The organism is Streptomyces sp. NPDC001852 (genome assembly GCF_042891825.1).
Lineage (GTDB): Bacteria > Actinomycetota > Actinomycetes > Streptomycetales > Streptomycetaceae > Streptomyces.
The window spans coordinates 336,116-393,293 of record NZ_JBIATN010000004.1 but is presented as its reverse complement, the minus strand read 5'-3'; the positions used below and the strand labels follow the sequence as shown (position 1 = coordinate 393,293).

The following is a 57,178-nucleotide window of genomic DNA, read 5'->3' as shown; positions in this document are numbered from 1 at the left end:
CACAGTACGCCCGCTCGTGGTGTCCTGTCTGTAAACGTGGGCGAAACTTTGAGCCCTGGTTGGCTGCACAAACCAGACCGTTACAAATAACGCCGAGGTCTCGATTAGGCTGGTCACGCTGTGCACAGCGACCTGAGCAGAGGGGAAGCATGACGGCGCGACACGAGGAGATCGCCGACGAACTGCGGCGGGCGATCGACCGCGAGGAGTACACGGTCGGCAGCCGGCTGCCCTCGGAGGCGGAACTCGCGACGCACTACGGCGTCTCACGCGGCACGGTCCGCCAGGCCGTCGCGACCCTCACCTCCGAAGGCCTGATCGGCTCCCGTCAGGGCGCCCGGCGCGTCGTACTCGCCAGTCGTCGCAGCCAGAGCTTCGAGGAACTGCGCAGTTTCGCCCAGTGGGCCCGCGCGATGGGCCGCGAGGCGACGGGCCAGGTGGTGTCCCAGGAGTACCGCCCGGCCACGGCCGAGGACGCCGTACGCCTCCAACTGCCTGCCGGAACACAGGTGTTGCACGTACTCCGGGTGCGCGGCCTGGACGGCGAGCCGGTGCTGCTGGAGCGCACCGTGTACGCCGACTGGATCTCCCCCGCGGTCGAGCCGATCGAACCGGACTGTCCCTCGGTCACCCAGCGGCTGTACGACGACACGGGTCTCGTCTTCGCGTACGGCGAGCACGTGATCGACGCCGTCGCGGCGGGCGCGCAGGACGCCGAGTTGCTGGGGGTACGCCGCACGAGTCCGCTGCTGCGGGTCCGGCGGGTGACGACGACGCGTGAAGGCCGCCCGGTGGAGTGGTCGGACGATCGGTACCGGTCGGATGCGGTGAGCTTCAGCGTGCGGAACTCCATCGACAACAACGCGCTGGCGCGCAAGACCGCGGAGTAGAGCTCGGGGCGCCTTCACCTTCGCCGGGTGCGGGTGGCGTGTGGCTGGTCGCGCAGTTCCCCGCGCCCCTTCAGGCATGCTGGACTGCAACTGCCTCAGGGGCGCGGGGAACTGCGCGAGAAACCACGGCGTACCCGCACCCGGCAACGGTGAAGGCGCCCCGAACTGGAAGCCGCCTACCCCGGCGCCCCGGAGGAAAAGCGGCGCAGCAACGGCGACAGCACCAGCACCGACTTGGTCCGCTCCACGAACGGCTCCCCGGCAATGCGCTCCAGCACCCGCTCGAAGTGCCGCATGTCCGACGCGAAGACCTGGGCGATCGCGTCCGCGTCGCCGGTGACGGTCGACGCGGCCACGACCTCCTGATAGCGCTCCAGGCCGCGCTGGATGGTGTCCGGCGAGGTGTTCCGCCGGCAGTAGATCTCGATGTAGCCCTCGGTCTCCCAGCCGAGCGCCGCCGGATCCACCCGCACGGTGAATCCGGTGATCGCTCCGGTGGCGCGCAGCCGGTCCACGCGCCGCTTCACCGCGGGCGCGGACAGGCCGACCATCTGCCCGATGTCCGCATAGGAGCGGCGGGCGTCCTCGGCGAGGGCGTGCACGATACGTTCGTCGAGATCGTTCAGCACAGGGGGTGTTTCACTTCTTCGGTCCGGTCACTTCTCTGCCGTCACCGCGAGGTCGTCACCGGTCGCGAGACGGGAACGGCGATAGCCGTACACGAAGTAGAACACGAGCCCGACGGCCATCCAGACACCGAACACGATCCACGTGACGGCCGACAGGCTGCCCATCATCCACACGCAGAAGGCGAAGCCCAGCGCGGGCAGCACCGGTGACAGCGGCACCCGGAAGGAGCGGTGCATGGCCGGGCGGGTCCGGCGCAGCACCACGACGGCCACGTTGACCAGCGCGAAGGCGAACAGCGTGCCGATGCTGGTGGCGTCCGCGAGCTGGCCCAGCGGGATCGCGGCGGCGAGGACACCGCAGAACACCGAGACGATGACCGTGTTGGCGCGCGGGGCGCCGGTCTTCGGGTGGACCTTGGCGAAGATCTTGGGCACCAGCCCGTCCCGGGACATGGCGAACAGGATGCGGGTCTGGCCGTAGAGCACGGTCAGCACGACGCTCGCGATGGCGATGACGGCGCAGAACGCCAGCAGGGTGCCCCAGAAGCTCTGCCCGGTGACGTCCGTCATGATCTGCGCGAGCGCGGCCTCGGAGTCCTTGAACTTCCGCCACGGCCAGGCACCCACGGCGACGGCGGCGACGAGGACGTACAGCGCGGTCACGATGACCAGGGACAGCATGATCGCGCGCGGCAGGTCGCGCTGGGCGTTCTTGGCCTCCTCACCTGCGGTGGAGGCGGCGTCGAAGCCGATGTAGGAGAAGAACAGCGTGGCGCCGGCCGCGCTGACGCCGGCCATGCCGAGCGGCATGAAGTGGGAGTAGTTGCCGGACTTGAAGCCCATGAAGCCGATGGCGCAGAAGAGGATCAGCGCGGCGATCTTCACGGACACCATGACGGTGTTGGCCCGCGCGGACTCCTTGGCGCCGCCGAGCAGGAACACCATGCCGAGCAGGACGACGATCAGGGCGGGCAGGTTGAAGATGCCGCCCTGGCCGGGCGGGGCCGACAGGACCGTCGGGATGGTCACGCCGATGGTGCCGTCCAGCAGCTCGTTCAGGTACTCGCCCCAGCCGACGGCCACGGCGGCGACGGAGACGCCGTACTCCAGCAGCAGGCACCAGCCGCAGACCCAGGCGATCAGTTCGCCCATCGTTGCGTATGCGTACGAGTACGAGGAGCCGGAGACCGGGATGGTGCCCGCCAGCTCGGCGTAGGACAGGGCGGAGAACAGTGCGGTGAGTCCGGCGATCACGAAGGAGAGGGTGACGGCCGGGCCCGCCTTGGGGACGGCTTCGCCGAGGACGACGAAGATGCCGGTGCCGAGGGTGGCACCGATGCTGATCATGGTCAGCTGCCACAGGCCGAGAGAGCGCCGAAGCGAGCCTCCCTCGCCCTGGCCGCCCTCCGCGACCAGGCGTTCCACGGGCTTGCGCCGCATGAGGCGCGCGGCGACTCCCTGGGCTGCGGGGGCGGTCGCTGTGCGGTCGTGCGGGGGTGCGCCTTGGTCGAGCACGCGCTGGCTCCTTCATCCTGCCGGTCATTGCGTTCGGGGACCGGTGGCGCCCTGCGAGGGCAGGGTCCCACCGAGCGGAGTCCCCGCCACACCACGTACAGACGAGCACCCTATGAGGCAGTCCTTCACGGGCGTAATGCAGCAACCTTGCGCGTCCCCGCATGATCATTGCGTTGATCGGACCGGAATGACAAATCGTTGCACCCGGTCTGCCGACCGTTGCACGGCGAACCTCATATGCACCTTTGCCCCCACAAGTGAGTACCTGGCGTCCGGCCGCCCGGAGCCGAGGCTTCCGGATACGCCGACGGCCCCCGGCCCTCCCTGGCGTGGGAAGGACGGGGGCCGTAGGGAAACGTTCCGCCGATCAGGTCCAGCTGGCGTGCAGCGGCTTGCCCTCGGCGTAGCCGGCCGCGCTCTGGATGCCGACGACGGCCTTCTCGGCGAACTCCTCCAGGGAGCCGGCACCGGCGTAGGTGCAGGAGGAGCGGACGCCCGCGATGATCGAGTCGATCAGGTCCTCGACGCCCGGGCGGGCCGGGTCGAGGAACATGCGGGAGGTGGAGATGCCCTCCTCGAACAGCGCCTTGCGGGCGCGGTCGTACGCCGACTGCTCCGACGTACGGTTGGCCACCGCTCGCGCGGACGCCATGCCGAAGGACTCCTTGTAGGCACGCCCGTTGGCGTCGTGCTGGAGGTCGCCCGGGGACTCGTAGGTGCCCGCGAACCAGGAACCGACCATCACGTTGGACGCGCCGGCCGCGAGGGCCATGGCCACGTCGCGCGGGTGGCGGACACCGCCGTCGGCCCACACGTGCTTGCCGTACTTCCTCGCCTCGGCGGCGCACTCCAGCACCGCGGAGAACTGCGGCCGGCCCACGCCGGTCATCATGCGGGTGGTGCACATGGCGCCGGGGCCCACACCGACCTTGACGATGTCCGCGCCGGCGTCGATCAGGTCCTTCACGCCCTCGGCCGAGACGATGTTGCCCGCGGCGATCGGCACCTGCGGGTCGAGCGCGCGCACCAGCTTGATGGCGCTGATCATCGACTCCTGGTGGCCGTGCGCGGTGTCGATGACGAGCGTGTCCACGCCGGCGTCGAGCAGCTGCTTGGCCTTGCCCGCCACATCGCCGTTGATGCCGACGGCGGCGGCGATCCGCAGCTTGCCGTTCTTGTCCACGGCCGGGGTGTACAGCGTGGCGCGCAGGGCGCCCTTGCGGGTCAGGATGCCGGCCAGCTTGCCGTCCTTGTCGACGGCCGGGGCGTAGCGGCGGTTGTGGTGGTCCAGGGTGTTGAAGGCCTCGCGCGGGTCGATGTCCGCGTCCAGCAGGAGCAGGTCCTTGGACATGACCACTTCGAGCTGGGTGAAGCGGTCGACGCCGGTGAGGTCAGCGTCGGTGACGACGCCGACGGGCCGCTGCTCCTCGTCCACGACCACCCCGGCGTTGTGGGCGCGCTTGGGCAGCAGGGCGAGGGCGTCGGCGACGGTCTGGTGCGGGGCCAGCACGATCGGCGTGTCGAGCACCAGGTGGCGGCTCTTCACCCAGGAGACGACGTCGGTGACGACGTCGATCGGGATGTCCTGCGGGATGACCACCAGACCGCCGCGCCGGGCCACCGTCTCGGCCATGCGGCGGCCGGCGATGGCGGTCATGTTGGCCACGACGAGCGGGATGGTGGTGCCCGTGCCGTCCGGCGAAGCGAGGTCCACGCCCTGACGCGAGCCCACCGCGGAGCGGCTCGGCACCATGAACACGTCGTCGTACGTCAGGTCGTACGCGGGCTGGATGTCATTGAGGAAACGCACGTGCTGCACATCCCAGTCGATCAGAGGTGACCCCCCGACAGGTGTGCCAGGGGAAAAGAGCACGTACTTCATTCTCCCATGCCGGGACCACGGTCATACCCGGGCGGAACCTCCAGGGTCCCCGGGACCCGTTCGGAGGATCCGCCGAATGCCTCACGGGGGCGCCGGCGCGGTCGAACCTGACACCCCCTCAGGCAGCTGAGGTGGTCATTCCAGCGCGAGGGCGACCGTGAGCGGGCCGGTGCGGTCGGCGGCCTCGGTGAGCACCTCCCGCGCCACCCGCCACTCCTCCGGGCGGTCGTCCGCGTACGCCCGCCAGCCGGTGACGACGAGGAGGAGCCCCCGGTTCGCCGCCTCCTCGGGCCAGACGGACGGATCGGAGAGGCTGTCGAGGAGCGCGTCCCAGTTCCGGCCGAACCAGTCGGGCAGGGCCAGCGTCCGCGCCACGGCGTCCATCAGCCCGGCCTTGTCCGTGACGCCGTCGAGGTCCAGCGGGACCGTCAGCCGGCCCGCGAGGTCGTCGCTCATCTCAGCACCGCCCGGAACGATGTGTAGTGATCATCGGTGTAGTAGATCTCCCCGCCCTGACCGGTGACGATGCGCCGGGCCCCGCGATCGCGGGAGCCGGGCGTCCTGACCGTGTACTCGTGGTAGTAGCCGCGCCCGTGCTTCGGCAGCCGGCCTTCGAAGTTCCCGAAGACGACCCCGTCCCTGGCGTACGGGAAGGGGCCGCCCCTGTCGATGAGGGCGAGCGTCCGCCGGGCCTCGGCGGGCAGCTCGGCCGCCCGGACGGTGGCCATGCCGTGGGCCCGGGCGGACGCGGACGCGGCAGACGGGCCCCGACCGGGCCCCTCGCTCGCACGGGTGCCGGACGGACTCGACGAGCACCCCGTCAGCAGGACGGCGAGGACGACGGCCAGCAGCCCCGTGAGCGCACGGGGCACCGACAGGCGAGGACGGTGGGGGACGAACCGCGGCAGCATGCCGATGATGCTGCCACGGCCGTCCCGCAACGAGGACGCCTCGACCCGCGTGGCGCGCCCACGCGCGGGGCGCGTCAGTGCCCGTCGGGGTCCGCGCGGCCGAGCGTCGGCTTCGGCGTCGGCCCGGCCGTCATCAGGTAGTCCGCGGCGGAGGTGTCCGTGACCAGGCTGGTGACCAGCCCGGACCGCAGCACCGCGTCGATCGCGGACGCCTTGCGCTGACCGCCGGCGATCGCCACGACCTCCGGGATACGGCGCAGCTGGTCGGCCTTGACGGTGATGCACCGCTCCCCCAGGTCCCGCCCGATCCGGCGCCCCTCGGCGTCGAAGAGGTGCGCGGCCATCTCGGCGGCGACGCCGAGCGAGGCGTAGTGGGCCCGCTCCTCGTCGCTGAGCATGTCGTGCACCGTCGAGATGCCCGGCTCCCAGGACCCGATGGAGACGCAGGCGACCGTGACCTTGTCGAAGTACTCGTAGGCCCGGGCGATCCCGGTCTGGTTGCGCAGCGCGGCCGCGGTGGCCGCGTCCGGCAGCAGCATCGGCGCGTAGATGGGGTGGGCGTCGCCGCCCGACACCTGTGCGGCGCGGCGCACGGCCTCGACCGAGCCGCGCTCCGAGGTCCCGGCGTCGTACACGCCCGTCAGCTGCACCACCGTGCACGGCGGCAGCCGGTCGAGCGCCGCCGCCATGTGGATCGTGGACCGGCCCCAGGCCAGCCCGAGCACGTCCCCCTCGTTGACGAGCTCGCCGAGCAGGTCGGCGGCCACTTCCCCCAGGTTCTCGGGGTCGGGGGTCTCCTCGGCCTCGGCCGGGGACTCGACCACGACTGCGTGCCGCAGGCCGTAACGGGCGCGGAGCGCGTCGGAGCGCTCGGCGTCCAGCTCGGCCGGGACGCGGATCTCGATGCGCACGAGATCCCGTTCGAGAGCCGTCTCCAGGACCCGGGCCACCTTGAAGCGGCTGACGCCGAACTCCTCCGCGATCTGGATCTTCGACTTGCCCTCGAGGTAGAAGCGGCGGGCCATGGCCGCCGCCTGCACCAGCTCAGCGGGTCCCATCCGCATGGCTGACCGGCCCGCCGACATACCCGACACGGCGATCTCCTCACTGCTGTTCACACTCTGGATTCGCCGTTCATCCTTGCAGATTCGGCGCTACGGATCCGCCCTGATAGGGGCCGTTCACTTAACCGTTCACGTACCTGTGGCTCAGTGGTCGCATGCCCAGGATGCCTTGGCGGTAGCCGTCTCGGCCTGCGCGCGCAGGGCACGGACCGCCTCCGCCGGGTCCTGCGCCCCGTACACGGCCGAGCCGGCCACGAACACGTCCGCTCCCGCGTCCGCGCACCGCTCGATCGTCGAGGCCGAGACGCCGCCGTCCACCTGGAGCCACAGCTGCAGGCCGTGCTTGCTGATCAGCTCACGGGTGCGGCGGATCTTCGGCAGCATGATGTCGAGGAACGCCTGACCCCCGAAGCCGGGCTCGACCGTCATGATCAGCAGCATGTCGAGTTCCGGCAGGAGGTCTTCGAACGGCTCGATCGGCGTCGCCGGTTTGAGCGCCATGGAGGCGCGGGCGCCCTTGGCGCGGATCTCCCGGGCGAGCCGCACGGGTGCGGCGGCCGCCTCCACGTGGAAGGTCACGGAGGAGGCGCCCGCCTCGACGTACTGGGGCGCCCAGCGGTCGGGATCCTCGATCATCAGGTGGCAGTCCAGCGGGGTGTCCGTCGCACGCGCCAGGGACTCCACGACCGGCACGCCGAGCGTGAGGTTCGGGACGAAGTGGTTGTCCATCACATCGACATGGAGCCAGTCGGCGCCTTGGACCGCCTCGGCCTCCTCCGCGAGGCGGGCGAAGTCGGCGGACAGGATGCTGGGGTTGATCTGGGCCATGCCCCAAGCCTGCCATGCCGCTGCGCCGGGCTGTGACGGCGGTCGGTTGCGGTGGTGATTCGGCTGCCGGCCGGTGGGGGGTTTCTCGCGCCCCCGCGGCGGCCGCATATCGACACAGCCCCGCGCCCCTTCCGGGGCGCTGCTCCCGGCGGTTTTTCAGGCGGTTCTGCGGATCAGCGCCAGGTACATCGCGTCCGTGCCGTGCAGGTGGGGCCAGAGCTGGACGTCCGGGCCCTCGCCGAGCGCCGGCACGCCCGGCAGCAGGGGGCGGGCGTCGATCAGCTCCGTCTCCGGGCGCTGCTTGAGCACGTCGGCCACGACGGCGCGGGTCTCCGCCAGGTGCGGGGAGCAGGTGGCATAGCCGACGACCCCGCCGACGCGGACCGAGTCGAGCGCGGTGCGCAGCAGGGCGCGCTGGAGGGGGGCGAAGTTGTCCAGGTCCTCGGGGCGGCGCCGCCAGCGGGCCTCGGGACGGCGGCGCAGGGCGCCGAGGCCGGTGCACGGCACGTCCATGAGCACGCGGTCGAAGGTGCCGGGGCGCCACGGCGGCCGGGTGCCGTCGGCGGCGATCACCTGGTACGGCCCCGGGTTGCCGGCCAGCGCCCTGGCGACGAGCCCCGCCCGGTGCGGCTGCTTCTCGGCGGCGAGCAGCGTGGCCCCGCGCTCGGCGGCGAGGGCGGCCAGCAGGGCGGCCTTCCCGCCGGGCCCGGCACACCCGTCGAGCCACATGCGGTCGGAGCCCTCCAGGGGCGCGCCCGCGAGCGCGAGGGCGACCAGCTGACTGCCCTCGTCCTGCACTCCGGCCCGCCCCTCCCGCACGGCCGGTACGGCGCCCGGTTCACCGCCCTCGGCGAGCCGCACGGCGTACGGCGACCAGCGCCCCGGCACGGCGGCCTCCTCGCGCAGCAGCTCCTCGGCGGTGGCCCGACCCGGCCGCGCGACCAGGGTCACCTCGGGCCGTTCGTTGTCGGCCTCCAGCAGGTCCTCGATACCGGCCCGCCCTCCGCCCAGGGAGTCCCACAGCGCGGAGACGACCCAGCGGGGATGGGAGTGCACGACGGCCAGGTGGTCCTCCGGGTCCTCGTCGTACGGCGGCGCGACCTTCTCCAGCCACCCGTCGAGGTCCTCCTGGGCCACCTTGCGCAGCACGGCGTTGACGAACTTGGCCCGTCCGTCACCGAGCACCACCCGCGCCAGCTCCACGGCGGAGGACACGGCGGCGTGGGTGGGGATCCTGGTCCCGAGCAACTGGTGCGCACCGAGGCTGAGCACGTCGAGCACCGGCGGGTCGACCTCGCCGAGCGGCCGGTCGACACAGGCGGCGATCACCGCGTCGTACGTCCCCTGCCGGCGCAGCGTGCCGTACACCAGCTCGGTGGCGAGGGCGGCGTCCCGCGCGTCGAAGTCGCCCTTCTCGCGGGCCTTGCGCAGCAGCGGAGGCAGCACGAGGTTGGCGTACGCGTCCCGCTCGTCGACCGCGCGCAGCGCCTCGAAGGCCAGGATGCGGACGGGGTCCTTCTGCGGACGGCGGTAGGGCTTGGCGGGCTTGCGCGGCCGCCGGGACTGCTCGCTCACGAAAAAGGTGCTCCGGATGTGAAGAAGGGGTGCGGTCTCCAGCCTACGTCGGCGCAAGGCCGCCCCCGCCGCCCGGGGCCTCAGCCGCCGAGCGTCTCGCTCTCGGCGATGCGCACGCCGCGCGCCCAGTCGGCCGCCCGCATCGGCTTCTTGCCCTGTGCCTGCACCCAGAGCAGCTCGACGGCGTACGAACCGGTGCCCACGTGCACGCTGTTCTTGCCGACGGCCATCCGTCCCGGCGCGAGCTCGGTGCGCTCGGGCACCGGGACGACCTGGATGAGCTTGAGCCGCTCGCCGCGGAAGGTGGTCCAGGCGCCGGGCGCCGGGGTGCAGCCGCGCACGACCCGGTCGACACGAAGGGCGGGCGTCGTCCAGTCGACCTGGGCGTCCTCGACGGTGATCTTCGGCGCGAGGGTGATGCCGTCGGCCGGCTGCGGTACGGCCTTCAGGGTGCCGTCCTCGATGCCGTCCATGGTCGCGGCGAGCAGCCCCGCCCCCGCGAAGGCGAGCCGGGTGAGCAGGTCGCCGCTGGTGTCGGTGGGCCGGATCTGCTCGGTCACGGTGCCGTAGAGCGGCCCGGAGTCGAGCCCCTCCTCGATGAGGAACGTCGACGCCCCGGTGATCTCGTCACCGGCCATGATGGCGTGCTGCACCGGAGCGGCTCCCCGCCAGGCGGGCAGCAGCGAGAAGTGCAGGTTGACCCAGCCGTGGGCGGGGATGTCGAGGGCCACGCGGGGCAGCAGGGCGCCGTAGGCGACGACCGGGCAGCAGTCCGGCGCGATCTCCCTCAGCCGCTCCAGGAACTCCGGCTCCCGCGGCCTGACCGGCTTCAGCACCTCGATCCCGGCCTCCTCCGCCCGCTCGGCCACGGGTGACGCGACCAGCCTGCGCCCACGCCCGGCCGGCGCGTCGGGCCGCGTGACGACGGCGGCCACCTCGTGCCGCCCGGAGGCGATCAGAGCGTCCAGAGCGGGAACGGCGACCTCGGGGGTACCGGCGAAGACGAGCTTCATGGGCGGGATCGGGCCTCTCGGGCGGGGGTCGGACGGGCAGCGCACCAGTCTATGACCAAGCAAGCAGGCACAAGCCATCCCCCACGGACGGACAGCGGACACCCGGGCGGGACCCGGGCGGACGCTGAAACCATCGACAGCGGACGGCGAAGCGGAGGTGCGGACGCCGACGGCGAGCACCCCACAGCTCGTCCAGCCTCTCGGCCGACCGGAAACGGGTGGTGCGCGGGTGGCAGAGCGAACAACCCGAACCACACACGGCGCGCACCCCGACAACCGGCGTACGCATATGCCCGTACGCCCCCAGCCCGTGACCAGCGGAGCGCACACGCGTTGGTCAAGAAAGAGTTGACCACAAAGGGCCGCTTTCGCGGCCCAATTCCTTTCAACGCCGGTTCGAGAGGCTTGTTCATGGCCGACCACGCAACCCACGACGCCCAGGCCCGGGCCAGCCTGCACTTGCTGGTGCGGGACATCGAGCGAGTCCGCCGGCAGGTGGACGCCCTGCGCACGCTCACCGCCCAGCTGGGCAACGTCTACCGCCCGCGCCGCTCCGGCCCGTCCACGGGCTTCGTCGTCTACGGACGCGCCCCCGCCCCGACGGTGCGCCTCGCCCAGGAACTCCGGGACAGTGTCGAAACCCTGGTCACGGCCGCCGTGGACTTCGACCGCTCACTCGGCTTCTCGTGGGACGCGGTGGGCTCGGCGCTCGGGGTCACCAAACAGGCGGTGCACCGCCGTTACGGCGCCCGCCGCGCCGCGGCCCAGGCGGCCGCCGAGGCCGAGCGGACCACGGAGCCGTCCGGCACCCGCACGCTCAATGTGAACACCGGCCTGCCCGCGGTCCCGACGGTCCCCGCGGCCCGCTCGATGCCCACGCAGCCGACCGCGGGCAGCCCGGCCCTGCGCGAGCGCGACGACGCCCGCCCGACGGCCTTCCCCAGCCCCCGCAACGGCTGAACGACGGCCGACACCTCCGCCCTGCCCTCCCGCACACCGGGAGGGCAGACACGCGCCCGGACGGAGAACGGCGCACCGCACGCCCACCGGTCAGCCACCGACGGCGAGCAACCCCGTCACCCGATGTCCGGCGGATCGATCCGCACCCGCACCGCCTCCCCGCTCCCCCGTGCCATCCGAGCGGCCTGGGCCGTCTTCAGCGCGGCAGCCAGCGCGGCCCCGCTGCCCGGCGGCACCCGGACCAGCGCCCGGTCCCAGTGCTCGCCCGGTGGCGGAGCTCCGGGCCTGCGGGGCCGGCCGGGCGACGCCGGCGGCATCGGCACCGGCCCCAGCACTTCCGCGTCCGGCGGCAGTTCGACCGAGGCCAGGAACTCGGCGACGGCCGCGGGCGTCCCGGACACGGCCGCCATCCGCGACACCGGCGGAAAGCCCAGCTCGGCCCGCTCGGCCAGTTCCCGCACCGCGTGCCCGACGGGGTCCCAGCGCACCAGCGCCTGCACCGGCCGCAGGGTCGGCTCGGCCACCACGACCACCGTGCCCCCCTCGCTCTGCGGCCGTACCAGCGCGCCCGCCGCGATCCACCGGCGCAGGGCGTCCTCCCCGGCCCGCAGGTCGGGTCGTACGAGCATGGCCCAGCCGTCCAGCAGGAGGGCCGCCGCGTAACCGCCCTCGGCGACCGGTTCGGCCCCCGGGGTGCTCACGATCAGCGCGGGCGTGCCCGGCACCGTGTCCAGCACGTGTTCCCGGCCCGAGGTGCGCACCGGGACGGCGGGGAAGGCGCGCCCCAGTTCCTCGGCCGTCCGCCGCGCCCCCACGACCTGGGCCCGCAGCCGGAAACCGCCGCACTCCGGGCAGTGCCACGCGCTCTCCTCGCGCCCGCACCAGCCGCACCGCAGCACCGCGGCGTCCTCCCCCTGGAGCGGCCCGGAGCAGTGCCGGCACCGGGCGGGCGCCCGGCAGCGGTCGCAGGCCATGCGGGGTGCGTAGCCGCGCCTCGGCACCTGTACGAGCACCGGTCCGTGCCGCAGCCCGTCGCGGGCCGCCTGCCAGGCGAGGGTCGGCAGCCGGGCGGCGCGGGCGGCCTCGTCGCGCGCGAGGTCGTCGTCCCCGACCGTCCGGACCAAGGGCGCGGCCCGCCGCACCTGCTCCCGCCCGGCGACCAGCGGCCGGGCCCAGCCGCTCTCCACGAGTTGGGCGGCCTCCACGGTGCAGCTCCAACTCCCCAGCAGGAACGCGCACTTGTCCAGTGCGGCCCGCAGCAACAGCACGTCCCGGGCGTGCGGCTGCGGGGCGTGCTGCTCGCTGTGGCTGTCGTCGCCGTCGTCCCAGACGGCCACGAGCCCCAGATCCTGCACGGGCGCGAACATCGCGGCCCGGGTCCCCACCACGGCCCGTACGGACCCTCGGCGCACCGCGAGCCACTGCGCGTACCGCTTCTCGGGTCCCGCGTCGGCCGTGAGCAGCGCGTGCCGGCCCGTGCCGAGCAGGGCGGTGAGCGCCGCGTCGACCCGTGCGGCGGCGCGCCCGTCCGGTACGACGACGAGGGCGCCGCGGCCCGAGGTGAGCGTGGCGGCGACGGCGCGGGCCAGTTCCTCGCTCCACAGCGGGCCCGGCAGTGCGTTCCAGACGGCCCTGGGCGAGCCGCCGGAGGCCAGGGCCTGGAGGAATGCCTCCCCGTGCTCGTACCGCCCCCAGGAGGCCGCCTCCGGCGCCTTCGGCGGGGGCAGGGGCGCGGGCGACGGCCGCTGCTCGGCGCGGGCGCTGCGCGGCGGCACGGCCAGCTGGAGCACGTCGGCGAGGCTTCCGGCGTACCGGTCGGCCACGGCTCGCGCGAGGCCGAGCAGTTCCTCGCCGAGCACCGGCTCCGGCGACACGACCTGGGCCAGGGCGGCGAGCGGCCCGGAGTAGTCGGACTCGGCCCGCCGCTCGACGAGGAACCCGTCGATGAGCCCGCCGCCCTCCCGGCGCCCTTCCCGCACCCGGCCCCGCCCGGCCCCGAACCGCACCCTGACCCGCACCCCGGGCTGGGCCTGCTCGTCCAGCTCGGCGGGCACGGCGTAGTCGAAGAACCGGTCGAGATGCAGCACGCCCTTGTCGACCAGCACCCGGGCGACGGGCAGCTGCGGGGCGAGCTCGGCGCCCCGCCAGGTCCGCGGCTTGGCCCGCGGCACCTTCGCCCTGCGCACGCTCTCCCGGATGAGCGCGAGCTGCTCCGGCGGCGCCCCTTCGGCCCCGCCGTCCCCTTCTGCCGGGGGCGCCCCGTTCTCGCTGCTCACGCTTGCATTCTTACCAAACGGCACTGACAACCGACGCCCGCCCGAGATCCCGGTCGGCGGCGGTACGGATTCAGCTTCACCGCACGCCCCTCAAGGCGCACTCCACGAAGTAACCGCGGCCTTCGCACCGGGCCGGCGTCGACCGCGTCAGCGTAGACACCGCACGGCCGGGCCCGCCAGTCGATTCGGTACCGGGGGCGGGACGGCGGACCCAGGCTCACACCGACGCCGAGCCCGCTGGAACGCCTCCGACACCGCCTGGCAGCCGGTGGGGAGGTGCGGACCGGCACCGGCCGACTGATCCCCGACACACCGGGACCTGGCCCCCGAGGAAACCCGACGCGCCGAGGCCCGGCCCCCGGCAAAGGGGGTCCGGGCCTCGGCGAGAAGGGTGACCGGTGCCTACAGGCCCACGGCGGCGCGCAGGGCGTCCACGCGGTCCGTGCGCTCCCAGGTGAAGTCGGGCAGCTCGCGGCCGAAGTGGCCGTAGGCGGCCGTCTGGGCGTAGATCGGGCGGAGCAGGTCGAGGTCGCGGATGATCGCGGCCGGGCGGAGGTCGAAGACCTGGTCGATCGCCTTCTCGATCTTCTCGGCGTCGACCTTGGCGGTGCCGAAGGTCTCCACGAACAGACCCACCGGCTCGGCCTTGCCGATCGCGTAGGCGACCTGGACCTCGCAGCGGGAGGCCAGGCCGGCCGCCACGACGTTCTTGGCCACCCAGCGCATCGCGTACGCGGCCGAGCGGTCCACCTTGGACGGGTCCTTGCCGGAGAACGCGCCGCCACCGTGGCGGGCCATGCCGCCGTAGGTGTCGATGATGATCTTGCGGCCGGTCAGGCCGGCGTCACCCATCGGGCCGCCGATCTCGAAGCGGCCGGTCGGGTTGACCAGCAGGCGGTAGCCCTCGGTCTCCAGCTTGATGCCCTCGTCCAGGAGCGCCTTCAGCTCCGGCTCCACGACGAACTCGCGGATGTCGGGCGCCAGCAGCGACTCCAGGTCGATGTCGGAGGCGTGCTGCGAGGAGACGACCACCGTGTCGAGGCGGACGGCCTTGTCGCCGTCGTACTCGATGGTGACCTGCGTCTTGCCGTCCGGGCGCAGGTAGGGGATGGTGCCGTTCTTGCGCACCTCGGACAGGCGCTTGGACAGCCGGTGCGCCAGGAAGATCGGCAGCGGCATCAGGGTCGGCGTCTCGTCGGACGCGTAGCCGAACATCAGGCCCTGGTCGCCGGCGCCCTGCTTGTCCAGCTCGTCGTCGTCGCCCTCGACACGGCTCTCGTACGCCGTGTCCACGCCCTGCGCGATGTCCGGGGACTGCGCGCCGATGGACACCGACACGCCGCAGGAGGCGCCGTCGAAGCCCTTCTTGGAGGAGTCGTAGCCGATCTCCAGGACCTTGTTGCGGACCAGGGTCGCGATGTCCGCGTAGGCCTTGGTCGTCACCTCGCCGGCCACGTGCACCAGGCCGGTGGTGATCAGCGTCTCGACGGCGACCCGGGAGGTCGGGTCCTCGCGCAGAAGCGCGTCGAGAATGGTGTCGCTGATCTGGTCAGCGATCTTGTCGGGGTGACCCTCGGTCACGGACTCCGAGGTGAACAGGCGACGGGACACAACGCTCCCTGTGGTTGCAGCGGCTGCTGGCTGATCATTTGCGGCGACGCGCGGGGCTGCGCCCGGCGTCGACCGTGAACAGTTTATCGGTCGCACTCGGCCGATGGGGCACGTGTCTCGCCTCTCGGGAGCGCTGTGACCTGCGGCACGGGCATTCTGCACAATGCCGGGCGGCCTTGGCCAGGGCCGCCACACCCGATTTGATCGGTCTTCGGGCCCGCCGTCAACGGGCCCTCGCGATCCGGCCGGGACACGCCGGGGGCGCGCCGGCGGGTCAGCCGAGCCGCCGTGCGACCAGGTCCCAGACGGTGTCGGCCAGGGCCTCCTTGGGGCCGTGCGGCACGGGGGTCTCGCTGCCGTCGGTTCCGAGCACCACGGCCTCGTTCTCCTCGGAGCCGAACGTCCTGTGCTCCCCCACCTCGTTGACCACGAGCAGGTCGCAGCCCTTGCGGGCGAGCTTGGTGCGGCCGTTGGCGAGGACGTCGTCGGTCTCGGCGGCGAAGCCGACGATCACCTGACCGGGCCGGGCGCGCTCGGCCGAGATCTCCGCGAGGATGTCCGGATTGCGCACCAGGACGACCGGGTCGGGGTCCTGGCCGTCCTTCTTCTTGATCTTGCCGGTGGCGTAGGCCGCCGGTCGGAAGTCGGCGACGGCGGCGGCCATGACGACCGCGTCGGCGTCCGCCGCCGCCTTCAGGACGGCCTCGCGCAGCTGCACGGCCGTGCCGACCGGTACGACGTCCACGCCCGCCGGGTCGGGCAGGCCGGTGTTGGCCGCGATCAGCGTGACCCGGGCACCGCGGGCGGCGGCGGTGCGGGCGAGGGCGTAGCCCTGCTTGCCGGAGGAACGGTTGCCGAGGAAGCGGACCGGGTCGAGGGGCTCGCGGGTGCCGCCGGCGGAGACGACGACGTGCCGCCCCTGGAGGTCGGGCTCGGTGACGCCGCGGGCCAGCACCCGGCGGCAGACCTCGAAGATCTCCACCGGGTCGGGCAGCCGGCCCTTGCCGGTGTCGACGCCGGTGAGCCGGCCGACCGCGGGCTCGATGACGACGGCGCCGCGGCGGCGCAGCGTGGCCACGTTCTCCTGGGTGGCCGGGTGCTCCCACATCTCGGTGTGCATGGCGGGCGCGAAGACGACCGGGCAGCGGGCGGTCAGCAGCGTGTTGGTCAGCAGGTCGTCGGCGAGGCCGTGCGCGGCCTTGGCGAGCATGTCGGCCGTGGCGGGTGCGACCACCACCAGGTCGGCGTGCTGGCCGATGCGGACGTGCGGGACCTCGTGGACGTCGTCCCAGACCTCGGTCGAGACGGGGTTGCCGGACAGGGCGGACCAGGTGGCGGCTCCGACGAAGTGCAGCGTGGAGGCGGTGGGCACCACGCGGACGTCGTGGCCCGATTCCGTGAACCTTCTCAGCAGCTCACAGGCCTTGTAGGCGGCGATGCCGCCACTGACCCCCAGAACCACCCTCGGCTTGTCCACCATCTCTCCCCGGCTCGGCACTGTACGACTCCATCACACACCACAGGCCCGGCTGTGTGCTGCCGGGCCTGTGGATAAGTCGCGACGCGATCTGAAAGTACTACTGCGCGGGGCCCTCGACGGCCTCGGACGTCAGCAGACCCGCGTTGATCTCGCGCAGGGCGATCGAGAGCGGCTTCTCGTGGACGTGGGTGTCGACGAGCGGACCGACGTACTCGAGGAGGCCCTCGCCGAGCTGCGAGTAGTACGCGTTGATCTGGCGGGCACGCTTGGCCGCGTAGATCACGAGGCTGTACTTCGAGTCGGTGGCCTCGAGAAGCTCGTCGATCGGCGGGTTGATGATGCCCTCGGGCGCGGTGATGGAAGAGGACACGCTCTACCTTCCGATGGGTGGGAAAAGATCATTCATGATCACACGCTCGTGATCACACAACATCCATCAAGGCTAGCAGCTCGCGCGCCACGTCCTCGACGGAGGTGTTGACCAGGGTCGTGTCGAACTCCGGCTCGGCCGCCAGCTCGGTCCTGGCCGCCTGAAGGCGGCGCTCGATGACCTCGGGCGGCTCGGTGCCCCGGCCGGTCAGCCTGCGCACCAGCTCCTCCCAGGAGGGCGGAGCCAGGAACACCAGCCGGGCGTCGGACATCGACTCCCGGACCTGCCGGGCGCCCTGGAGATCGATCTCCAGCAGCACCGGCTCACCCTTCTCCAGCCGCTCCAGCACGGCCGCGCGGGGCGTGCCGTAGCGGTTGCCGGCGAACTCCGCCCACTCCAGCAGTTCGCCGTTGGCGATCAGCTTGTCCATCTCGTCGTCGGTGACGAAGAAGTAGTGGACTCCGTGCTTCTCGCCGGGCCGCGGCCTGCGAGTGGTGGCCGACACCGAGAGCCAGACCTCTGGGTGTTCCTTGCGCATATGGGCGACGACCGTGCTCTTGCCGACCCCCGAGGGGCCGGAGAGCACGGTCAGCCGCGGACGTTCGCTCATGCAGCGATTATTCCAGCAATCCCGGAGTGCCCGGGACTCCCGGTCGGGCAGGGCCCGGACTCAGGAGCCGGTGCTGCCGAACTCACGCTCCAGGGAAGCGATCTGGTTGGAACCGAGACCGCGCACGCGGCGGCTCTCGGAGATGCCCAGACGCTCCATGATCTGCTTGGCGCGGACCTTGCCCACGCCCGGCAGCGACTCGAGCAGTGCGGAGACCTTCATCTTGCCGATGACGTCGTTCTCCTGGCCCTGCTTGATGACCTCGTGCAGGGAGGCGCCGGAGTGCTTGAGTCGATTCTTGACCTCGGCCCGCTCCCGGCGAGCCGCGGCGGCCTTTTCGAGCGCGGCTGCGCGCTGTTCGGGGGTAAGGGGCGGAAGAGCCACGCCTACGTCACCTCGGATGTCGAACTGTCGGATACGGACCGGTGAGGAACCTAGTCGCCCCACACCTGGGGAGCTACGAGCAACACGCTTCGCCCGTTCACTCTGCTCGGAGACTAGCGGTCAAGTCCGCCAGAGTCAGCGAGAACAGCGGAAAAGTCCTGGTCAGCCTCCGCCAGGTCGGACATTTCAGACATAATGCCCCCGATTTGAGGATGTATTCACACTCAAGTCGCCGCCCCGCCGCTCTCCGAGGACCCTTCGGAGGGCTCAGGCACCTGCGACGGCGGCCTGGATCTCCTCCGCGAAGCGCTCCGCGGACGCGCGCAGGGCCCCCACGTCGGGACCGTGCCGCAGCACACCCCGGCTGACGTTCGGCACGACATTGCGCACGGCCGCCCCGAACACCTTCGGCAGGTCGGCCGCGGTCGCCCCCTGGGCCCCGACGCCGGGCGCGAGGAGCGGGCCGTTGATGGCGAGGTCGTACGACGACAGGTCGCCGACCGTCGCGCCGACGACCGCGCCGAAGGAGCCCAGCGGCTCCTCCCCCGCGTTCTCGGCTGCCAGGTGCGCCAGCATGGTCGCGCCCACGCTGCGGCCGTCGGCCCGCACCGCGTGCTGCACCTCGGGGCCCTCCGGGTTGGAGGTCAGCGCCAGCACGAACAGTCCGGCACCGCTCTCCCGGGCCAGCGCGACGGCCGGGCTGAGCGAGCCGTAGCCGAGGTACGGCGAGACGGTCAGGGCGTCGGAGAACAGCGGGGCGTCCTTGCGCAGGTAGGCCTCGGCGTACCCGGCCATGGTCGAGCCGATGTCGCCGCGCTTGGCGTCCATCACGACGAGGGTGCCGGCCGCGCGGGCCTCCTGGACGACCTTCTCCAGGACGGCGACACCCCGGGAGCCGAAGCGCTCGAAGAAAGCGCTCTGCGGCTTCATCACGGCGACCCGGTCCGCCACCGCCTCGACGACCGTGCGGCTGAACCGCTCCAGACCGGCCACGTCGTCGTTCAGGTCCCACTCGGCGAGCAGGGAGGCGTGCGGGTCGATGCCGACGCACAGCGGGCCGCGCTCGTCCATGGCGCGGCGCAGGCGGGCGCCGAAGGGCTCCATCGGGCTCATGCGGGCTTCCTCACGTCGGCGCCGACCGCGTCGGCGAGGGTGGCGTACGGACTGGTGCGCAGGCGCGCGGCGAGGCCCTTGTGGATGCTGCGGGACCAGAAGGGTCCCTCGTAGATGAAGGCGCTGTAGCCCTGCACCAGCGTGGCACCGGCCAGGATGCGCTGCCAGGCGTCCTCGGCGGTCTCGATGCCGCCCACGCCCACGAGGGTGATCCGGCCGCCCACGCGCGCGTACAGGCGGCTCAGGACCTCCAGGGAGCGCGCCTTGAGCGGGGCGCCGGACAGGCCGCCCGTCTCCTTCACCACCGAGGGCGAGGACTTCAGGCCGAGGCCCTCGCGCGCGATGGTGGTGTTGGTCGCGATGATGCCGTCCAGGCCCAGCTCCACGGCCAGGTCGGCGACCGCGTCGATGTCCTCGTCGGCGAGGTCCGGGGCGATCTTCACCAGCAGCGGGACGCGCCGGTTCGCGACCGTGCGGTCGGCGGCCTCGCGGACGGCGGTCAGCAGCGGGCGCAGCGCCTCGGTGGCCTGCAGATTGCGCAGGCCGGGCGTGTTCGGCGAGGAGACGTTGACCACCAGGTAGTCCGCGTACGGCGCGAGCCGCTCGGCCGACTTCACGTAGTCGCCGACGGCCTCCGCCTCGGGGACGACCTTCGTCTTGCCGATGTTGACGCCCACGACCGTCCTGAACACCGGCTGACGCGAGGCGAGGCGGGCCGCGACGGCCAGCGAGCCGTCGTTGTTGAAGCCCATGCGGTTGATGAGCGCGCGGTCCGCGACGAGGCGGAACAGCCGCTTTCTGGGGTTGCCGGGCTGCGGCTCGCCGGTGACGGTGCCGATCTCGACGTGGTCGAAGCCGACCATGGACATGCCGTCGATCGCGACGGCGTTCTTGTCGAAGCCGGCGGCGAGCCCGAAGGGGCCGTGCATGCGCAGCCCGAAGGCCTCGGTGCGCAGCTCCTCGTAGCGGGGCGCGAGGGCGGCCGCGACGAAGGTGCGCAGCACGGGAATGCGCGCCGCGAGACGGATCCACCGGAACGCGAGGTGGTGCGCCCGCTCCGGGTCCATCCGTGTGAAGACCAGACGGAAGAAAAGCTTGTACATGTAGGTGTCCTCGTGAAGAGGGGGACACCGTTTCCGGTGTCCCCCTCAGGGCTGCTAGTCGCGGGCCGCGGTCAGGTGTTCCGCGTGTTCCTGGAGCGAGCGGACGCCCACGTCACCGTGGTTGAGGGCGTCGATGCCCTGGACCGCCGCGGCGAGCGCCTGGACCGTGGTCAGGCAGGGTACGGAGCGGGCCACCGCGGCCGTACGGATGTCGTAGCCGTCGAGGCGGCCGCCGGTGCCGTACGGGGTGTTGACGATCAGGTCGACCTCGCCGTCGTGGATCAGCTGGACGATCGTCTTCTCGCCGTTCGGGCCGGTGCCCTCCGACTGCTTGCGGACGACGGTGGCGTTGATGCCGTTGCGCTTGAGGACCTCGGCGGTGCCGGAGGTGGCGAGCAGGTCGAAGCCGTGGGCGACCAGCTCGCGCGCCGGGAAGATCATCGAGCGCTTGTCGCGGTTGGCGACGGAGATGAACGCGCGGCCCTTGGTGGGCAGCGGGCCGTAGGCGCCCGCCTGCGACTTGGCGTACGCCGTGCCGAAGACGGAGTCGATGCCCATGACCTCGCCGGTGGAACGCATCTCCGGGCCGAGGACGGTGTCGACGCCACGGCCCTGGATGTCGCGGAAGCGCGACCACGGCATGACGGCCTCCTTGACCGAGATCGGCGCGTCCAGCGGCAGCTCGCCGCCGTCGCCCGTCCTCGGCAGCAGGCCCTCGGCGCGCAGCTCGGCGATGGTCGCGCCCAGCGAGATCCGGGCGGCGGCCTTGGCCAGCGGCACCGCGGTCGCCTTCGAGGTGAAGGGGACCGTACGGGAGGCGCGCGGGTTGGCCTCCAGGACGTACAGGATGTCGCCGGCCATCGCGAACTGGATGTTGATCAGACCGCGCACGCCGACACCCTTGGCGATGGCCTCCGTCGAGGCACGGAGCCGCTTGATGTCGAAGCCGCCGAGGGTGATCGGGGGCAGGGCGCACGCCGAGTCGCCGGAGTGGATGCCGGCCTCCTCGATGTGCTCCATCACTCCGCCGAGGTACAGCTCCTCGCCGTCGTAGAGCGCGTCGACGTCGATCTCGATCGCGTCGTCCAGGAAGCGGTCGACCAGGACCGGCCGGGACGGGCTGATCTCGGTCGACTCGGCGATGTAGGCGGCGAGACGGGTCTCGTCGTAGACGATCTCCATGCCGCGCCCGCCGAGGACGTACGACGGCCGGACCAGGACCGGGTAGCCGATCTCGTCGGCGATGGCCTTGGCCTCGTCGAAGGTGGTGGCCGTGCCGTGCTTCGGCGCCGGCAGGCCCGCCTCGGCGAGGACGCGGCCGAAGGCGCCGCGGTCCTCGGCCGCGTGGATGGCCTCGGGCGAGGTGCCCACGACCGGCACGCCGTTGTCCTTCAGGGCCTGGGACAGGCCGAGCGGGGTCTGGCCGCCCAGCTGCACGATGACGCCCGCCACCGGGCCGGCCTGCTGCTCGGCGTGGACGATCTCGAGCACGTCCTCGAGCGTCAGCGGCTCGAAGTACAGGCGGTCGGAGGTGTCGTAGTCGGTGGAGACGGTCTCCGGGTTGCAGTTGACCATCACCGTCTCGTAGCCCGCGTCGCTCAGCGCGAAGGAGGCGTGGACGCAGGAGTAGTCGAACTCGATGCCCTGGCCGATGCGGTTCGGGCCGGAGCCCAGGATGATGACGGCCGGCTTCTCGCGGGTCGCGACCTCGGTCTCCTCGTCGTAGGAGGAGTAGAAGTACGGCGTCCGCGCGGCGAACTCGGCGGCGCAGGTGTCGACCGTCTTGTAGACCGGGCGGATGCCCAGCGCGTGCCGGACCTCGCGGACGACGTCCTCGCGCAGCCCGCGGATCTCACCGATCTGCTGGTCGGAGAAGCCGTGCCGCTTGGCCTCGGCGAGCAGCTCGGCGGTCAGCTCGGAGGCCTCGGCCAGCTCGTCCGCGATCTCCTTGATCAGGAACAGCTGGTCCACGAACCACGGGTCGATCTTCGTGTACTGGAAGATCTCCTCCGGCGTGGCACCCGCGCGGATGGCCTGCATGACCGTGTTGATCCGGCCGTCGGTGGGACGGCGGGACTCCTCCAGGAGCAGCGACTTGTCACCGGGCACTCCGGTGAACGCGAACTGGCTGCCCTTCTTCTCCAGCGAGCGCAGCGCCTTCTGGAAGGCCTCGGGGAAGTTGCGGCCGATGGCCATGGCCTCGCCGACCGACTTCATGGTGGTGGTCAGCGTGGAGTCGGCCTGCGGGAACTTCTCGAAGGCGAAGCGGGGAGCCTTGACGACCACGTAGTCGAGCGTGGGCTCGAAGGAGGCCGGGGTCTCCTGGGTGATGTCGTTCGGGATCTCGTCGAGCGTGTAGCCGACGGCCAGCTTGGCGGCGATCTTGGCGATGGGGAATCCGGTCGCCTTCGACGCCAGCGCCGAGGAACGCGACACGCGCGGGTTCATCTCGATGACGATCACGCGACCGTCCTCGGGGTTCACCGCGAACTGGATGTTGCAGCCGCCGGTGTCGACGCCGACCTCGCGGATGACGGCGATGCCGATGTCGCGCAGGATCTGGTACTCGCGGTCGGTCAGCGTCATCGCGGGCGCGACGGTGATCGAGTCACCGGTGTGCACGCCCATGGGGTCGAAGTTCTCGATGGAGCAGACGACCACCACGTTGTCGTGCTTGTCGCGCATCAGCTCCAGCTCGTACTCCTTCCAGCCGAGGATGGACTCCTCCAGGAGCACCTCGGTGGTCGGGGACAGCGTGAGGCCCTGCCCGGCGATGCGGCGCAGCTCCTCCTCGTCGTGGGCGAAGCCGGAGCCGGCGCCGCCCATGGTGAAGGACGGGCGGACGACGACCGGGTAGCCGCCGAGCTGCTCGACGCCGCCCAGGACGTCGTCCATGGAGTGGCAGATCACCGAGCGGGCGGACTCGCCGTGACCGGTCTTCCTGCGGACCTCCTCCACGACCGCCTTGAACAGGTCGCGGTCCTCGCCCTTGTGGATCGCCTCGGGCTTGGCGCCGATCAGCTCCACGCCGTACTTGGCCAGGACGCCGTTCTCGTGCAGCGAGATCGCGGTGTTCAGGGCCGTCTGGCCGCCCAGGGTGGGCAGCAGGGCGTCGGGGCGCTCCTTGGCGATGATCTTCTCGACGAACTCCGGGGTGATCGGCTCCACGTACGTCGCGTCGGCGATCTCCGGGTCGGTCATGATCGTCGCCGGGTTGGAGTTGACGAGGACGACGCGCAGGCCCTCGGCCTTGAGCACGCGGCACGCCTGTGTGCCGGAGTAGTCGAACTCGGCGGCCTGGCCGATGACGATCGGGCCGGAGCCGATGACCAGGACGGACTGGATATCGGTGCGCTTAGGCACGCTGGCCCTCCATCAGGGAAACGAAGCGGTCGAACAGGTAGGCGGCGTCGTGCGGGCCCGCTGCCGCTTCGGGGTGGTACTGGACGGAGAAGGCCGGCTGGTCGAGCAGCTGCAGCCCCTCCACGACGTTGTCGTTCAGGCAGACGTGCGAGACCTCGGCGCGGCCGAACTTCGTCTCGCTGACCTTGTCGAGCGGCGCGTCGACGGCGAAGCCGTGGTTGTGCGCGGTGACCTCGACCTTGCCGGTCGTACGGTCCTGGACCGGCTGGTTGATGCCCCGGTGGCCGTACTTCAGCTTGTAGGTGCCGAAGCCGAGGGCGCGGCCGAGGATCTGGTTGCCGAAGCAGATGCCGAACAGGGGCGTCTTCCGCTCCAGGACGGCGGTCATGAGCGCCACCGGGCCGTCGGCCGTGGCCGGGTCGCCGGGGCCGTTGGAGAAGAACACGCCGTCCGGTTCGACGGCGTAGACCTCGTCGGCGGTGGCGGTCGCGGGCAGCACGTGCACCTCGATGCCGCGCTCGGCCATGCGGTGCGGGGTCATGCCCTTGATGCCGAGGTCGATCGCCGCGACGGTGAACTTCTTCTCGCCGATCGCCGGGACGACGTACGCCTCCTTGGTCGCGACCTCCTCGTAGAGGCTCGCGCCCTTCATGTGCGGCTGGGCCTGCACGCGCGCGAGGAGTTCGCTTTCGGCGGCGATCGCCTCTCCGGAGAAGACGCCGGCGCGCATCGAGCCGCGTTCGCGCAGGTGGCGGGTGAGGGCCCGGGTGTCGATGCCCGAGATGCCGACCACGCCCTGCCGCTCCAGCTCGTCGTCCAGGGAGCGCCTGGCCCGCCAGTTGGACGGCACGCGCGCGGGGTCGCGCACGACGTAGCCGGAGACCCAGATGCGGCTCGACTCGTCGTCCTCGTCGTTCCAGCCGGTGTTGCCGATCTGCGGGGCGGTCGCGACGACGATCTGCCGGTCGTACGACGGGTCGGTCAGGGTCTCCTGGTAGCCGGTCATACCGGTGGAGAACACGGCCTCGCCGAAGGTCTCCCCCACGGCCCCGTAGGCACGGCCGCGGAAGATGCGGCCGTCCTCCAGGACGAGTACGGCGGGAACCCTGGCAGCTCCCCTTGTGGAGGTCGTCATCGTGCGCCTTCCGTGTCGTTGATCATGTGGTTCAGGGTGTCGACCCACTCGGTGTGCTCGGCCGCGTGGTCGGAGCGGAAGCCGGAGTCGATCAGCTTGTCGCCGAGCGCCCAGGTCACCACCAGCAGTCCGCCCTCGGTGAGGACCTTGCCGGCGATGCCCTTGTCGAGCCGGGCGCCCCGCAGCGCGGCGGTGGGGATGAAGAAGTCGCTCGCTCCGGCACGCTCGACCTCCAGCCCTTGGTCGGTGAGGGTGAGCTCGGCCCGGCTGCGGGTGCCCAGGCCGTGGGCCACGATGCGGTCCAGCCACTGTCCCGCGGTGGTCGAGCCGTGGTAGCGGCCGCTCAGCTCAAGTCTCGCCGGGCCGGTCTCCTCCGGCGCGCTGGGCGGTGCGGGCAGGTCGCTCTGCAGGGTGCCGCGCCACTTCCAGCCCTCGCGCATCAGCCAGTAGACGAGCGCGATGAAGAGCAGGAGTCCGACGAGCCAGCCGATGCGGGCCGGCCAGTCGGTGACTTCGGCCGACCTCTTGGCCTCGGCCAGCAGGATTACAGGTGTCACGTGAGCTTCCCGTCGACGAGCGTGGCCTTGCCCCGCAGCCACGTGTGCGTCACACGGCCCGGCAGCTCGCGCCCCTGGTAGGGGGTGTTGCGGCTGCGCGAGGCGAAGCCCGCGGGGTCCACCTGGCCACGGTATTCCGTGTCGACGAGGGTGAGGTTGGCGGGCTCACCAGCCGAGACGGGACGGCCGTGCCCGGTGGCCTGTCCGATCTGCGCGGGCTTGACGGACATCCGGTCGGCGACGCCGGCCCAGTCCAGCAGGCCCGTGTCGACCATGGTCTCCTGGACCACTGACAACGCGGTCTCCAGGCCCACCATGCCCATGGCCGCGGCGGCCCACTCGCAGTCCTTGTCCTCGTGCGGGTGCGGGGCGTGGTCGGTGGCGACGATGTCGATCGTGCCGTCCGCCAGGGCCGCGCGCAGGGCGTGCACGTCCCGCTCGGTGCGCAGCGGCGGGTTGACCTTGTAGACGGGGTTGTACGTGCGCACCAGTTCGTCGGTGAGGAGCAGGTGGTGCGGGGTGACCTCGGCGGTGACGTCGATGCCGCGGGACTTGGCCCAGCGGACGATCTCCACGGACCCGGCGGTCGACAGGTGACAGATGTGGACGCGGGAGCCGACGTGCTCGGCGAGCAGCACGTCCCGCGCGATGATCGACTCCTCGGCGACGGCCGGCCAGCCGCCCAGGCCCAGCTCGGCGGAGACGACGCCCTCGTTCATCTGGGCGCCCTCGGTCAGCCGCGGCTCCTGCGCGTGCTGGGCGACGACACCGCCGAAGGCCTTCACGTACTCCAGCGCCCGGCGCATGATCACCGCGTCGTCCACGCACTTGCCGTCGTCCGAGAAGACGGTGACCCCGGCGGCCGACTCGTGCATCGCGCCGAGTTCGGCGAGCTTCCTGCCCTCCAGGCCGACGGTGACGGCGCCGATGGGCTGCACGTCGCAGTAGCCGTGCTCCTGCCCGAGCCGGTAGACCTGCTCGACCACACCGGCGGTGTCGGCGACGGGGAAGGTGTTGGCCATGGCGAAGACGGCCGTGTAGCCGCCGGACGCGGCCGCGCGCGTGCCCGTCAGCACCGTCTCGGAGTCCTCGCGGCCCGGCTCGCGCAGGTGGGTGTGCAGGTCGACCAGGCCCGGCAGCAGCACCTTGCCGGCGGCCTCCACGACCTCGGCGCCCTCGGCGGACAGCCCGGTGCCCACCTCGGCGATCGTCTCGCCGTCGATCAGCACGTCCTGCGGCTCGCCGCCGAGCACCTTCGCACCACGGATAAGGATCTTGCTCATGGGTCTTACTTCTCCTCGGAACCGGTGGGGCGGGTGTGGGTGACGGCGGGCTCGTTTCCGCCCAGCAGCAGGTACAGCACCGCCATCCGGATGGAGACACCGTTGGCGACCTGCTCGACGGCGGTGCAGCGGTCGGAGTCGGCGACCTCGGCGGTGATCTCCATGCCGCGCACCATCGGGCCGGGGTGCATCACGATGGCGTGCTCGGGCAGCCTGGCCATGCGCTCGCCGTCGAGGCCGTAGCGGCGGGAGTACTCGCGCTCGGTCGGGAAGAAGGCGGCGTTCATCCGCTCGCGCTGGACGCGGAGCATCATCACGGCGTCGCACTTGGGCAGCGCGCTGTCGAGGTCGTACGCCACCTCGCACGGCCACGTCTCGACGCCGACCGGCACCAGGGTGGGCGGGGCGACCAGGGTGACCTCGGCGCCGAGGGTGTGCAGCAGGTCCACGTTGGAGCGGGCGACCCGGCTGTGCAGGACGTCGCCGACGATGGTGACGCGCCTGCCGGACAGGTCCTGGCCGAGCCCGGCGTCCCGTCCGATCAGCCGGCGGCGCATGGTGAAGGCGTCCAGCAGGGCCTGGGTGGGGTGCTGGTGGGTGCCGTCACCGGCGTTGATGACGGCCGCGTCGATCCAGCCGGAGTTCGCGAGGCGGTACGGGGCTCCGGAGGCGCCGTGCCGGATGACGACGGCGTCGACGCCCATGGCCTCCAGGGTCTGGGCTGTGTCCTTCAGGGACTCGCCCTTGGAGACGCTCGAGCCCTTGGCGGAGAAGTTGATGACATCGGCGGACAGGCGCTTCTCGGCGGCCTCGAAGGAGATCCGCGTGCGCGTCGAGTCCTCGAAGAAGAGGTTGACGATCGTGCGGCCGCGCAGGGTCGGCAGCTTCTTGATCGGCCGGTCGGCGACCCGGGCCATCTCCTCGGCGGTGTCGAGGATCAGGACGGCGTCCTCGCGGGTGAGGTCGGCGGCCGAGATGAGATGACGCTGCATCTGTCAGGCTCCGTAAGGCAGTTCAGGTCGGGAGGATCGGTGCAAACCGGCGCGTGTACGGGCATGCCGAAGCGGCCCGGCGCCTGAGTTGCTACTGGCCGGTCTGCTTCACACCGAGCAGCACGGTGTCACGACCGTCCTCCTCGGCGAGCTGGACCTTGACCGTCTCCCGCAGCGACGTGGGGAGGTTCTTGCCGACGTAGTCGGCGCGGATGGGCAGTTCGCGATGGCCGCGGTCGACCAGGACCGCGAGCTGGACCGCGCGGGGGCGCCCGATGTCGTTCAGGGCGTCGAGGGCGGCGCGGATGGTGCGGCCCGAGAAGAGCACGTCGTCGACGAGGACGACCAGCTTGCCGTCGAGGCCGTCACCGGGGATCTCGGTGCGGGCCAGCGCACGCGGCGGGTGCATGCGCAGGTCGTCGCGGTACATGGTGATGTCGAGCGAGCCGACCGGGATCTTGCGGTCGGTGATCTGCTCCAGTTTGACGGCGAGCCGCTGGGCGAGGAAGACGCCCCGGGTCGGAATGCCGAGGAGCACCACGTCGTCGGCGCCCTTGGCGCGCTCGACGATCTCGTGGGCGATACGGGTCAGCACCCGCGCGATGTCGGGGCCTTCGAGAACGGGCCGCGCATCGGGATGCGGGGCCGCGTGCGATTCCTGCTTGTCCATACGAAAAGGACCTCCTTCTCCGCCTCACGGGACGGACCTTAAAGGACGCCTGATTTGCGCCATCAACCCTAGCAGGTCACGGGGAGGCCCCCGATCACCCCCCTGGCGTAATGGGCCGCCGCTACCACGGAAGAGTCGGGGTGGACCATTCGGCTTGACGCAGGAGAGTCACGCTGCGTAACCTCACAGTGAGTTACCAGCCGCGCGGCGGGAACACCCTCCGGCCGCGTCGACACAGTGTCCGGGGAGCTATATGTCCAGCGAATACGCCAAACAGCTCGGGGCCAAGCTCCGGGCCATCCGCACCCAGCAGGGCCTTTCCCTCCACGGTGTCGAGGAGAAGTCACAGGGTCGCTGGAAGGCCGTGGTGGTCGGGTCCTACGAGCGCGGCGACCGTGCGGTGACCGTGCAGCGACTCGCCGAGCTGGCCGATTTCTATGGCGTTCCGGTGCAGGAGCTGCTGCCGGGCACCACGCCGGGCGGCGCCGCCGAGCCGCCGCCGAAGCTGGTCCTGGACCTGGAGCGGCTGGCCACCGTGCCGGCCGAGAAGGCGGGCCCCCTGCAGCGCTACGCGGCCACGATCCAGTCCCAGCGCGGTGACTACAACGGCAAGGTGCTCTCCATCCGCCAGGACGACCTGCGCACGCTCGCCGTCATCTACGACCAGTCCCCCTCGGTCCTCACCGAGCAGCTGATCAGCTGGGGCGTCCTGGACGCGGACGCGCGCCGCGCGGTGGCGACGCACGAAGAGGCGTGACCTCCTCCAGCGCCTGAGCAGAAACGTGCCGCCGGGGTGGCCGGGACTTCACGTTCCGGCCACCCCGGCGGCTTTTTCACGGCCTGAGGTTCGCTGCCTGACGGAAAATGCCGGAGGGCCCGCAGCACAGGCATGCTGCGGGCCCTCCGGCGATGGTCGTACCGGGCCCTTACGCCCCGTCCCGGCGCAGGGACGGCTTGAGCTCCTTCAACCGGCCCAGCAGGCCGTTCACGAACGAGGGCGACTCGTCCGTCGAGAACTCCTTGGCCAGCTGCACCATCTCGTCCAGGACGACGGCGTCCGGGGTCTCGTCGACCCAGATCAGCTCGTACGCGCCCAGCCGCAGGATGTTGCGGTCCACGACCGGCATCCGGTCGAGCGTCCAGCCGACCGCGTACTGGGCGATCAGCTCGTCGATCCGCGTCGCGTGCTCGGCGTAGCCCTCGACCAGCTGCATGGTGTACTCGCTGACCGGCGGCTGCCGGGTGTCGGACCGGGACAGCCGGATCCAGTCCGCGAGGACCGTCAGGACGTCGGCGCCGCGCTGGTCGCCCTCGAAGAGGATCTGGAAGGCGCGCTTGCGGGCCGTGTTGCGGGCAGCCACGGTTAGCTGTTCACCCGGCCGAGGTAGTCGCTGGTGCGGGTGTCGACCTTGATCTTCTCACCGGTGGTGATGAAGAGCGGGACCTGGATCTGGTGGCCGGTCTCCAGGGTGGCGGGCTTGGTGCCACCGGTGGAGCGGTCGCCCTGGACGCCCGGCTCGGTCTCGGCGATGGTCAGCTCGACTGCGGCCGGCAGCTCGACGAAGAGCACCTCGCCCTCGTGCTGGGCGACGGTGGCGGTGAAGCCCTCGATCAGGAAGTTGGCGGCGTCGCCGACGGCCTTCCGGTCGATGTGCAGCTGGTCGTAGGTCTCCATGTCCATGAAGACGAAGTAGTCGCCGTCCATGTACGAGAACTGCATGTCGCGCTTGTCGACAGTGGCGGTCTCGACCTTGACGCCGGCGTTGAAGGTCTTGTCGACCACCTTGCCGGACAGCACGTTCTTCAGCTTGGTGCGCACGAAGGCCGGGCCCTTGCCGGGCTTGACGTGCTGGAACTCGACGACGGACCAGAGCTGGCCGCCTTCGAGCTTGAGCACCATGCCGTTCTTGAGGTCGTTCGTGGAAGCCACGGTTGCGGAATCTCCTGGACTGACGTACGACCCCGGCGCACGCCACTGCCTAGAGGGCGAGCAGCTCCTTGGTCGTGATGGTGAGTAGCTCGGGTCCGCCGTCCGCCTCGGGGCGTACGACGAGCGTGTCATCGATCCGGACACCGCCCCGGCCCGGGAGGTGGACCCCCGGTTCGACGGTGACCGGCACGCAAGCGTCCAGTTTACCCATGGCCGCGGGCGCCAACTGCGGGTCCTCGTCGATTTCGAGTCCGACGCCGTGTCCGGTCAGCGGGGGCAGGGCCTCCGCATAGCCGGCCGAGTCCAGCACCTGGCGTGCCGCACGGTCCACGTCGGCGTACACGGCGCCGGGCGCCAGGGACTCGCGTCCGGCGCGCTGAGCGGCGAAGACCAGGTCGTACAGCTCGATCTGCCACTCGGCGGGCGAGGTGCCGATCACGAAGGTACGGCCGATCTCGCAGCGGTAGCCGCGGTAGGTCGCGCCCAGGCACACGGAGAGGAAGTCGCCCTCCTCCACCCGCCGGTCGGTGGGGCGGTGCCCGCGGCGGCCGGAGTTCGGCCCGGTGGCGACCGAGGTGGCGAAGGCCGGGCCGTCGGCGCCGTGGTCGACGAGACGGCGCTCCAGCTCCAGCGCGAGATGCCGCTCGGTGCGGCCGACCAGGATGGACTCCAGCAGTTCACCGAGGGCCTGGTCGGCGATCTCGGCACCGATGCGCAGACAGGAGATCTCCTCCTCGTCCTTGACCACCCTGAGCTGTTCCACGGCCGCGCCGAGGTCGCCGAGGCGCAGCGTGGGGGCGACCGCGGCGATCGCTCTGTGCCGGGCGACCGTGAGGTGGTGCTCCTCGACGGCCAGGGAGTCGGCGTCCTGCGCCACGGCCAGGTCCGCCGCCACGACCGCGGCATCACCGCCGACCCCGGTGCCGTTCGGTGGGAGGACGTGCAGGCGCAGGTTCTCGTCCGGGCGGCCCTCGGAGGGGCGGTCGTCGGGCTGGCCGACGCATACGAGGAGGTCCTCGCGTTTGCCGAGCAGCAGCGCGGAGCCCTGCGGGGCTGCGGCGGCGAGGTAGCGCACGTTGGCTGGGCGGGTGACGAGCGCTGCCGCGGTGCCGGCCGCGGTGAAGTGGTCTCTCAGCCGGGATCGGCGGGTCGCGTACACCTCTGACATGAGACGAGCGTAGGAGTTTTGCGGCGGTTGTGCCGATTTGTGGGGGCCGAGTGGGGTGGCGGGGCAGGTGGGGGGTGGTGCCTGTGGATCACCGGGTGCGGGTCCATGGGAGGCACTCGCGCCCACGCGGCGGAGCCGCACATCAGATACAGCCCCGCGCCCCTCACGTGGACCGGTCCCCCCTTGCTCACCAGCTCGGTGGGCTTGCTATCGCTCTGGCCAGGACCTCGTCCAGAACCTGTGCCGTGCCCGGGATGTCCAGTTGCGAGTTGTCGATGATCGGCAGGCCCGAGCCGTACCAACCCGCCATGCGGCCGTGGATACGGGCCACCTCCTCGTCGGTGAGGCGGCGGTTGCCGGTGCGCTCGGCGTTGCGCTCCAGGACGATGTCCAGGCCGGGGAGGAGGACGACCGGGAGCAGGCCGGGGCCGACGTGGCGTTTCCAGCCGCCGAGGCCGACGACCGGGCGGTCCGGGAAGACCGCGTCGTCGAGGATGCAGGAGATGCCGTTGGCGAGGAAGTTGCGGGCGGCGAAGCCGCAGGTGCGGCGGGCCAGGCGGTACTGGGCCTCGGAGTTGTCGTTCCAGCCGGACTGGGGGTCGGCGAAGCCCGAGCGGACCCATTCGCGGACGTCGTCCAGGCTGATGTGAGCGGTGGGCACGCGGCGGTGGTCCGCCCAGTACTTGGCGACGCTGGTCTTGCCCGCGCCGGCCGGGCCGATCAGCAGGACGGCCAGCGTGGTCGCCGCCGGGTCGGGGGCCGCGGCGGGAGCCGGGGGCACCGTGGGCACGCCGACCGGGCCGCCGGGCGGCAGCGGGACGTGACCGGTGGTGTCGGGTGCCGGCGCGGCGGTGGCCTGGGGTGCCGGGGGCTGGGGCGCCGGGGGTTGCGGGGGCGTCGGCGGGACGACGCCGGTGGGGGCCGGGAAGCCCGGCGGCGGGGGCACGGGGACGGGCCCCTGGGAGGCTCCCGGGTGCGGGCCCGGGTGGTGTGCGGCCGACGACCAGCCGGCGTGCGGCAGCTGCCCCGGCTGGTGGGGCGGCGGCAGCGGAGACCCCACTGCGTGCTGCATCCGTTGCCACTCCGTCTCGTACAAGGCAATTCGTGCTGGCAGCGGGGGTGAGCCCGCTGCCTACCGAACGGTACCGTCCCCCGCCGTCGTTTGGTGAAACGGACGGGGGCGGCTCGAAGTGCCCACTTCGGAAGGGCAATCGGACGGACGGAACAGTCGGGGACTCAGCTCCCGACCTCGCCGTACGCGGCGAGCAGGACGGCCGGGTCCGGGCCCTCCAGGACGGTCGGCTTGGCCAGGCCGTCGAGCACGATGAAGCGCAGCAGGTCGCCGCGGGACTTCTTGTCGATCTTCATCGTCTCCAGCAGCTTGGGCCACTGGTCGTAGCGGTAGTGCAGCGGCAGGCCGACCGCCTCCAGGACCGTACGGTGGCGGTCCGCCGTCGCGTCGTCCAACCGGCCCGCCAGACGGCCGAGTTCGGCGGCGAAGTGCATGCCGACGGCGACCGCGGCGCCGTGCCGCCACTTGTAGCGCTCGTTCTTCTCGATGGCATGGCCGAGCGTGTGGCCGTAGTTGAGGATCTCGCGCAGGCCCGACTCCTTCAGGTCCGAGGAGACGACCTCCGCCTTCACCCGGATCGAGCGCTCGATCAGCTCGGCCGTGTGCGGGCCCGCCGGGGTCCGGGCGGCCTCGGGGTCGGACTCGATCAGGTCGAGGATCACCGGGTCGGCGATGAAGCCGGCCTTGATGACCTCGGCGAGTCCGGAGACGTAGTCGTTGACCGGGAGGGAGTCCAGGGCGGCCAGGTCGCACAGGACGCCCGCCGGCGGGTGGAAGGCGCCGACGAGGTTCTTGCCCTCGGCGGTGTTGATGCCGGTCTTGCCGCCGACCGCCGCGTCCACCATGGCCAGCACGGTGGTCGGGACGGCGATCCAGCGCACCCCGCGCAGCCAGGTCGCGGCGACGAAGCCGGCGAGGTCGGTGGTCGCGCCGCCGCCCACGCCGACGACGACGTCGGAGCGGGTGAAGCCGGACTGGCCGAGCGCCTTCCAGCAGTAGGCGGCGACCTCGGCGGTCTTGGCCTCCTCGGCGTTCGGCACCTGGATGGCGACCGCCTCGTAGCCCTGCTCGGCCAGGTCGGCCCGCAGCGCGTCACCGGTCTCGGCCAGCGCCTCGGGGTGGATCACCGCGACCCGCTTGGCTTTCTGGCCGATCAACCCGGCCAGCTCACCGAGCAGTTGGCGCCCGACCAGCACCTCGTAGGGGTCGGTGCCCGCGGTGCCGGCGACCTGGATCCGGGTGACTGCCTCGCTCATGCTTCTTTCAACTCCAGTGCGTCGAGCGCCTGTTGGGTGACCTCTTCGGGGGTACGGCCGTCGGTCGCCACGACGGCGGTGGCGACCTCCTCGTACAGGTGCCGCCGGGCCTCCATCAGCTCGCGCCACTGCTTGCGCGGGTTGACCGCGAGCAGCGGCCGGGCCACGTTCAGCCCGGTGCGCCTGGCGGCCTCCTCCACGTCCATGGAGAGGTAGACCACCCGCCGCCCGGCGAGCAGCGCGCGCGTGTCGGCGTCGAGGATCGCCCCGCCGCCGAGCGCGAGGACACCCTCGTGCTCGGCGAGAGCGGCATGCACGGCGCGCTTCTCGATGGCGCGGAACGCGGGCTCGCCCTCGTCGACGAAGATCTCGGCGATGGTGCGGCCCTCGGCGGCGACGATGTCCTCGTCGGTGTCCCGGTAGCCGAGCCCGAGGCGCTCGGCGAGCAACCGGCCGACGGTGGACTTGCCGACGCCCATCGGGCCGACCAGGACGACCGCTGGCACGGCGCTCACCTGATCGCGAGGTTGTCGAGGTACGACCGCACGTTGCGGCGGGTCTCGGCCACGGAGTCGCCGCCGAACTTCTCGGCGACCGCGTCGGCGAGGACGAGCGCGACCATGGCCTCGGCGACGATGCCGGCGGCCGGCACGGCGGAGACGTCCGAGCGCTGGTGGTGGGCCTGGGCGGCCTCGCCGGTGGCGACGTCCACAGTCTGCAGCGCCCGCGGCACGGTCGCGATCGGCTTCATCGCGGCCCGCACCCGCAGCAGCTCGCCGGTGCTCAGGCCGCCCTCGGTGCCGCCGGCGTGACCGGAGACCCGCTTGATGCCCTCGGGCGTGCCCACGATCTCGTCGTGCGCCTTGGAGCCGGGCACCCGGGCCAGCTCGAAGCCGTCGCCGATCTCGACGCCCTTGATCGCCTGGATGCCCATCAGGGCACCGGCGAGCCGGGCGTCCAGCTTGCGGTCCCAGTGCACGTGCGACCCGAGGCCGACCGGGACGCCGTACGCCAGCACCTCGACCACACCGCCGAGCGTGTCGCCGTCCTTGTGCGCCTGGTCGACCTCCGCGACCATCGCCTTCGAGGCGTCCGCGTCCAGGCAGCGCAGCGGGTCGGCGTCCAGCTTCTCGACGTCGGCCGGCGTGGGGTACACCCCCTGCGGAGCCTTCACGGAGCACAGCTCGACGACGTGCGAGACGATCTCGATGCCCGCGGTCTCCTTCAGGTACGAGCGCGCCACCGCGCCCAGCGCCACCCGGGCGGCCGTCTCGCGGGCGGAGGCGCGCTCCAGGATCGGGCGGGCCTCTTCGAAACCGTACTTCTGCATGCCGGCCAGGTCGGCGTGGCCGGGGCGGGGCCGGGTGAGCGGCGCGTTACGGGCCAGACCCGCGAGGATCTCCGGGTCGACCGGGTCGGCCGCCATGACCTGCTCCCACTTGGGCCACTCGGTGTTGCCCACCATGATCGCGACCGGGGAGCCGAGGGTGAGGCCGTGCCGGACGCCGCCCAGGAAGGTGACCTCGTCCCGCTCGAACTTCATGCGCGCACCACGGCCATAGCCGAGCCGCCGCCGCGCCAGGTGGTCCGCCACCATCTCCGTGGTGATCGGCACGCCGGCGGGAAGCCCCTCCAGCGTCGCGACAAGTGCGGGACCGTGGGACTCCCCCGCGGTCAGCCAACGCAGCCTGCTCAACGGTGCTCCTCAGTGTTCGCGCCCGGTACTGCCCTGCGTACGCATGTCCTCGCGCACGGCGACGGCGACCGGGTGCGCGACCCCGGCCCGCCACCTCCGATCCTCCCACGTCCGGGGCCGGATTCCGGTCACCGGTCCACAGGGCGGACGTGGCCGGAGCGATCAGCGGGCGGCGAGCGCCTTCTCACCGGCTCGGCGCATGACCTCCAGGGGCGCCGGGGACCGGCCGGTCATCCGCTCGACCTGCAGGGCGGCCTGGTGGACCAGCAGGTCGAGGCCGCTGACCACGGCACCTCCGAACATGGACCAGCGGGCCGCCAGTTCGGTCGGCCAGGGATCGTAGAGCACGTCGAAGAGGGTGGCGGGGCACTCGGGCACGGCGGCGGCGAGGGCGTCGGTGGTGCCGGCGGGCGTGGTGGCGATCACCAGCGGTGCGCGCAGCGCCTGCTCGGCGTCCGCCCAGTCCGCCGTACGCACCTCCACGTCGAGCCGCTCGCCCCACTGCCGCATCTCGGCGGCGCGGGCCTCGCTGCGGACGTAGGCGACGACCTCGCCGGTGCAGATCCGGGCGAGGGCGGCGAGCGCGGAGGAGGCGGTGGCGCCGGCGCCGAGGATCGCGGCGGAGTCGACCTGCTCGATGCCGTGCTCGCGCAGGGCGGCCACCATGCCCGGGATATCCGTGTTGTCGCCGAGGCGGCGGCCGTCCTCGGTGAACACCACGGTGTTGACGGCGTCGACGGAGGCGGCCGTCTCGCTGATCTCGTCCACCAGCGGGATGACCGCCCGCTTCAGCGGCATCGTCAGCGACAGCCCCGCCCACCCGGGACCCAGCTTCTCGAGGAAACCGGGCAGACCTGCCTCGTCCACCTCGAAGCGGTCGTACGACCACTCGCCGAGCCCCAGCTCGTCGTACGCGGCCCGGTGCAGCACCGGGGAGAGGGAGTGGGCGATGGGCTTGCCGAGTACGGCGGCCCGGCGGGCGTCAGTTGCCCGAGCTGGCATTGAACTTTTCCTTGAGTTGCTTGAATTCGGCGTAGGTCTTCGCGAATTCGGTGTTGTTCACACCGTCGGTCGCCACGAAATAGATCCAGCCGTCGTGCGTCGGATTCAGCGCCGCCCTGAGCGCGTCCTCGCCGGGGTTGCCGATCGGACCGGGCGGGAGCCCCTTGTGCCGGTAGGTGTTGTACGGGCTGGTGTTGCTGTTGATCTCCTTCTCGGAGATGTGGATGTTGCTCGTGCCCTTGAGGTAGTTGTACGTCGAGTCGAACTGCAGCAACTGGTTCGTCTCGGTGTTGGTGGGCTTGAGGCGGTTGTAGACGACCTCCGCCATCTTGCGGTAGTCGTCGTCCGTCTTGCCCTCGGCCTGCACCAGGCTCGCGACCGTGACCAGCTCGAACGCGTTGTTCAGGCCCAGCGCCTGCGCCTTGGAGGTGAGACCGTAGGCGTCGTACTTGGACCTGGCCTCGGCGACCATCTGCTTCAGGATCGCGTCCGGCTTCATGCCCTTGGCGGCCGGATAGCTGCCCGGGAAGAGGAAGCCCTCCAGCGGGTCCTTGATCTCGCTGCTGTTCGCCGTGTTCTGCGCCCAGGCCGGCAGACCGAGGTTCTTGTACTCCTGCTTGGCGAGCTTCTCGGTGGAGCCGGCGGAGAGTTCGAGTTTCTTGTCGATCGCCTGGTAGACAGCTGCGTTGCGCTCACCCGGACGCACCATGACGATGTTCTGGCTCTTCGGGTCCAGCATCATTTTCACGGCGCTGGCGGCGGACATCTCCTTCTTCAGGAGATACACGCCGGCCTGGATGCTGCCGCCGCCGGGAACGGCGCCCTGCGCGTGCACGAAGGCCTCGGCGCTCTTGACGACACCGGCCTGCTTCAGGCGGTTGCCGATGTCCCAGCCGCCCGCACCCTTGGGGATCTCGACCGTCACGGTCTGGCCGGTGCCGTCGCCCGTGTAGTCGGGCGCCGGGGCGAAACGATTTTGGTAGAACTTGTAGCCGAAGTAACCCGCCGTGGCGACGCCGCCACCGAAGACCAGGACGACGACCATGCAGGCGCAGCCGTTGCGTCGCTTCTGGCCCTTCTTGGCGGGTTTCTTCCCCTTGCCGCGCCGGTCGCGACGGCTCTGGAGCTCGTGTTCCTCGTCGTCGTCTTCGTCGCCGCCTCCCGTGAAGAAGGGGTGCTCCTCGTCGGGCGCGGCCTCGGGCTCGGGTTCGGGTTCCGGCTCGGGGTGCCTGCGGCCGGGCGGCACCGGCGGCGGGTAGGCGTCCTCGGTGCCGTAGAAGTCGGGCTGCTCGCCGCCGTAGCCGACGGGCTGCCGGCCGTAGGGGTCACCGGGGTCCGGCTGGTACGGCACCTGGCCATGGGGACCGGCCGCCTCCCAGCCGCCCTGCTGCTGGTACTGCTGCTGGGTGTGACCGGCGTACTGCTGGTGGCCCTGTTCGTCGTAGTACGGGTACTGCTCGTGGCCGTACCCGGGGTGCTGCTGCTGGTTCCAGTCGCCGTACTGCGGCTGCTGCGGGTACTGCTGCTGCGGCTGGCCGCCGTAGGCAGGCTGCCGGCCGACGTGGGCCTGCTGCCCTTCCCATCCGCCGTCCCCGTACAACGGGTCCTGCGGATGCCACGGTTCGGAGCCCGGGCCCCGGCCATACTCAGTCATCGATCCCCTAGAGCCGCGAGGCCGACCGGTCACGCGGCCGGTGGGCCCGCTTCCGTTCCGCCTCCTCTTGCTATGTGCCGGCTGTTCGAACACCGGCACATCGCGCGGAACGTTACCGTATCGCGATCAGATGACCACTTCGACGCCCTCGCCGGGTGCTTTACCTGACACTCGTTCGGATTCGAGGGCCTGCTGCAGGATGATGACGGCGGCGGCCTGGTCGATGACCGAGCGGCCCTTCTTCGATTTCACCCCCGAGGCGCGCAGCCCCTGACTGGCCGTCACGGTCGTCATCCGTTCGTCCACCAGGCGCACCGGCACCGGCTTGATGCCCTTGGCCAGCTCCTGGGCGAAGGCGCGGACCTTGACGGCGGCCGGGCCCTCGCCCCCCTTGAGGGAGCGAGGGAGCCCGACGACGACCTCGATCGGCTCGTACTCCTCCACCAGTTGACGAAGGCGGCGGTGGGCGGCGGGGATGTCCCGGCCGGGGACGGTCTCCACCGGTGTGGCGAGGATCCCATCGGGGTCGCACGAGGCGACCCCGATCCGGGCGTCCCCGACGTCGATCGCAAGTCGACGTCCTCTGCGCATTTCCGACCGTTTCCTTACTTCGCCGTCTTCGTCGCCGTCGTGTTCGTCGTCTTGTCCGTCGTCTTCTTCGCCGTCACTTGGCAGTGTCGGCGACGAGGCGCTCGACGGCCTCGACGGCCTCGCCGACGGCGGCCGGGTTCTGGCCGCCGCCCTGGGCCACGTCCGGCTTGCCGCCACCGCCGCCGCCGAGGGTCTTGGCGGCGGTGCGGACCAGGTCACCGGCCTTGAGGCCGCGCTCGCGGGCGGCCTCGTTGGTGGCGATGACCGTCAGCGGCTTGCCGTTGTTGACGGTGAAGAGGGCCACGACCGCGGCACGTCCGCCCTGGATGCGGCCGCGCACGTCGAGGACCAGCTTGCGCAGGTCGTCCGGGGTGGTGCCGTCCGGCACCTGGCCGGTGACGACGGCCACGCCGCGCACGTCCTTGGCGGACTCGGCGAGACCGGCGGCGGCCTGCAGCACCTTCTCGGCGCGGAACTTCTCGATCTCCTTCTCGGCGTCCTTCAGCTTGCCGAGCATCGAGGAGACCTTCTCCGGCAGCTCCTCCGGTCGGCCCTTGAGCAGCTCGGTCAGCTGGTTGACGACCGTGTGCTCGCGGGCGAGGAAGGTGTAGGCGTCCACACCGACCAGGGCCTCGATACGGCGGACACCGGAGCCGATGGAGGACTCGCCGAGCAGCTTCACCAGGCCCAGCTGGGCGGTGTTGTGCACGTGCGTGCCGCCGCACAGCTCCTTGGAGAAGTCGCCGATGGTCACCACGCGGACCCGCTCGCCGTACTTCTCGCCGAACTCGGCGATGGCGCCCTGCTTCTTGGCCTCGTCGATCCCCATGACCTCGGCGTGCACGTCGAGATCGCGGGCGAGCACCTCGTTGATCTTCTGCTCGACGTCGGTCATCACGGCCGTCGGCACGGCGGACGGGGAGCCGAAGTCGAAGCGGAAGCGGCCGGGCTGGTTCTCCGAACCAGCCTGGGCAGCCGTCGGGCCGAGGGCGTCGCGCAGGGCCTGGTGGGTCAGGTGGGTGGCCGAGTGGGCGCGGGCGATGGCCTTGCGGCGGCGGGCGTCGATCGAGGCGTGGGCCTTGGCACCGACGGTGACCTCGCCGACCTGGACGACGCCCTTGTGGACGTACACGCCCGGGACCGGCTTCTGGCAGTCGCGGACCTCGATGACGGCGCCGGAGTCGACCTTGATCCGGCCGGTGTCGCCGATCTGGCCGCCGCCCTCGGCGTAGAACGGGGTGCGGTCCAGGACGACCTCGACCTCGTCGCCCTCGGTGGCGGCCGGCGAGGAGACGCCGTCGACGAGGATGCCGACGATCGTGGTTTCGCCCTCGGTGTCGGAGTAGCCGATGAAGTCGGTCTCGCCGACGGTGTCGGCGATCTCACGGTAGGCGCCCATGTCGGCGTGGCCGGTCTTCTTGGCCTGGGCGTCGGCCTTGGCGCGCTCCCGCTGCTCCTTCATCAGGCGGCGGAAGCCTTCCTCGTCCACGGAGAGGCCCTGCTCGGCGGCCATCTCCAGGGTGAGGTCGATCGGGAAGCCCCAGGTGTCGTGGAGCAGGAAGGCCTTGTCGCCGGCCAGGACCGTGCCACCGGCCTGCTTGGTCTCGGTGACGGCGGTGTCGAGGATGTTGGTGCCGGCCTTCAGCGTCTTGAGGAAGGCGTTCTCCTCGGCGACGGCGACCTTCTCGATGCGCTCGCGGTCGGTGACCAGCTCGGGGTACTGCTGGCCCATCATCTGGATCACGGTGTCGAGGAGGTCCTTGACGACCGGGCCGGTGGCACCCAGCAGGCGCATGTTGCGGATGGCGCGGCGCATGATGCGGCGCAGCACGTAACCGCGGCCCTCGTTGCCGGGGGTGACACCGTCGCCGATGAGCATGGTGGCGGTGCGCATGTGGTCGGTGACCACGCGGAGGGAGACGTCCGAGGCGTGGGCGTCGCCGTAGCGGACGCCGGTCAGCTCGGTGGCCTTGTTGATGACGGCCATGGAGGTGTCGATCTCGTACATGTTCTGCACGCCCTGCAGAATCATGGCGAGCCGCTCCAGGCCGAGGCCGGTGTCGATGTTCTTGCTCGGCAGGTCACCGAGGATCTCGAAGTTGTCCTTGCCGGTGCCCTCGCCGCGCTCGTACTGCATGAAGACGAGGTTCCAGATCTCCACGTACCGCTCGTCGTTGACGGCGGGGCCGCCCTCGGCGCCGAACTCGGGGCCGCGGTCGTAGTTGATCTCGGAGCAGGGGCCGCACGGGCCGGGGACGCCCATGGACCAGTAGTTGTCCTTCATACCGAGGCGCTGGATGCGCTCCTTCGGCACGCCGACGACCTCGTGCCAGATGCGCTCGGCCTCGTCGTCGTCCTTGTAGACGGTGATCCAGAGCTTCTCCGGCTCCAGGCCGTAACCGCCCTTGTCCTGGGGGCTGGTGAGCAGCTCCCAGGCGAGCTTGATGGCGCCTTCCTTGAAGTAGTCGCCGAAGGAGAAGTTGCCGCACATCTGGAAGAACGTGCCGTGGCGCGTGGTCTTGCCGACCTCTTCGATGTCGGGCGTGCGCACGCACTTCTGCACGCTGGTGGCGCGCGGGAACGGCGGCTTGACCTCACCCAGGAAGTAGGGCTTGAAGGGCACCATGCCGGCGGGGACGAGGAGCAGAGTCGGGTCGTCCGCGATGAGCGACGCCGAAGGGACGACGGTGTGCCCGCGCTCCTCGAAGAAGCTCAGCCAGCGGCGGCGAATCTCGGCCGACTCCATCAGTGGTCCTCATTCCGGTTGTACGAGTACGTCGGGGCTTCGATGTACTTCGGGTTGCTGCGGTCGTTCTCGATGGCGGTGTACCGTCGGGGCGCCGGGAGTTCGGGATTCTCGTGGATCCCCAGGGCCTCCTCCAGCTCGGCCTCCCGCTCGGCCATGTTGTCGCGGACGTCGAGCGCGAAGCCCACCGCGCGGTCCTTCAGGCGCTGACCGGTCTCCAGGGCCTTGTTGGCCGCGGTGGCGGCGAGGCTCTCCGGGGTCAGTTGCTTCAGCTTGCGGTTGACCTTGGTGGTCGCCCACACACCGGCGGCGACACCGGTGGTGAACCAGAACGTACGGCGGAACATCGCTCGGTCTCAGTCCTTACTTCCGCTTGCGTCGCGCGGCAGGGACCGTGCGGCCCACGATCACGGTACGCCGGGGCGCCTTCGCGGGCACGTCCTCCTTGCGGCCGCCCAGCGCCCGGCGGACGCCGTAGCCGAACGCCGCGACCTTGACCAGCGGGCCGCCGAAGGTGGAGGCGACCGTGGTCGACAGCGCGGAGGCGTTCGACGTGACCTCCTGGACGTCGGAGGCGATCGCGTCGACTCGGTCGATCTGGGTCTGCGCGGAACGCACGGCGGCGGAGGCGTCGGCGAGCAGCGGGACGGCCTGGTCGGTCACGTCCGCCACCAGCTTGGTGGTCGCCTTGAGCGTCTGGGCCAGCCTCGCGAGAGCCACCGCGAGGAAGGAGACCAGGATCGCCCAGAAGACGGCCACCAGGATCCCGGCCACCTCTCCACCGGACACTGTGCGCACCCGCTCCCTGAAACGTGCCTCACCATCGAAAAAGTCGTGTCCGAGCCTATCGCGCCGTGGCCGGGGCTCCGTACCGGATTACCGGGCGGCGCGGACGGAGTTGCGGGAAGCGATTGTACGCAGTGAACACGTTTCAGTACGCTCCGTGTCCCATGCGAGGTTCTCAGCGCCCAGATCCTTTCCCCGACGGCGATCCGCCCCTGGAACTGACCACTTTCGTGGGGCGCTCGGCCGAACTCGCCGGGCTGGCGTGCGCGCTCGGCGGGGCGCGACTGGTGACCGTGACCGGGGTCGGCGGTGTCGGCAAGTCCCGGCTGGCGGCGCGGTTCGCCGCCGGGTGGGAGGCGGGGGCGGGGCGGGTGGAGCTGGCGCCCGTGCGCGATCCGCAGTTCGTGGAGTACGCGGTGGCGGAGGCCCTGGGGCTGACCGACCACACCGCCCGGCCGCCCCGGCAGACGCTGCTGGAGCATCTCGCCGGCCGTCCGGCCCTGCTGGTGCTGGACGGGTTCGAGCATCTGGCGGACGCCTGTGCCGAGTTGACGGCGGAGCTGCTGCGGAGGCTGCCGGAGCTGCGGGTGCTGGCCGTGGGCCGGCGTCCGCTGGGGCTGGCGGGCGAGCGGCTGTTCCCGCTGGCGCCGCTCGGCGAGGGCGAGGCGGTGGAACTGCTCATCGACCGGGCCCGGGAGCAGGGGCTGGAGGTGTCCGACGGCTTCGAGGTGCGCGAGTTGTGCCGGCGGCTGGAGGGGATTCCACTGGCACTGGAACTGGCGGCCGGGCGGCTGCGGGCGCTGTCCCCGGCGCAGTTACTGGGGCGGCTGGACGACCGGTTCCGGTTGCTGACGGCAGGAAACGGGTCGCATCCCGTCCCCGGGGGCCCTCCGGCCCGGCACCAGACGCTGCGCACCGCCATCGGCTGGAGCCACGAGCTGTGCACGCCCGCCGAGCGGCTGCTGTGGGCGCGTCTCTCGGTGTTCGCGCAGACCTTCGACCTGGAGGCGGCCGAGTATGTGTGCAGCGGGGACGGGCTGGCCGCCGAGGACGTCCTGGACGTGCTGTCGGAGCTGCTGTCCCAGTCGGTCGTGACCCGTGAGGAGAGCCCGGCGGGCCCTCGCTACCGGATGCTGGACACGGTCCGGGCCTACGGCGCCGAGTGGCTGGAGGGGGTCGGGGACACGGGCCGGCTGCGCAGGCGGCACCGGGACTGGTACCTGGGCCTGGCGACCTGGTGCGAGCTGGACTGGTTCTCGCCCCGGCAGGGCGAGGTCGCCGCGCGGGTCGAGGCGGAGCTGCCCAATCTGCGGGCGGCGCTGGAGTTCTGTCTGACCGAACCGGAGGAAGCCCATCTCGGGCAGTACCTCGCGGGGTCGCTGTGGTTCTGCTGGGTCGGCTGCGGGCGGCTCGCGGAGGGGCGCCGCTGGCTGGCGCGCAGCGTGGAGCTGGAGTCGGAGTACGAGCAGTCGCGGCTGAAGGCGCTGTGGGTGCTCGGCTATGTGGCGATCCTCCAGGGCGACACCGTGCCGGCGCTGGCGGCGCTGCGGGAGTGCCGGGAGCAGGCCGAGCGGGTCGCGGATGCGACGGCGGTGGCGTACGCCGAGCACCGCACCGGCTGTCTGGCGCTGGTCACCGATGACCTGGTCCGTGCAGAAACGCTGCTGCGGTCGGCGCTGGACCGCTATCAGGGGATCGGCGAGCTCAACAGCAACGTGCTGATGGGCCAGGTGGAGCTGGCGATGACGCGGGCCTTCCAGGGGGACCTGCCGGACGCGGTACGGCTGTGCGAGGACGTGCGCCGGGTGTGCGAGGACCACGGGGAGCGCTGGGCCCGCAGTTACGCGCTGTACGTGCTGGCGTACGCGGCCTGGCAGGAAGGAGCTCTGGACAGCGCGCGGGAGCTGCTGACGGACTGCCTGCGCAATGCCCACGCCTTCCACGACCTGCTCGGTTCGGTGCTGACGATCGAGCTGCTCGCCCTGGTCACGGCGGCCGAGGGTGACCCTGCCGAGGCGGCTCTCCTCCAGGGCGCCGCCGCCCGCATATGGCCCTCGGTGGGCCTGCCCCTCTTCGGCTCGGCGCACTACAACGCGCCGCACGAGCGGTGCGAGGCGCTCGCGCGGCAGGCTCTGGGCGATGCCCGGTACGAGGAGTGTGTGCGGGAAGGTGCTCTGCTGGACCGTGCGACGGCGGTCGACCGGGCGCTGGGGCATGGTGCGGTGCGCCCCTTGGGGGCACTGCCGGCGCCGCGGGGGGCGGATGTGCCCCGAAGGGGCGCGGGGCCGTATCGACATGCGGCTGCGCCGCGTGGCGCGGCCGGCCCCCACCAGCCCGCACTGTCCGAAGGACCGGACCTGCCCGACACGTAGGAATCCTCGGAATAGGAATCCTCGGAAAAGGCAGAACCCGCCGCCTCACCCGCCCGGCGGGGCCGGGCGGGGAGACGGCGGGCCGAAGTGTTACGCCGTGGCTGGGGTCAGCGGGCGTAGTACTCGACGACGAGCTGCTCGTCGCAGATCACCGGGATCTCCTTGCGGTTCGGCTCGCGGTCCAGGCGGAACGCCAGGGCCTTGAGGTTCACCTGCAGGTAGCGCGGGGTCTCACCCTCGGGGGCGAAGCCACCCTCGCGGGCGATCGTGAAGAGCGTCTTGTCCTTGGAGCGGTCGCGGACCTGCACGACGTCGTCCGGGCGGACACGGAAGGACGGCTTGTCGACCTTCTGGCCGTTGACCTGGATGTGGCCGTGGACGACCATCTGACGGGCCTGGTAGATGGTGCGGGCGATGCCCGAACGCAGGACCAGGGCGTCGAGACGGCGCTCGAGCTCCACGATCAGGGCCTCACCGGTCTTGCCCTGGACCTTGGACGCACGCTCGTAGGCGCGCACCAGCTGGCGCTCGGAGATGTCGTACTGCGCGCGCAGACGCTGCTTCTCCAGCAGACGGACCTTGTAGTCCGAGTTCTGCTTGCGGCCGCGGCCGTGCTCGCCCGGCGGGTAGGGGCGGGCCTCGAAGTACTTGACGGCCTTGGGGGTCAGCGCGATGCCGAGGGCACGCGACTTCTTGACCTTGGGGCGGGACTGGTTCGCCACTGTCTCAATCTCTTTCGTAGTGTTCGGCTCGTCAGAGTTAGGGGAGGTCGCATCCGCAGCCGGGGAATCCCGCCGGGTCCGCGTGGGACCTGCCGGGCAGCCGCTCCCCTGGTCTGGGCACATACGTGCAGCACGCGAGTGGCCCACCGACCGTCCCGGAGCTCCGGGTGGTGGTGGGCTGCCCGCGACACCGTTCGACGGTGCGCGACGCTCCTGGAGTCCGTTTTCCCGAGGACTGGCCCCGGGGGCCGGACTCCGGCCGGCTGTCCCGCTCTGACTGCGCGGGACTCGGCACTTCGGGCAAGTCTACAGGGCGCTCAGGACCGCCTGCGACCGAGGCGCTTGCGGGTCCACTCCACCGCGTCCGCGTACCGCGCCTCGGTGCCGTGCCGGGTCGGGGTGTAGTACTCGCGGTCCTTCAGGGCGTCCGGGGCGTACTGCTGCTGGGCGATGCCCTCGGGCAGGTCGTGCGGGTAGACGTAGCCCTGGGCGTGGCCGAGCTTGGCGGCGCCCTTGTAGTGCCCGTCGCGCAGGTGGGGCGGCACCGGTCCGGCCAGGCCCTTGCGTACGTCCTCCATGGCGGCGCCGATGGCGGTGGTCGCCGCGTTGGACTTGGGGGCCAGCGCGAGGGCGATGGTGGCGTGGCTGAGGGTGAGCGCGGCCTCGGGGAAGCCGATCATCGCGACGGCCTGGGCGGCGGCGACGGCTATGGGGAGGGCGTTGGGGTCGGCCAGCCCGATGTCCTCGCTCGCCGAGATCATCAGCCGGCGGGCGATGAAGCGGGGGTCCTCGCCGGCCTCGATCATGCGGGCCAGGTAGTGCAGGGCCGCGTCGACGTCGGAGCCCCTGATGGACTTGATGAGGGCGCTGGCGACGTCGTAGTGCTGGTCGCCGTCGCGGTCGTACTTCACCGCCGCCCGGTCGACCGTCTGCTCCAGGGTCTCCAGGCCGATCTCGGTCTCGCCCTTGTCCAGGGCGGCTCCGGCGGCGGCCTCCAGGGCGGTCAGGGCCCGGCGGGCGTCGCCGCCGGCGATGCGCAGCAGATGCTCCTCGGTGTCCCCGGGGAGGCCGACGGCGTCCTTCAGACCGCGCTCGTCGGTCAGGGCGCGCCTCAGCAGGCCGCGGATGTCGGCGTCGGTGAGCGGTTCGAGGGTCAGCAGGAGCGAACGGGACAGCAGGGGCGAGATCACCGAGAAGTACGGGTTCTCCGTGGTGGCCGCGATCAGGGTCACCCAGCGGTTCTCGACCGCCGGGAGCAGGGAGTCCTGCTGGGCCTTGCTGAAGCGGTGGATCTCGTCCAGGAAGAGGACGGTCTCCTTGCCGAAGCCGCCGGTGGCGCGGCGGGCGCCGTCGATGACCGCGCGGACCTCCTTGACGCCCGCGGTGATCGCCGACAGCTCCACGAACCGCTTGTTCGTCGCCCTGGAGACGACGTACGCCAGGGTGGTCTTGCCGGTGCCGGGCGGACCCCACAGGATCACCGAGGACGGTCCGGCCGGGCCGCCGGAGCCCTCCCCGACCAGCCGGCGCAGGGGGGAGCCGGGCTTCAGCAGATGCTGCTGACCCACGACCTCGTCGAGGCTGCGCGGGCGCATCCGCACCGCCAGGGGGCTCGCTGCCGGGTACTTCTCCTGGCGTTCTTCTGCTGCGGCGGTGAACAGGTCGGGTTCCACGCTGAAACCCTAAGACACGGCACTGACAATGCCGTGCGGCCCGGGGTCAGGCCCAGAGCTGGCTGCCCCAGCGGGTCAGGATCAGCATGGCGATGATGCCGCAGTGCGTGACCGGCACCACCCAGGTGAACTCGCCGAAGAACGACTTCAGCCAGCGCGGGGCCGGCAGGAAGTCGTTGCGGACGTTGAACGAGGTCACGTACCAGAACATGGTGATCGTCGCGACCCACGCCAGGGAGCACCACAGGCACAGCGCGTTGATCCGGTACAGGGACTGGAACTGCAGCCAGGTGACGAAGCCGACGCCGAAGAGCGTGCCGAAGTCGAACGTCAGCCAGTACCAGCGCGGGAACCGGGCGCGGCCCAGCAGGCTCATGCCGACGCAGATGACGATGCCGTAGCAGACCAGGCCGAGCCAGGGGTTCGGGAAACCGAAGGCCGCCGCCTGCTTGCTCTCCATGACGCTGCCGCAGGACACGATCGGGTTGACGCTGCAGCCCGGCGTGAACGTCTTCCCGGCGAGCTTCGCCTCGAGGATCTTGTTCTTGTCGAGCGTGATGACCCAGGCGGCCAGCAGTCCGGCCGCGCCGGTGATCACCAGCAGCAGGGCGAAGGCACGGCTGCCGCCCACCGTGCGCGGGGCGTCGGCGGCACGCTCGGGACCCGACTCCGTGGAGACGTCGTTGACTGTCGTCTTGCTCATCACGCCGATTCCGTCACTTGAGAGTTGGACCATCTTCGGGCACGGCTCATTGTGCCGCACACACGCGTGTGTCCACCGTTCGAAGGACATAAGGACGTACGCACGGTGGTCCCGGAGCGCTCGGTTCCGGCCGATGCTCGCGGTCATGACAGCACACGCGAACGAACTCTCGGTGGACGTCCGGGGGCTGCGCAAGCGGTACGGGGGCGTGACCGCGGTGGACGGGCTGGACCTCGGCATCCGGCACGGTGAGGTGTTCGGCCTGCTCGGGCCCAACGGCGCCGGCAAGAGCACCACGGTGGAGATCCCTCAGGGCAACCGGTCACGGGACGGGGTGAGGTGTCCGTCCCCGGCGCGGACCCGGCGACGGGCACGCGCGCGTGGAGATCCCGTGTGGGAATCGTCCGGCAGGACGAATCGACGCCCGCGGAGTTGACGGTGGGCGAGACCGTACGGCACTTCGCCCGCTACTACCCCCGCCCGCGCAGCCCCGAGGAGCCGGAACGCCCCCGGCTGTCGGAGCGGGAGACGGCGGTACTGGGGCTGGTGGCGGAGGGCTGCACGAACGCGGAGGTGGGCCGGCGCCTGTACATCGGCGAGTCGACGTGAAGACCCACCTGTTGCGGATCTTCGGCAAGCTGGGTGTGGACGACCGTACGGCGGCCGTGACAAGCGCGATGCGGTACGGGCTGCTGGAACAGTGAGGGGGGCGCCGGGGTCCCCGGCGACCCCCTCACAGCCCACTCAACCGAGCCGGGACTCCAGTTCCGCCACGATCTCGTTGACACCGATCGCCGACTGCTCGCCGGACTCCATGTCCTTGAGCTGGACGACGCCCTCGGCGAGGTCGCGCTCGCCGGCCACGAGGGCGTAGCGGGCGCCGCTGCGGTTGGCGTTCTTCATGGCGCCCTTCAGACCCTTGCCGCCGTAACTGAAGTCCGCCGAGATGCCGACCTTGCGCAGCTCGGTGACCTTCGCGAACAGCACCCGGCGGGCCTCTTCGCCGAGCGGGACGGCGTACACCGACGTCGTGGACGGGAGGTCCAGCTCCACGCCCTCCGCCTCCAGGGCGAGGACCGTGCGGTCGACGCCGAGGGCCCAGCCGACCGACGGCAGCGAGGGGCCGCCGATCATCTCGGACAGGCCGTCGTAGCGGCCGCCGCCGCCCACCGCCGACTGCGAGCCGAGGCCGTCGTGCACGAACTCGAAGGTGGTGCGGGTGTAGTAGTCCAGGCCGCGCACCAGCTTCGGGTCGTCCTCGAAGGAAACGCCCGCCGCGGTGATCAGCTCGCGGACCTCCTCGTGGTACGCCTTGCAGGCGTCGCACAGGTAGTCGCGCAGCAGGGGCGCGCCGGTCAGCTGCTTCTGCACCGACTCGCGCTTGTCGTCGAGGACCCGGAGCGGGTTGATGTCCACACGGCGGCGGGTGTCCTCGTCCAGGTCGAGGCCGAGCAGGAACTCCTGGAGCGCGGCCCGGTAGACCGGACGGCACTCCTTGTCGCCGAGGCTGTTCAGCAGGATGCGGAAGTCACGCAGGCCCAGTGAGCGGTACGCCTGGTCGGCCAGGATGATCAGCTCGGCGTCGAGGGCCGGGTCCTCCGCGCCGATCGCCTCGGCGCCGACCTGGGAGAAGTGCCGGTAGCGGCCCTTCTGGGGGCGCTCGTAGCGGTACTGCGAGCCCGAGTACCAGACCTTCACCGGGAGGTTGCCCGTCTTGTACAGGTTGGCCTCCAGGACCGCGCGCAGCACGGGCGCGGTCGTCTCCGGGCGCAGGGCCAGCTTGTCGCCGCCCTTGGTCTCGAAGACGTACATCTCCTTCGTGACGATGTCGGTGGACTCACCGACGCCGCGCGCGAACAGCTCCACGTTCTCGAAACCGGGCGTCTCGATGTAGCCGTAGCCGGAGCTCCTGAGCGGCGCGGCGATCGCCTCGCGGACGGCCAGGAACCTGGCGCTGTCCGGCGGCAACAGGTCGTAGGTGCCCTTGGGGGCCTTGAAAGTGCTCACGGAAATCTCTCGTCACATTCCTCGTCGGGGAGCCGGGGAGGCTCCCTGGCCGGCCGCCACCTGCCGCAGATAGGGGTTGGCGGCGCGCTCCTGGCCGATGGTCGTCTGGGGGCCGTGTCCGGACAGCACCACGGTGGTGTCGTCGAGCGGCAGGCACACGCGGGCCAGCGACTCGAGCATGTCCTCCATGGATCCGCCCGGCAGGTCGGTGCGTCCGATGGAGCCGGCGAACAGCAGATCCCCGGAGAAGAACACCGACGGGATGTCGGCGGTCTCGGGCATCCGGAAGGTCACCGACCCCTTGGTATGGCCCGGCGCGTGCGCGACGGAGAACTCCAGTCCGGCCAGTTCGAGGGTGGTGCCATGCGTCAACTCCCGGACGTCGTCCGGCTCCCCCACGGTCAGCTCGCCCATCAGCGGCATCCCGATGGACCGGCCGAGCGCCTTCTCGGGGTCGCTCATCATGTACCGGTCCTCGGGGTGGATCCAGGCCGGCACGTCGTGCGCGCCGCAGACCGGGACGACCGAGGCCACGTGATCGATGTGCCCGTGGGTGAGGACGACGGCGACGGGCTTGAGCCGATGCTTCTTCAGTGCTTCCTCGACGCCTTCGGCGGCCTGGTGGCCGGGGTCGATGATCACGCACTCCTCACCGGCGGCGGGGGCGACGAGATAACAGTTCGTCCCCCAGGCCCCGGCGGGGAACCCGGCAATGAGCACGATCGTCCTTCGTTGTGTCGATACGGGTGGCCACAAGCTGTGGTCCAGAGCCTACCGGCGCTGCCGTTTCCTCAGCGAACCCATATACGGTACGGGGCTACACGCAACGGTCGGCTCACGAGCACGCACGCGTACCGGTCGACACACGACACGCATGAGGAGAGAACCCGGTGGTCAGCCAGGAGCAGCGGCGGCGTCAGCTCGCCCGGGAGAAGTTCTTGCGGCAGCAGCAGCGGCGCACCCAGGCGCGCCGCAAGGCCCGCGTGCGCAACTCCGTGATCGCGTCGGTGCTGGGCGTGATCGTCATCGGCAGCGTCGTGCTGTACACGACGGACGTGCTGAAGGGCGACGGCAAGAAGACCAACACCGCCGCCGACGTCACGCCCAGCGCCACGCCCACCAGCAAGGCCCCGGACCCGTGCGCGAAGCCGGCGGCCGGCTCGGCGAAGAAGCTGAACTGGAAGAAGGAGCCGGCGCTGACGATCGACACGTCGGCGAAGTACACGATGAAGCTCGCCACGACGTGCGGTGACATCGACATCGCACTGAAGACGGCCGCCGCCCCGCACACCGTGAACTCGTTCAACTTCCTGGCGGGCCAGGGCTTCTTCGACCACACCAAGTGCCACCGTCTGACCACGGACGGTATCTTCGTGCTCCAGTGCGGCGATCCGCAGGGCACCGGCATGGGCGGGCCGGGCTACACGCTTCCGGACGAGAACCTGAAGGACAAGAGCCTGAAGGGCAACACGTACCCGGCGGGCACGGTGGCGATGGCCAACACCGGTCAGAAGCACACCGGCGGCAGCCAGTTCTTCCTGGTCTACAAGAACAGCCCGTTGCCGCCCAGCTACACCCCGTTCGGCACGGTGTCGGACGCGGGCATGAAGGTGCTGCAGAAGATCGCCGCCGCGGGCGCCCAGGCGGCCGATCCGACCTCCGGCAACACCGCCCCCAACGCCACCGTGGTGATCAACAAGGCGACGGTGACGAAGTCCTGACACCTTTGTAAAGACCATGACGGCCAACTGCGGAATTTCGGTCGCGCTGGATGCGGACAGGCAACCCGCTGGTCGCCTATGTTGGCCGTGACGAAACTGTGGACGATGCCCGGGGGTGCTGAGGCCCCCCGCAGGCATCATGTGGAGGAGGCGCTGTGAGCAGCGACCCGTGGGGCCGCGTCGACGAGACGGGGACCGTGTACGTGCGTACGGCCGACGGCGAGAAGGTCGTCGGTTCCTGGGCGGCCGGCTCCCCCGAGGAGGCGCTGGCCTACTTCGAGCGCAAGTACGAGGGCCTGGTTGTCGAGATCGGCCTCCTCGAGAAGCGAGTACAGACCACCGACCTGTCGGCGAAGGACGCCCAGGCCGCGATCGGCCACCTGCGCGAGCAGATCGACGCGCATCACGCGGTCGGCGATCTGGACGCGCTGCGGGGGCGGCTGGACAAGCTGGTGGAGACCGTCGAGGCCCGCCGTGAGGAGCGCAAGCAGCAGCGGGCCAAGCAGTCCGACGAGGCCCGCAAGGCCAAGGAGGACCTGGTCGCCGAGGCGGAGCAGCTGGCGCAGTCCGACCAGTGGCGGGCGGCCGGTGAGCGGCTGCGGGCGCTGGTGGACACCTGGAAGGGGCTGCCGCGTCTGGACCGCAAGTCGGACGACGAGCTGTGGCATCGCTTCTCGCACGCCCGGTCGGCGTTCTCCAAGCGGCGCAAGGCGCACTTCGCGCAGCTGGACGCGCAGCGCGAGGAGGCCCGCCGGACCAAGGAGCGGCTGGTCGCCGAGGCAGAGGCGCTGTCCGGTTCGACGGACTGGGGTCCGACGGCGGCCCACTACCGCGACCTGATGGCGCAGTGGAAGGCCGCGGGCCGTGCCCAGCGCGAGCACGAGGACGACCTGTGGAACCGCTTCCGCGGCGCCCAGGACGTGTTCTTCGCCGCCCGCAGCTCGGTCTTCGCCGAGCGGGACGCGGAGCAGACCGAGAACCTGAAGCTGAAGGAGGAGCTGGCCGAGGAGGCCGAGAAGCTCCTGCCGATCGGCGACCTGAAGTCCGCGCGGGCCGCCTTCCGCTCGATCAACGAGCGCTGGGAGGCCATCGGCCATGTCCCGCGGGACGCGCGTCCGAAGGTCGAGGGCCGGATGCACGCGGTCGAGCGGGCGATCCAGGAGGCCGAGGAGGCCGAGTGGCGCCGGACGAACCCGGAGGCACGCGCGCGTGCCGAGGGTCTGACCGGTCAGCTGCAGGCCGCCGTCGACAAGCTGAGGGCGCAGATCGAGCAGGCCCGCGCCCAGGGCAACAGCTCCAAGGCCGACAAGCTGGAGCGCGAGCTGGAGGGCCGCCAGGCGCTCCTGGACCAGGCTCTCAAGGGCCTGCAGGAGTTCGGCGGCTGAAGTCCCCCGGTGCGCACTGTGAAAGGCCCCGTACGGCGCGTACGGGGCCTTTCACATGGGCTGCCGACGACTCGATTACACGGCTGCTTACGACCGGGAACGTCCGGAGGTCACGCGGTACACGTCGTACACGCCCTCCACACCTCGTACGGCCTTCAGGACGTGGCCGAGGTGCTTCGGGTCGCCCATCTCGAAGGTGAACCGGGAGGTGGCCACCCGGTCGCGGGAGGTCTGGACGGCCGCCGAGAGGATGTTGACGTGCTGGTCGGACAGGACGCGCGTGACGTCCGACAGCAGGCGGGAGCGGTCCAGTGCCTCGACCTGGATGGCGACCAGGAAGACCGAGGACTGGGTCGGCGCCCACTCGACGTCGAGGATCCGCTCCGGCTCCCGGGACAGCGACTCGACGTTGAGGCAGTCGCTGCGGTGAACCGATACGCCGCTGCCCCGCGTGACGAACCCGATGATCGGATCGCCGGGCACGGGCGTGCAGCAGCGGGCCAGCTTGACCCACACGTCGTCGACACCCTTGACGACGACACCCGGGTCGGCGCTGGAGCGGCGCTTGCGGCCCCGGCTGCGGGACGGCGGGACCGCCTCGTCGATCTCCTCGGTGGCCGCCTCCTCGCCGCCGAGGGCCTGCACGAGCTTCTGCACGATGTGCTGGGCGGAGACATGGCCCTCGCCGATCGCCGCGTACAGCGCGGAGATGTCCGAGTAGCGCATCTCGTGCGCGAGGGTGACGAGGGAGTCCCCGGTGAGGATGCGCTGGATCGGCAGGTTCTGCTTGCGCATCGCCCGGACGATCGCGTCCTTGCCCTGCTCGATCGCCTCGTCCCGGCGCTCCTTGGAGAACCAGGCCCTGATCTTGTTGCGCGCCCGGGGCGACTTGACGAAGCCGAGCCAGTCGCGGGACGGTCCGGCGCCGGGCGCCTTGGAGGTGAACACCTCCACCAGGTCGCCGTTGTCCAGGGTGGATTCGAGCGGTACGAGCCTGCCGTTGACCCGCGCCCCTATGGTGCGGTGGCCGACCTCGGTGTGGACGGCGTAGGCGAAGTCGACGGGGGTGGCCCCCGCGGGCAGGGCGATGACGTCGCCCTTGGGGGTGAAGACGAAGACCTCGTTGCGGGACAGGTCGAAGCGCAGGGACTCCAGGAACTCGCCCGGGTCCTCCGTCTCCTTCTGCCAGTCCAGCAACTGCCGCAGCCACGCCATGTCGTTGATGGCGTCCTTGTCCTTGCCGGAGGCCTTGGGCACGTCCGTACGGACCTTGGAGGCGCCGGCGACGGCCTCCTGCTTGTACTTCCAGTGCGCGGCGATGCCGTACTCGGCGCGGCGGTGCATGTCGAAGGTGCGGATCTGCAGCTCGACCGGCTTGCCGTTGGGCCCGATGACCGTCGTGTGCAGCGACTGGTACATGTTGAACTTGGGCATCGCGATGTAGTCCTTGAACCGGCCGGGGACCGGGTTCCATCGCGCGTGCACGGTGCCGAGGGCGGCGTAACAGTCGCGGACCGTGTCGACCAGGACACGGATGCCCACCAGGTCGTAGATCTCGGCGAAGTCGCGGCCCCGCACGATCATCTTCTGGTAGACGCTGTAGTAGTGCTTCGGGCGCCCCGTGACGGTCGCCTTGATACGGGCGGCCCGGAGGTCGGCCTGGACCTCGTCGGTCACTATGGCGAGGTACTCGTCCCGCTTGGGCGCGCGCTCGGCGACGAGCCGGACGATCTCGTCGTACATCTTGGGGTAGAGGATCGCGAACGCGAGGTCCTCCAGCTCCCACTTGATGGTGTTCATGCCGAGCCGGTGGGCGAGCGGCGCGTAGATCTCGAGCGTCTCGCGCGCCTTCTTCTCCTGCTTCTCGCGCTTCAGGTAGCGCATGGTGCGCATGTTGTGCAGGCGGTCGGCGAGCTTGATGACCAGGACGCGCGGGTCCTTGGCCATGGCCACGACCATCTTGCGCACGGTCTCGGCCTGCGCGGCCTCGCCGAACTTGACCTTGTCCAGCTTGGTGACGCCGTCGACGAGCAGGGCGACGGTGTCGCCGAAGTCGCGGCGCAGCTGGTCGAGGCCGTACTCGGTGTCCTCGACGGTGTCGTGCAGCAGTCCCGCCATGAGCGTGGCCGGGTCCATGCCCAGCTCGGCGAGGATGGTGGTGACGGCGAGCGGGTGCGTGATGTACGGGTCGCCGCTCTTGCGCTTCTGGCCGCGGTGCCAGCGCTCGGCGACCTGGTAGGCGCGCTCGATCTGCCGCAGGGTCGAGTTCTCGATCTTCGGGTCGTTGCTGCGCACTATCCGCAGCAGCGGCTCGAGAACCGGGTTGTAGGGGTTCGCGCGCTGCACGCCGAGGCGGGCCAGGCGGGCGCGGACGCGGTTGGAGGAGCCGGTGCGGCCGGGCTGGACCACGGGCGGGCGCACCACGGGCGGCTGGGCCGGACGCTCGGGCGGGGCCGGCTTGGGACGCGAGGCCTCGGCAGCCTTTTCCACGGGCGCGGACTGGGCGTGCTCGATCGGCCCGCGGGTGTCGTTCTTCGCGTTGGACACGTGCGGCGCGGGCTTCGCCGCGGCGGCCGAGGCGGACTCGGGCTTTGCGGCGGTCAGGTGCTGGGCCTCGTCTGGCAAGAGGGCTCCTCGTGCGCGATCCGGGTCCCCCGGTCAGGCTCCGGAGACCCCATGGTAGCGATCCTGCGGCTGGTCATCGCCTTCAGGCGGAAGTGAGGACCGTCCACCTGTGCAACGCGGGGGGCTTCCGCCGGATTCCGGGACGTGGATTCCGGGTGATTCGGAGGCGTGCGGGGGGTGTCCTGGCGGTGGACCGTCCGCCGGGGGTTCCTTCCCGAGCGACCGGCTCCGGCCCACCGGGCGTGCGGAAACACAAACGGGAAGCACAAAGCGGCCTACGGCGAAGCCGAGGCCGCTTGTGCAGGGCAGGCGGTCAGAGCTGGAGCAGGGCCTCCAGCGGGGCGCCGCTCAGCGCCGGCTCCAGCCGGGCGCGGCCGCCCAGGAAGCCCAGTTCCATCAGCACCGCCAGGCCCGCGACCTCGGCACCGGCCCGCTGGATGAGCTGGATCGCGGCCTCGGCCGTACCGCCCGTGGCGAGGACGTCGTCCACGATCAGGACGCGGTCACCGGCCGCCAGGTCCTCCGCGTGCACCTCGATCTCGGCCGAGCCGTACTCCAGGTCGTACGCCTGGCGCAGCGTCGCTCCGGGCAGCTTGCCCGCCTTGCGGACCGGGATGAAGCCGAGACCCGCGCGCACGGCGACCGGGGCGCCCAGGATGAAGCCCCGGGCCTCCAGGCCGACGACCTTGGTCGCGCCGGTGTCGGCGGCGATCTCGGCCAGTGCGTCGGTGAGGGCGGTGAAGGCCGCCGGGTCCGCCAGGAGCGGGGTGATGTCCTTGAACAGCACACCCGGCTCCGGGTAGTCGGCGACGTCCCGGATGCGGCTGAGCAGCAGCTCCCTGATCTCGGTCATCGGCGCTTCCCTCCGGAGGGCCGGCCGCGGCCCCGGCTGCGGGACGCGGACTGGTTGCGGGGGCCCACGACGGCAGGGGCGGCATCGTCGTCGTCGGCGCGATCCGTGGCGAGGTCCTCCTCGGCGGCGGCCTGGGCGCGCTTGGCCATGACCCGCTTGGTCAGGGCCTTCATCGCCGGCTCGCGCTCCTTGAGGTCGGCGACGAGCGGCGTGGCGATGAAGATCGACGAGTAGGCACCGGCCGCGAGGCCGACGAACAGCGACAGCGAGATGTCGTTCAGCGTGCCGGCGCCGAGGAAGCCACCGCCGATGAACAGCAGGCCCGCGACCGGCAGCAGGGCGACGACCGTGGTGTTGATGGAGCGGACCAGGGTGCCGTTGATCGACCGGTTGGCGATGTCGCTGTAGGTGAAGCGGGTCTGCTTGGTGATGTCCTTCGTCTGCTCCTTGAGGCTGTCGAAGACGACGACCGTGTCGTAGAGCGAGTAACCGAGGATGGTCAGCAGACCGATGACCGTACCGGGAGTGACCTCGAAACCGACGAGGGCGTAGATGCCGGTGGTGATCGTGATGTCGTGGATCAGCGCGACCAGGGCCGCGATGGCCATGCGCCACTCGAAGGCGATGGCCAGGTAGATCACGACGAGCACCATGAAGATCGCCAGGCCTTCCCAGGCCTTGTTGGCGATCTGCTGGCCCCAGCTCGGTCCGACCAGGTCGGCGGCGAGCTTCTCGGGGTTGAGGTTCAGGTCCTTGGCCAGCTCCTGCTTGATCTTGTCGGACTGGCCGGTGTCGATGCCGGCGATCTGGATGCGCAGGCTGCCGTTGCCGAGCTTCTGCACGATCGCCTCGTGGCCGGAGGCCTCCTTGGCGTAGTTCTCCGCCTGGGTCACCGAGGTGCTCATGTGGGTCGGCGTGGTGAAGACCGCGCCGCCCTTGAACTCGATGCCCATGTTCAGCCCGCGCACCGCCAGGCCGAGGATGGCCGTGATGGTGATCAGG

50 protein-coding genes and 2 pseudogenes (1 of these 52 only partly in view) are annotated in these 57,178 nt (G+C 71.1%); 8 read left to right on the top strand and 44 right to left on the bottom strand.

Going from position 1 to position 57,178, the window contains the following annotated elements:
• Positions 1 to 149 precede the first annotated feature (149 nt).
• Positions 150 to 890, top strand: coding sequence for a GntR family transcriptional regulator (locus tag ACFYZB_RS09815; protein ID WP_351211553.1), 741 nt, complete (start codon positions 150 to 152; stop codon positions 888 to 890).
• Between the two features lie 176 nt (positions 891 to 1,066).
• Here the strand turns inward: ACFYZB_RS09815 and ACFYZB_RS09810 are convergent, their stop codons facing one another.
• The 9 genes from ACFYZB_RS09810 to fmt form a co-directional block, all read right to left on the bottom strand.
• Positions 1,067 to 1,519 carry an Lrp/AsnC family transcriptional regulator gene (locus tag ACFYZB_RS09810; protein WP_031174468.1) on the bottom strand — a complete coding sequence of 151 codons (453 nt, stop codon included), beginning with the start codon at positions 1,517 to 1,519 and terminating at the stop codon, positions 1,067 to 1,069.
• A gap of 27 nt (positions 1,520 to 1,546) precedes the next feature.
• Positions 1,547 to 3,034: an amino acid permease gene (locus ACFYZB_RS09805; protein WP_351211556.1), complete on the bottom strand. Its 1,488-nt coding sequence runs from the start codon at positions 3,032 to 3,034 to the stop codon at positions 1,547 to 1,549.
• A gap of 367 nt (positions 3,035 to 3,401) precedes the next feature.
• Entirely contained in the window at positions 3,402 to 4,844 is a 1,443-nt protein-coding gene (locus tag ACFYZB_RS09800; protein ID WP_388756329.1) for a GuaB1 family IMP dehydrogenase-related protein, read from the bottom strand.
• Positions 4,845 to 5,051: 207 nt separating this feature from the next.
• Positions 5,052 to 5,372 carry a barstar family protein gene (locus ACFYZB_RS09795; RefSeq protein WP_388756327.1) on the bottom strand — a complete coding sequence of 107 codons (321 nt, stop codon included), beginning with the start codon at positions 5,370 to 5,372 and terminating at the stop codon, positions 5,052 to 5,054.
• Positions 5,369 to 5,827: a ribonuclease domain-containing protein gene (locus ACFYZB_RS09790; RefSeq protein ID WP_388756325.1), complete on the bottom strand. Its 459-nt coding sequence runs from the start codon at positions 5,825 to 5,827 to the stop codon at positions 5,369 to 5,371. Before ACFYZB_RS09790 ends, ACFYZB_RS09795 begins: the two co-directional genes overlap by 4 nt.
• A gap of 74 nt (positions 5,828 to 5,901) precedes the next feature.
• On the bottom strand, positions 5,902 to 6,945 hold the full coding sequence (locus ACFYZB_RS09785; RefSeq protein ID WP_388756323.1) for a sugar-binding transcriptional regulator: 1,044 nt from the start codon (positions 6,943 to 6,945) through the stop codon (positions 5,902 to 5,904).
• A 90-nt stretch (positions 6,946 to 7,035) separates the two neighbouring features.
• Positions 7,036 to 7,719: a ribulose-phosphate 3-epimerase gene (rpe, locus tag ACFYZB_RS09780; protein ID WP_388756320.1), complete on the bottom strand. Its 684-nt coding sequence runs from the start codon at positions 7,717 to 7,719 to the stop codon at positions 7,036 to 7,038.
• Between the two features lie 156 nt (positions 7,720 to 7,875).
• A complete protein-coding gene (locus ACFYZB_RS09775; RefSeq protein WP_388756317.1) occupies positions 7,876 to 9,294 on the bottom strand; it encodes an RsmB/NOP family class I SAM-dependent RNA methyltransferase in 1,419 nt (472 codons plus the stop codon).
• 80 nt (positions 9,295 to 9,374) lie between these two features.
• Positions 9,375 to 10,307, bottom strand: a complete 933-nt coding sequence (fmt, locus tag ACFYZB_RS09770) for a methionyl-tRNA formyltransferase (protein WP_388756314.1) — start codon at positions 10,305 to 10,307, stop codon at positions 9,375 to 9,377.
• Between the two features lie 411 nt (positions 10,308 to 10,718).
• Here fmt and ACFYZB_RS09765 point away from each other — a divergent pair, with 411 nt between their 5' ends.
• Positions 10,719 to 11,267: a hypothetical protein gene (locus ACFYZB_RS09765; protein WP_388756311.1), complete on the top strand. Its 549-nt coding sequence runs from the start codon at positions 10,719 to 10,721 to the stop codon at positions 11,265 to 11,267.
• A gap of 116 nt (positions 11,268 to 11,383) precedes the next feature.
• Here the strand turns inward: ACFYZB_RS09765 and ACFYZB_RS09760 are convergent, their stop codons facing one another.
• From ACFYZB_RS09760 to pyrR, 14 genes are all read right to left on the bottom strand, one after another.
• The gene (locus ACFYZB_RS09760; protein ID WP_388756308.1) at positions 11,384 to 13,543 is read right to left on the bottom strand and encodes a primosomal protein N'; all 2,160 of its coding nucleotides are present in this window, start codon (positions 13,541 to 13,543) and stop codon (positions 11,384 to 11,386) included.
• Between the two features lie 402 nt (positions 13,544 to 13,945).
• Positions 13,946 to 15,154, bottom strand: a complete 1,209-nt coding sequence (metK, locus tag ACFYZB_RS09755) for a methionine adenosyltransferase (protein ID WP_388756306.1) — start codon at positions 15,152 to 15,154, stop codon at positions 13,946 to 13,948.
• Positions 15,155 to 15,428: 274 nt separating this feature from the next.
• On the bottom strand, positions 15,429 to 16,631 hold the full coding sequence (gene coaBC / locus ACFYZB_RS09750; RefSeq protein WP_388756535.1) for a bifunctional phosphopantothenoylcysteine decarboxylase/phosphopantothenate--cysteine ligase CoaBC: 1,203 nt from the start codon (positions 16,629 to 16,631) through the stop codon (positions 15,429 to 15,431).
• A gap of 100 nt (positions 16,632 to 16,731) precedes the next feature.
• Positions 16,732 to 17,004: a DNA-directed RNA polymerase subunit omega gene (gene rpoZ, locus ACFYZB_RS09745; RefSeq protein WP_003982715.1), complete on the bottom strand. Its 273-nt coding sequence runs from the start codon at positions 17,002 to 17,004 to the stop codon at positions 16,732 to 16,734.
• A gap of 52 nt (positions 17,005 to 17,056) precedes the next feature.
• Entirely contained in the window at positions 17,057 to 17,614 is a 558-nt protein-coding gene (gene gmk, locus ACFYZB_RS09740) for a guanylate kinase (RefSeq protein WP_388756303.1), read from the bottom strand.
• A 60-nt stretch (positions 17,615 to 17,674) separates the two neighbouring features.
• Complete coding sequence (locus ACFYZB_RS09735) at positions 17,675 to 17,998, bottom strand: integration host factor (RefSeq protein ID WP_003977346.1); 324 nt, start codon at positions 17,996 to 17,998, stop codon at positions 17,675 to 17,677.
• Between the two features lie 267 nt (positions 17,999 to 18,265).
• Positions 18,266 to 19,111: an orotidine-5'-phosphate decarboxylase gene (gene pyrF / locus ACFYZB_RS09730; protein WP_388756301.1), complete on the bottom strand. Its 846-nt coding sequence runs from the start codon at positions 19,109 to 19,111 to the stop codon at positions 18,266 to 18,268.
• Positions 19,108 to 20,214 carry a quinone-dependent dihydroorotate dehydrogenase gene (locus ACFYZB_RS09725; protein ID WP_388756299.1) on the bottom strand — a complete coding sequence of 369 codons (1,107 nt, stop codon included), beginning with the start codon at positions 20,212 to 20,214 and terminating at the stop codon, positions 19,108 to 19,110. Before ACFYZB_RS09725 ends, pyrF begins: the two co-directional genes overlap by 4 nt.
• 54 nt (positions 20,215 to 20,268) lie before the next feature.
• Entirely contained in the window at positions 20,269 to 23,577 is a 3,309-nt protein-coding gene (carB, locus tag ACFYZB_RS09720) for a carbamoyl-phosphate synthase large subunit (protein ID WP_388756297.1), read from the bottom strand.
• On the bottom strand, positions 23,570 to 24,712 hold the full coding sequence (gene carA / locus ACFYZB_RS09715; RefSeq protein ID WP_388756295.1) for a glutamine-hydrolyzing carbamoyl-phosphate synthase small subunit: 1,143 nt from the start codon (positions 24,710 to 24,712) through the stop codon (positions 23,570 to 23,572). The genes carB and carA overlap by 8 nt, the downstream gene beginning before the upstream one ends.
• Positions 24,709 to 25,269 (bottom strand): hypothetical protein, encoded by a 561-nt coding sequence (locus ACFYZB_RS09710; RefSeq protein ID WP_388756293.1) that lies wholly within the window; start codon positions 25,267 to 25,269, stop codon positions 24,709 to 24,711. The genes carA and ACFYZB_RS09710 overlap by 4 nt, the downstream gene beginning before the upstream one ends.
• Positions 25,266 to 26,552, bottom strand: coding sequence for a dihydroorotase (locus tag ACFYZB_RS09705; protein ID WP_388756290.1), 1,287 nt, complete (start codon positions 26,550 to 26,552; stop codon positions 25,266 to 25,268). The genes ACFYZB_RS09710 and ACFYZB_RS09705 overlap by 4 nt, the downstream gene beginning before the upstream one ends.
• 5 nt (positions 26,553 to 26,557) lie before the next feature.
• Positions 26,558 to 27,544, bottom strand: coding sequence for an aspartate carbamoyltransferase catalytic subunit (locus tag ACFYZB_RS09700; RefSeq protein ID WP_388756288.1), 987 nt, complete (start codon positions 27,542 to 27,544; stop codon positions 26,558 to 26,560).
• Positions 27,545 to 27,635: 91 nt separating this feature from the next.
• Positions 27,636 to 28,214: a bifunctional pyr operon transcriptional regulator/uracil phosphoribosyltransferase PyrR gene (gene pyrR / locus ACFYZB_RS09695; protein WP_388756286.1), complete on the bottom strand. Its 579-nt coding sequence runs from the start codon at positions 28,212 to 28,214 to the stop codon at positions 27,636 to 27,638.
• A 253-nt stretch (positions 28,215 to 28,467) separates the two neighbouring features.
• On the opposite strand from pyrR, the gene bldD reads away from it, so the two are divergent.
• A complete protein-coding gene (gene bldD / locus ACFYZB_RS09690) occupies positions 28,468 to 28,971 on the top strand; it encodes a transcriptional regulator BldD (protein WP_014671524.1) in 504 nt (167 codons plus the stop codon).
• Between the two features lie 169 nt (positions 28,972 to 29,140).
• Here the strand turns inward: bldD and nusB are convergent, their stop codons facing one another.
• The 13 genes from nusB to ACFYZB_RS09625 all read right to left on the bottom strand — a co-directional run bounded on the left by nusB (position 29,141) and on the right by ACFYZB_RS09625 (position 42,127).
• On the bottom strand, positions 29,141 to 29,575 hold the full coding sequence (gene nusB / locus ACFYZB_RS09685; RefSeq protein WP_388756283.1) for a transcription antitermination factor NusB: 435 nt from the start codon (positions 29,573 to 29,575) through the stop codon (positions 29,141 to 29,143).
• 2 nt (positions 29,576 to 29,577) lie between these two features.
• On the bottom strand, positions 29,578 to 30,144 hold the full coding sequence (gene efp, locus ACFYZB_RS09680; protein WP_225836740.1) for an elongation factor P: 567 nt from the start codon (positions 30,142 to 30,144) through the stop codon (positions 29,578 to 29,580).
• Positions 30,145 to 30,193: 49 nt separating this feature from the next.
• Entirely contained in the window at positions 30,194 to 31,312 is a 1,119-nt protein-coding gene (locus ACFYZB_RS09675) for an aminopeptidase P family protein (RefSeq protein WP_388756279.1), read from the bottom strand.
• A 187-nt stretch (positions 31,313 to 31,499) separates the two neighbouring features.
• On the bottom strand, positions 31,500 to 32,384 hold the full coding sequence (locus ACFYZB_RS09670; RefSeq protein WP_388756276.1) for a Pro-rich N-terminal domain-containing protein: 885 nt from the start codon (positions 32,382 to 32,384) through the stop codon (positions 31,500 to 31,502).
• Between the two features lie 164 nt (positions 32,385 to 32,548).
• Entirely contained in the window at positions 32,549 to 33,640 is a 1,092-nt protein-coding gene (gene aroB / locus ACFYZB_RS09665) for a 3-dehydroquinate synthase (protein ID WP_388756274.1), read from the bottom strand.
• Positions 33,637 to 34,119, bottom strand: coding sequence for a shikimate kinase (locus ACFYZB_RS09660; RefSeq protein ID WP_351211701.1), 483 nt, complete (start codon positions 34,117 to 34,119; stop codon positions 33,637 to 33,639). The genes aroB and ACFYZB_RS09660 overlap by 4 nt, the downstream gene beginning before the upstream one ends.
• A gap of 32 nt (positions 34,120 to 34,151) precedes the next feature.
• Positions 34,152 to 35,336 carry a chorismate synthase gene (gene aroC, locus ACFYZB_RS09655; protein ID WP_388756272.1) on the bottom strand — a complete coding sequence of 395 codons (1,185 nt, stop codon included), beginning with the start codon at positions 35,334 to 35,336 and terminating at the stop codon, positions 34,152 to 34,154.
• 162 nt (positions 35,337 to 35,498) lie between these two features.
• Positions 35,499 to 36,338, bottom strand: a complete 840-nt coding sequence (locus ACFYZB_RS09650; protein WP_388756270.1) for a shikimate dehydrogenase — start codon at positions 36,336 to 36,338, stop codon at positions 35,499 to 35,501.
• A complete protein-coding gene (gene mltG, locus ACFYZB_RS09645; protein WP_388756268.1) occupies positions 36,319 to 37,992 on the bottom strand; it encodes an endolytic transglycosylase MltG in 1,674 nt (557 codons plus the stop codon). Before mltG ends, ACFYZB_RS09650 begins: the two co-directional genes overlap by 20 nt.
• 126 nt (positions 37,993 to 38,118) lie before the next feature.
• Entirely contained in the window at positions 38,119 to 38,583 is a 465-nt protein-coding gene (gene ruvX, locus ACFYZB_RS09640; RefSeq protein ID WP_031161763.1) for a Holliday junction resolvase RuvX, read from the bottom strand.
• Positions 38,584 to 38,656: 73 nt separating this feature from the next.
• Entirely contained in the window at positions 38,657 to 41,329 is a 2,673-nt protein-coding gene (alaS, locus tag ACFYZB_RS09635) for an alanine--tRNA ligase (protein WP_388756265.1), read from the bottom strand.
• Positions 41,329 to 41,676: a hypothetical protein gene (locus ACFYZB_RS09630; protein ID WP_388756262.1), complete on the bottom strand. Its 348-nt coding sequence runs from the start codon at positions 41,674 to 41,676 to the stop codon at positions 41,329 to 41,331. Before ACFYZB_RS09630 ends, alaS begins: the two co-directional genes overlap by 1 nt.
• A gap of 16 nt (positions 41,677 to 41,692) precedes the next feature.
• The gene (locus ACFYZB_RS09625; protein WP_106962777.1) at positions 41,693 to 42,127 is read right to left on the bottom strand and encodes a DUF948 domain-containing protein; all 435 of its coding nucleotides are present in this window, start codon (positions 42,125 to 42,127) and stop codon (positions 41,693 to 41,695) included.
• 152 nt (positions 42,128 to 42,279) lie between these two features.
• Between ACFYZB_RS09625 and ACFYZB_RS09620 the strand changes: the two genes are divergently transcribed.
• On the top strand, positions 42,280 to 44,487 hold the full coding sequence (locus tag ACFYZB_RS09620) for an ATP-binding protein (protein ID WP_388756258.1): 2,208 nt from the start codon (positions 42,280 to 42,282) through the stop codon (positions 44,485 to 44,487).
• 107 nt (positions 44,488 to 44,594) lie between these two features.
• On the opposite strand, the gene rpsD is transcribed toward ACFYZB_RS09620, so the two are convergent.
• From rpsD to ACFYZB_RS09605, 3 genes are all read right to left on the bottom strand, one after another.
• Positions 44,595 to 45,209, bottom strand: coding sequence for a 30S ribosomal protein S4 (gene rpsD / locus ACFYZB_RS09615; RefSeq protein WP_055705441.1), 615 nt, complete (start codon positions 45,207 to 45,209; stop codon positions 44,595 to 44,597).
• 317 nt (positions 45,210 to 45,526) lie between these two features.
• Positions 45,527 to 46,882: a replication-associated recombination protein A gene (locus tag ACFYZB_RS09610; RefSeq protein WP_388756256.1), complete on the bottom strand. Its 1,356-nt coding sequence runs from the start codon at positions 46,880 to 46,882 to the stop codon at positions 45,527 to 45,529.
• A gap of 46 nt (positions 46,883 to 46,928) precedes the next feature.
• Positions 46,929 to 47,585: a vitamin K epoxide reductase family protein gene (locus ACFYZB_RS09605; protein ID WP_351211620.1), complete on the bottom strand. Its 657-nt coding sequence runs from the start codon at positions 47,583 to 47,585 to the stop codon at positions 46,929 to 46,931.
• Between the two features lie 145 nt (positions 47,586 to 47,730).
• On the opposite strand from ACFYZB_RS09605, the pseudogene ACFYZB_RS09600 reads away from it, so the two are divergent.
• Both ACFYZB_RS09600 and ACFYZB_RS09595 read left to right on the top strand, forming a co-directional pair.
• Positions 47,731 to 48,083 (top strand): annotated as a pseudogene (locus ACFYZB_RS09600) (ATP-binding cassette domain-containing protein); the annotation flags it as partial.
• Positions 48,084 to 48,289 (top strand): annotated as a pseudogene (locus ACFYZB_RS09595) (LuxR C-terminal-related transcriptional regulator); the annotation flags it as partial. It abuts the pseudogene before it with no gap.
• A gap of 40 nt (positions 48,290 to 48,329) precedes the next feature.
• Here the strand turns inward: ACFYZB_RS09595 and hisS are convergent.
• Both hisS and ACFYZB_RS09585 read right to left on the bottom strand, forming a co-directional pair.
• On the bottom strand, positions 48,330 to 49,592 hold the full coding sequence (hisS, locus tag ACFYZB_RS09590; RefSeq protein WP_351211622.1) for a histidine--tRNA ligase: 1,263 nt from the start codon (positions 49,590 to 49,592) through the stop codon (positions 48,330 to 48,332).
• A 12-nt stretch (positions 49,593 to 49,604) separates the two neighbouring features.
• Positions 49,605 to 50,312: an MBL fold metallo-hydrolase gene (locus ACFYZB_RS09585; RefSeq protein WP_388756252.1), complete on the bottom strand. Its 708-nt coding sequence runs from the start codon at positions 50,310 to 50,312 to the stop codon at positions 49,605 to 49,607.
• A 170-nt stretch (positions 50,313 to 50,482) separates the two neighbouring features.
• Here ACFYZB_RS09585 and ACFYZB_RS09580 point away from each other — a divergent pair, with 170 nt between their 5' ends.
• Both ACFYZB_RS09580 and ACFYZB_RS09575 read left to right on the top strand, forming a co-directional pair.
• On the top strand, positions 50,483 to 51,313 hold the full coding sequence (locus ACFYZB_RS09580) for a peptidylprolyl isomerase (protein ID WP_351211626.1): 831 nt from the start codon (positions 50,483 to 50,485) through the stop codon (positions 51,311 to 51,313).
• 155 nt (positions 51,314 to 51,468) lie between these two features.
• Positions 51,469 to 52,698 carry a DUF349 domain-containing protein gene (locus tag ACFYZB_RS09575; RefSeq protein ID WP_388756250.1) on the top strand — a complete coding sequence of 410 codons (1,230 nt, stop codon included), beginning with the start codon at positions 51,469 to 51,471 and terminating at the stop codon, positions 52,696 to 52,698.
• Between the two features lie 87 nt (positions 52,699 to 52,785).
• Here the strand turns inward: ACFYZB_RS09575 and ACFYZB_RS09570 are convergent, their stop codons facing one another.
• From ACFYZB_RS09570 to secF, 3 genes are all read right to left on the bottom strand, one after another.
• Positions 52,786 to 55,323, bottom strand: a complete 2,538-nt coding sequence (locus ACFYZB_RS09570) for a bifunctional (p)ppGpp synthetase/guanosine-3',5'-bis(diphosphate) 3'-pyrophosphohydrolase (protein WP_351211630.1) — start codon at positions 55,321 to 55,323, stop codon at positions 52,786 to 52,788.
• A 313-nt stretch (positions 55,324 to 55,636) separates the two neighbouring features.
• On the bottom strand, positions 55,637 to 56,176 hold the full coding sequence (locus tag ACFYZB_RS09565) for an adenine phosphoribosyltransferase (protein WP_388756248.1): 540 nt from the start codon (positions 56,174 to 56,176) through the stop codon (positions 55,637 to 55,639).
• Positions 56,173 to 57,178, bottom strand: the 3' portion of a protein-coding gene (gene secF / locus ACFYZB_RS09560) for a protein translocase subunit SecF (RefSeq protein WP_388756245.1). The gene runs 95 nt beyond the window's last position; the window shows 1,006 of its 1,101 coding nt (coding positions 96–1,101); the start codon falls outside the window, past its right edge; its stop codon occupies positions 56,173 to 56,175. Before secF ends, ACFYZB_RS09565 begins: the two co-directional genes overlap by 4 nt.

Excerpts from the sequence above, each read along its gene's own strand:
- ACFYZB_RS09790 (WP_388756325.1), bottom strand. The coding sequence starts at position 5,827 with ATGCTGCCGCGGTTCGTCCCCCACCGTCCTCGCCTGTCGGTGCCCCGT.
- aroB (WP_388756274.1), bottom strand. The coding sequence starts at position 33,640 with ATGAGCGAGGCAGTCACCCGGATCCAGGTCGCCGGCACCGCGGGCACC.
- ACFYZB_RS09660 (WP_351211701.1), bottom strand. The coding sequence starts at position 34,119 with ATGGGCGTCGGCAAGTCCACCGTCGGCCGGTTGCTCGCCGAGCGCCTC.
- rpe (WP_388756320.1), bottom strand. The coding sequence starts at position 7,719 with ATGGCCCAGATCAACCCCAGCATCCTGTCCGCCGACTTCGCCCGCCTC.
- ACFYZB_RS09815 (WP_351211553.1), top strand. The coding sequence starts at position 150 with ATGACGGCGCGACACGAGGAGATCGCCGACGAACTGCGGCGGGCGATC.
- ACFYZB_RS09670 (WP_388756276.1), bottom strand. The coding sequence starts at position 32,384 with ATGCAGCACGCAGTGGGGTCTCCGCTGCCGCCGCCCCACCAGCCGGGG.
- ACFYZB_RS09675 (WP_388756279.1), bottom strand. The coding sequence starts at position 31,312 with ATGTCAGAGGTGTACGCGACCCGCCGATCCCGGCTGAGAGACCACTTC.
- alaS (WP_388756265.1), bottom strand. The coding sequence starts at position 41,329 with ATGGAGTCGGCCGAGATTCGCCGCCGCTGGCTGAGCTTCTTCGAGGAG.
- mltG (WP_388756268.1), bottom strand. The coding sequence starts at position 37,992 with ATGACTGAGTATGGCCGGGGCCCGGGCTCCGAACCGTGGCATCCGCAG.
- pyrF (WP_388756301.1), bottom strand. The coding sequence starts at position 19,111 with ATGAGCCCGATGGAGCCCTTCGGCGCCCGCCTGCGCCGCGCCATGGAC.
- gmk (WP_388756303.1), bottom strand. The coding sequence starts at position 17,614 with ATGAGCGAACGTCCGCGGCTGACCGTGCTCTCCGGCCCCTCGGGGGTC.
- fmt (WP_388756314.1), bottom strand. The coding sequence starts at position 10,307 with ATGAAGCTCGTCTTCGCCGGTACCCCCGAGGTCGCCGTTCCCGCTCTG.
- ACFYZB_RS09795 (WP_388756327.1), bottom strand. The coding sequence starts at position 5,372 with ATGAGCGACGACCTCGCGGGCCGGCTGACGGTCCCGCTGGACCTCGAC.
- ACFYZB_RS09605 (WP_351211620.1), bottom strand. The coding sequence starts at position 47,585 with ATGAGCAAGACGACAGTCAACGACGTCTCCACGGAGTCGGGTCCCGAG.
- ruvX (WP_031161763.1), bottom strand. The coding sequence starts at position 38,583 with ATGCGCAGAGGACGTCGACTTGCGATCGACGTCGGGGACGCCCGGATC.
- carA (WP_388756295.1), bottom strand. The coding sequence starts at position 24,712 with ATGACGACCTCCACAAGGGGAGCTGCCAGGGTTCCCGCCGTACTCGTC.
- ACFYZB_RS09705 (WP_388756290.1), bottom strand. The coding sequence starts at position 26,552 with ATGAGCAAGATCCTTATCCGTGGTGCGAAGGTGCTCGGCGGCGAGCCG.
- ACFYZB_RS09620 (WP_388756258.1), top strand. The coding sequence starts at position 42,280 with ATGCGAGGTTCTCAGCGCCCAGATCCTTTCCCCGACGGCGATCCGCCC.
- ACFYZB_RS09565 (WP_388756248.1), bottom strand. The coding sequence starts at position 56,176 with ATGACCGAGATCAGGGAGCTGCTGCTCAGCCGCATCCGGGACGTCGCC.
- bldD (WP_014671524.1), top strand. The coding sequence starts at position 28,468 with ATGTCCAGCGAATACGCCAAACAGCTCGGGGCCAAGCTCCGGGCCATC.
- ACFYZB_RS09725 (WP_388756299.1), bottom strand. The coding sequence starts at position 20,214 with ATGTACAAGCTTTTCTTCCGTCTGGTCTTCACACGGATGGACCCGGAG.
- ACFYZB_RS09630 (WP_388756262.1), bottom strand. The coding sequence starts at position 41,676 with ATGTTCCGCCGTACGTTCTGGTTCACCACCGGTGTCGCCGCCGGTGTG.
- ACFYZB_RS09765 (WP_388756311.1), top strand. The coding sequence starts at position 10,719 with ATGGCCGACCACGCAACCCACGACGCCCAGGCCCGGGCCAGCCTGCAC.
- ACFYZB_RS09700 (WP_388756288.1), bottom strand. The coding sequence starts at position 27,544 with ATGCAGCGTCATCTCATCTCGGCCGCCGACCTCACCCGCGAGGACGCC.
- ACFYZB_RS09650 (WP_388756270.1), bottom strand. The coding sequence starts at position 36,338 with ATGCCAGCTCGGGCAACTGACGCCCGCCGGGCCGCCGTACTCGGCAAG.
- pyrR (WP_388756286.1), bottom strand. The coding sequence starts at position 28,214 with ATGGACAAGCAGGAATCGCACGCGGCCCCGCATCCCGATGCGCGGCCC.